General features: G+C 66.4%; 52 protein-coding genes (1 of these 52 cut by a window edge). 33 read left to right on the forward strand and 19 right to left on the reverse strand.

All coding sequences use genetic code 11. The features are described 5' to 3' along the window. Nucleotides 1-319 precede the first annotated feature (319 nt). On the reverse strand, nt 320-1,432 hold the full coding sequence (locus ACSFA7_RS29250; RefSeq protein WP_435502589.1) for a class I SAM-dependent methyltransferase: 1,113 nt from the start codon (nt 1,430-1,432) through the stop codon (nt 320-322). A 25-nt stretch (nt 1,433-1,457) separates the two neighbouring features. Between ACSFA7_RS29250 and ACSFA7_RS29255 the strand changes: the two genes are divergently transcribed. The 9 genes from ACSFA7_RS29255 to ACSFA7_RS29295 all read left to right on the forward strand — a co-directional run bounded on the left by ACSFA7_RS29255 (nt 1,458) and on the right by ACSFA7_RS29295 (nt 7,623). After that, the gene (locus ACSFA7_RS29255; RefSeq protein WP_435502590.1) at nt 1,458-2,234 is read left to right on the forward strand and encodes an SDR family oxidoreductase; all 777 of its coding nucleotides are present in this window, start codon (nt 1,458-1,460) and stop codon (nt 2,232-2,234) included. Between the two features lie 10 nt (nt 2,235-2,244). After that, entirely contained in the window at nt 2,245-2,622 is a 378-nt protein-coding gene (locus ACSFA7_RS29260) for a dihydroneopterin aldolase (protein ID WP_206177330.1), read from the forward strand. A gap of 51 nt (nt 2,623-2,673) precedes the next feature. Beyond that, entirely contained in the window at nt 2,674-3,615 is a 942-nt protein-coding gene (gene ttcA, locus ACSFA7_RS29265; protein ID WP_435502591.1) for a tRNA 2-thiocytidine(32) synthetase TtcA, read from the forward strand. Between the two features lie 92 nt (nt 3,616-3,707). Further along, nucleotides 3,708-4,307: a DUF4136 domain-containing protein gene (locus ACSFA7_RS29270; RefSeq protein ID WP_435502592.1), complete on the forward strand. Its 600-nt coding sequence runs from the start codon at nt 3,708-3,710 to the stop codon at nt 4,305-4,307. A gap of 21 nt (nt 4,308-4,328) precedes the next feature. Then, entirely contained in the window at nt 4,329-4,973 is a 645-nt protein-coding gene (locus ACSFA7_RS29275; RefSeq protein ID WP_435502593.1) for a histidine phosphatase family protein, read from the forward strand. A 134-nt stretch (nt 4,974-5,107) separates the two neighbouring features. After that, nucleotides 5,108-5,815 (forward strand): Crp/Fnr family transcriptional regulator, encoded by a 708-nt coding sequence (locus ACSFA7_RS29280; protein ID WP_435502594.1) that lies wholly within the window; start codon nt 5,108-5,110, stop codon nt 5,813-5,815. A gap of 73 nt (nt 5,816-5,888) precedes the next feature. After that, complete coding sequence (locus tag ACSFA7_RS29285; RefSeq protein WP_435502595.1) at nt 5,889-6,635, forward strand: 2OG-Fe(II) oxygenase; 747 nt, start codon at nt 5,889-5,891, stop codon at nt 6,633-6,635. A gap of 8 nt (nt 6,636-6,643) precedes the next feature. Further along, nucleotides 6,644-7,351 carry an AzlC family ABC transporter permease gene (locus tag ACSFA7_RS29290; RefSeq protein ID WP_435502596.1) on the forward strand — a complete coding sequence of 236 codons (708 nt, stop codon included), beginning with the start codon at nt 6,644-6,646 and terminating at the stop codon, nt 7,349-7,351. Further along, on the forward strand, nt 7,348-7,623 hold the full coding sequence (locus ACSFA7_RS29295) for a hypothetical protein (protein ID WP_435502597.1): 276 nt from the start codon (nt 7,348-7,350) through the stop codon (nt 7,621-7,623). Before ACSFA7_RS29290 ends, ACSFA7_RS29295 begins: the two co-directional genes overlap by 4 nt. A 19-nt stretch (nt 7,624-7,642) precedes the next feature. Here ACSFA7_RS29295 and ACSFA7_RS29300 read toward each other — a convergent pair whose 3' ends face one another. After that, nucleotides 7,643-10,810, reverse strand: a complete 3,168-nt coding sequence (locus tag ACSFA7_RS29300; protein WP_435502598.1) for an efflux RND transporter permease subunit — start codon at nt 10,808-10,810, stop codon at nt 7,643-7,645. Further along, nucleotides 10,807-11,982, reverse strand: coding sequence for an efflux RND transporter periplasmic adaptor subunit (locus tag ACSFA7_RS29305; protein WP_435502599.1), 1,176 nt, complete (start codon nt 11,980-11,982; stop codon nt 10,807-10,809). The genes ACSFA7_RS29300 and ACSFA7_RS29305 overlap by 4 nt, the downstream gene beginning before the upstream one ends. Nucleotides 11,983-12,238: 256 nt before the next feature. On the opposite strand from ACSFA7_RS29305, the gene ACSFA7_RS29310 reads away from it, so the two are divergent. The 9 genes from ACSFA7_RS29310 to ACSFA7_RS29350 all read left to right on the forward strand — a co-directional run bounded on the left by ACSFA7_RS29310 (nt 12,239) and on the right by ACSFA7_RS29350 (nt 22,452). Continuing rightward, nucleotides 12,239-12,694 (forward strand): hypothetical protein, encoded by a 456-nt coding sequence (locus ACSFA7_RS29310; protein WP_306880357.1) that lies wholly within the window; start codon nt 12,239-12,241, stop codon nt 12,692-12,694. A gap of 82 nt (nt 12,695-12,776) precedes the next feature. Then, complete coding sequence (gene miaB / locus ACSFA7_RS29315) at nt 12,777-14,144, forward strand: tRNA (N6-isopentenyl adenosine(37)-C2)-methylthiotransferase MiaB (protein ID WP_435502600.1); 1,368 nt, start codon at nt 12,777-12,779, stop codon at nt 14,142-14,144. Beyond that, nucleotides 14,144-15,571 carry a sensor histidine kinase gene (locus tag ACSFA7_RS29320; RefSeq protein ID WP_435502601.1) on the forward strand — a complete coding sequence of 476 codons (1,428 nt, stop codon included), beginning with the start codon at nt 14,144-14,146 and terminating at the stop codon, nt 15,569-15,571. Before miaB ends, ACSFA7_RS29320 begins: the two co-directional genes overlap by 1 nt. Nucleotides 15,572-15,633: 62 nt before the next feature. Further along, nucleotides 15,634-16,302, forward strand: coding sequence for a flagellar basal body L-ring protein FlgH (locus ACSFA7_RS29325; RefSeq protein ID WP_435502602.1), 669 nt, complete (start codon nt 15,634-15,636; stop codon nt 16,300-16,302). Beyond that, nucleotides 16,299-17,687 carry a sigma 54-interacting transcriptional regulator gene (locus ACSFA7_RS29330; protein WP_435502603.1) on the forward strand — a complete coding sequence of 463 codons (1,389 nt, stop codon included), beginning with the start codon at nt 16,299-16,301 and terminating at the stop codon, nt 17,685-17,687. Before ACSFA7_RS29325 ends, ACSFA7_RS29330 begins: the two co-directional genes overlap by 4 nt. Before the next feature lie 193 nt (nt 17,688-17,880). After that, complete coding sequence (locus ACSFA7_RS29335; protein ID WP_206177315.1) at nt 17,881-18,084, forward strand: hypothetical protein; 204 nt, start codon at nt 17,881-17,883, stop codon at nt 18,082-18,084. A gap of 5 nt (nt 18,085-18,089) precedes the next feature. Continuing rightward, complete coding sequence (mdoH, locus tag ACSFA7_RS29340) at nt 18,090-20,114, forward strand: glucans biosynthesis glucosyltransferase MdoH (protein WP_435502604.1); 2,025 nt, start codon at nt 18,090-18,092, stop codon at nt 20,112-20,114. A gap of 302 nt (nt 20,115-20,416) precedes the next feature. Then, nucleotides 20,417-21,316 carry an RNA ligase family protein gene (locus ACSFA7_RS29345; RefSeq protein WP_435502605.1) on the forward strand — a complete coding sequence of 300 codons (900 nt, stop codon included), beginning with the start codon at nt 20,417-20,419 and terminating at the stop codon, nt 21,314-21,316. Further along, nucleotides 21,313-22,452 carry an AAA family ATPase gene (locus tag ACSFA7_RS29350; RefSeq protein WP_435502606.1) on the forward strand — a complete coding sequence of 380 codons (1,140 nt, stop codon included), beginning with the start codon at nt 21,313-21,315 and terminating at the stop codon, nt 22,450-22,452. The genes ACSFA7_RS29345 and ACSFA7_RS29350 overlap by 4 nt, the downstream gene beginning before the upstream one ends. 43 nt (nt 22,453-22,495) lie before the next feature. Here ACSFA7_RS29350 and ACSFA7_RS29355 read toward each other — a convergent pair whose 3' ends face one another. After that, nucleotides 22,496-22,894: a hypothetical protein gene (locus ACSFA7_RS29355; protein WP_435502607.1), complete on the reverse strand. Its 399-nt coding sequence runs from the start codon at nt 22,892-22,894 to the stop codon at nt 22,496-22,498. A gap of 28 nt (nt 22,895-22,922) precedes the next feature. After that, nucleotides 22,923-24,311 carry a signal recognition particle protein gene (gene ffh, locus ACSFA7_RS29360; protein ID WP_206177310.1) on the reverse strand — a complete coding sequence of 463 codons (1,389 nt, stop codon included), beginning with the start codon at nt 24,309-24,311 and terminating at the stop codon, nt 22,923-22,925. A gap of 115 nt (nt 24,312-24,426) precedes the next feature. Between ffh and ACSFA7_RS29365 the strand changes: the two genes are divergently transcribed. The 5 genes from ACSFA7_RS29365 to ampD are packed head-to-tail and all read left to right on the forward strand — an operon-like array spanning nt 24,427 to nt 29,405. After that, nucleotides 24,427-25,242 carry a cytochrome C assembly family protein gene (locus ACSFA7_RS29365; protein WP_435502608.1) on the forward strand — a complete coding sequence of 272 codons (816 nt, stop codon included), beginning with the start codon at nt 24,427-24,429 and terminating at the stop codon, nt 25,240-25,242. Next, nucleotides 25,239-25,511 (forward strand): PP0621 family protein, encoded by a 273-nt coding sequence (locus ACSFA7_RS29370; protein ID WP_435502609.1) that lies wholly within the window; start codon nt 25,239-25,241, stop codon nt 25,509-25,511. The genes ACSFA7_RS29365 and ACSFA7_RS29370 overlap by 4 nt, the downstream gene beginning before the upstream one ends. Before the next feature lie 16 nt (nt 25,512-25,527). Then, complete coding sequence (locus tag ACSFA7_RS29375; protein WP_435502610.1) at nt 25,528-27,225, forward strand: two-component system sensor histidine kinase NtrB; 1,698 nt, start codon at nt 25,528-25,530, stop codon at nt 27,223-27,225. A gap of 4 nt (nt 27,226-27,229) precedes the next feature. Then, nucleotides 27,230-28,798: a sigma-54-dependent transcriptional regulator gene (locus tag ACSFA7_RS29380; protein ID WP_435502611.1), complete on the forward strand. Its 1,569-nt coding sequence runs from the start codon at nt 27,230-27,232 to the stop codon at nt 28,796-28,798. Continuing rightward, complete coding sequence (gene ampD, locus ACSFA7_RS29385; protein WP_435502612.1) at nt 28,785-29,405, forward strand: 1,6-anhydro-N-acetylmuramyl-L-alanine amidase AmpD; 621 nt, start codon at nt 28,785-28,787, stop codon at nt 29,403-29,405. The genes ACSFA7_RS29380 and ampD overlap by 14 nt, the downstream gene beginning before the upstream one ends. Before the next feature lie 42 nt (nt 29,406-29,447). On the opposite strand, the gene ACSFA7_RS29390 is transcribed toward ampD, so the two are convergent. Beyond that, nucleotides 29,448-29,579: a hypothetical protein gene (locus ACSFA7_RS29390; RefSeq protein WP_435502613.1), complete on the reverse strand. Its 132-nt coding sequence runs from the start codon at nt 29,577-29,579 to the stop codon at nt 29,448-29,450. 176 nt (nt 29,580-29,755) lie between these two features. Between ACSFA7_RS29390 and ACSFA7_RS29395 the strand changes: the two genes are divergently transcribed. The 3 genes from ACSFA7_RS29395 to ACSFA7_RS29405 all read left to right on the forward strand — a co-directional run bounded on the left by ACSFA7_RS29395 (nt 29,756) and on the right by ACSFA7_RS29405 (nt 34,828). After that, on the forward strand, nt 29,756-32,671 hold the full coding sequence (locus ACSFA7_RS29395) for a ribonucleoside-diphosphate reductase subunit alpha (RefSeq protein WP_435502614.1): 2,916 nt from the start codon (nt 29,756-29,758) through the stop codon (nt 32,669-32,671). Nucleotides 32,672-32,862: 191 nt separating this feature from the next. Next, nucleotides 32,863-34,101 (forward strand): ribonucleotide-diphosphate reductase subunit beta, encoded by a 1,239-nt coding sequence (locus ACSFA7_RS29400; protein ID WP_435502615.1) that lies wholly within the window; start codon nt 32,863-32,865, stop codon nt 34,099-34,101. Nucleotides 34,102-34,297: 196 nt separating this feature from the next. Beyond that, nucleotides 34,298-34,828 carry a histone H1-like DNA-binding protein gene (locus ACSFA7_RS29405; RefSeq protein ID WP_042578341.1) on the forward strand — a complete coding sequence of 177 codons (531 nt, stop codon included), beginning with the start codon at nt 34,298-34,300 and terminating at the stop codon, nt 34,826-34,828. Between the two features lie 81 nt (nt 34,829-34,909). On the opposite strand, the gene ACSFA7_RS29410 is transcribed toward ACSFA7_RS29405, so the two are convergent. The 7 genes from ACSFA7_RS29410 to ACSFA7_RS29440 form a co-directional block, all read right to left on the reverse strand. Then, nucleotides 34,910-35,812, reverse strand: a complete 903-nt coding sequence (locus tag ACSFA7_RS29410; protein WP_435502616.1) for a carbohydrate kinase family protein — start codon at nt 35,810-35,812, stop codon at nt 34,910-34,912. A gap of 67 nt (nt 35,813-35,879) precedes the next feature. Beyond that, nucleotides 35,880-37,250 carry a zinc-ribbon and DUF3426 domain-containing protein gene (locus ACSFA7_RS29415; protein ID WP_435502617.1) on the reverse strand — a complete coding sequence of 457 codons (1,371 nt, stop codon included), beginning with the start codon at nt 37,248-37,250 and terminating at the stop codon, nt 35,880-35,882. A gap of 82 nt (nt 37,251-37,332) precedes the next feature. Then, on the reverse strand, nt 37,333-38,223 hold the full coding sequence (gene prmA, locus ACSFA7_RS29420) for a 50S ribosomal protein L11 methyltransferase (protein WP_435502618.1): 891 nt from the start codon (nt 38,221-38,223) through the stop codon (nt 37,333-37,335). Between the two features lie 16 nt (nt 38,224-38,239). Further along, on the reverse strand, nt 38,240-39,589 hold the full coding sequence (gene accC / locus ACSFA7_RS29425; RefSeq protein ID WP_206177300.1) for an acetyl-CoA carboxylase biotin carboxylase subunit: 1,350 nt from the start codon (nt 39,587-39,589) through the stop codon (nt 38,240-38,242). Between the two features lie 2 nt (nt 39,590-39,591). Further along, nucleotides 39,592-40,053: an acetyl-CoA carboxylase biotin carboxyl carrier protein gene (gene accB / locus ACSFA7_RS29430; protein WP_435502619.1), complete on the reverse strand. Its 462-nt coding sequence runs from the start codon at nt 40,051-40,053 to the stop codon at nt 39,592-39,594. A gap of 100 nt (nt 40,054-40,153) precedes the next feature. Then, the gene (locus ACSFA7_RS29435) at nt 40,154-40,708 is read right to left on the reverse strand and encodes a TlpA family protein disulfide reductase (protein WP_435502620.1); all 555 of its coding nucleotides are present in this window, start codon (nt 40,706-40,708) and stop codon (nt 40,154-40,156) included. Further along, nucleotides 40,709-41,305 carry a hypothetical protein gene (locus ACSFA7_RS29440; RefSeq protein WP_435502621.1) on the reverse strand — a complete coding sequence of 199 codons (597 nt, stop codon included), beginning with the start codon at nt 41,303-41,305 and terminating at the stop codon, nt 40,709-40,711. A 111-nt stretch (nt 41,306-41,416) separates the two neighbouring features. On the opposite strand from ACSFA7_RS29440, the gene mpl reads away from it, so the two are divergent. Together mpl and ACSFA7_RS29450 are read left to right on the forward strand one after the other, a co-directional pair. Beyond that, on the forward strand, nt 41,417-42,820 hold the full coding sequence (mpl, locus tag ACSFA7_RS29445; protein ID WP_435502622.1) for a UDP-N-acetylmuramate:L-alanyl-gamma-D-glutamyl-meso-diaminopimelate ligase: 1,404 nt from the start codon (nt 41,417-41,419) through the stop codon (nt 42,818-42,820). Beyond that, the gene (locus tag ACSFA7_RS29450) at nt 42,817-43,326 is read left to right on the forward strand and encodes a cupin domain-containing protein (protein WP_435502623.1); all 510 of its coding nucleotides are present in this window, start codon (nt 42,817-42,819) and stop codon (nt 43,324-43,326) included. The genes mpl and ACSFA7_RS29450 overlap by 4 nt, the downstream gene beginning before the upstream one ends. Before the next feature lie 6 nt (nt 43,327-43,332). On the opposite strand, the gene ACSFA7_RS29455 is transcribed toward ACSFA7_RS29450, so the two are convergent. From ACSFA7_RS29455 to ACSFA7_RS29480, 6 genes are all read right to left on the reverse strand, one after another. Continuing rightward, nucleotides 43,333-44,451, reverse strand: coding sequence for a 3-deoxy-7-phosphoheptulonate synthase (locus ACSFA7_RS29455; RefSeq protein WP_435502624.1), 1,119 nt, complete (start codon nt 44,449-44,451; stop codon nt 43,333-43,335). A gap of 228 nt (nt 44,452-44,679) precedes the next feature. Then, nucleotides 44,680-45,219, reverse strand: coding sequence for a hypothetical protein (locus ACSFA7_RS29460; RefSeq protein ID WP_435502625.1), 540 nt, complete (start codon nt 45,217-45,219; stop codon nt 44,680-44,682). A gap of 79 nt (nt 45,220-45,298) precedes the next feature. Then, nucleotides 45,299-46,759 (reverse strand): metalloprotease TldD, encoded by a 1,461-nt coding sequence (gene tldD / locus ACSFA7_RS29465; RefSeq protein ID WP_435502626.1) that lies wholly within the window; start codon nt 46,757-46,759, stop codon nt 45,299-45,301. A gap of 62 nt (nt 46,760-46,821) precedes the next feature. Continuing rightward, entirely contained in the window at nt 46,822-47,976 is a 1,155-nt protein-coding gene (rodA, locus tag ACSFA7_RS29470) for a rod shape-determining protein RodA (RefSeq protein WP_435502627.1), read from the reverse strand. Nucleotides 47,977-48,008: 32 nt separating this feature from the next. Then, nucleotides 48,009-49,868, reverse strand: coding sequence for a sensor histidine kinase (locus ACSFA7_RS29475; RefSeq protein ID WP_435502628.1), 1,860 nt, complete (start codon nt 49,866-49,868; stop codon nt 48,009-48,011). A gap of 6 nt (nt 49,869-49,874) precedes the next feature. Then, nucleotides 49,875-50,618 carry a response regulator transcription factor gene (locus ACSFA7_RS29480; RefSeq protein WP_435502629.1) on the reverse strand — a complete coding sequence of 248 codons (744 nt, stop codon included), beginning with the start codon at nt 50,616-50,618 and terminating at the stop codon, nt 49,875-49,877. 369 nt (nt 50,619-50,987) lie between these two features. Here ACSFA7_RS29480 and ACSFA7_RS29485 point away from each other — a divergent pair, with 369 nt between their 5' ends. The 5 genes in view from ACSFA7_RS29485 to mtgA are tightly spaced (at most 49 nt apart) and all read left to right on the forward strand, a layout consistent with a single transcriptional unit that may run on beyond the window. Beyond that, nucleotides 50,988-51,581, forward strand: coding sequence for a YqiA/YcfP family alpha/beta fold hydrolase (locus ACSFA7_RS29485; RefSeq protein ID WP_435502772.1), 594 nt, complete (start codon nt 50,988-50,990; stop codon nt 51,579-51,581). Between the two features lie 47 nt (nt 51,582-51,628). Then, on the forward strand, nt 51,629-53,689 hold the full coding sequence (locus tag ACSFA7_RS29490; RefSeq protein ID WP_435502630.1) for a ribonuclease catalytic domain-containing protein: 2,061 nt from the start codon (nt 51,629-51,631) through the stop codon (nt 53,687-53,689). A 49-nt stretch (nt 53,690-53,738) separates the two neighbouring features. After that, the gene (locus tag ACSFA7_RS29495) at nt 53,739-54,590 is read left to right on the forward strand and encodes an energy transducer TonB (RefSeq protein ID WP_435502631.1); all 852 of its coding nucleotides are present in this window, start codon (nt 53,739-53,741) and stop codon (nt 54,588-54,590) included. 17 nt (nt 54,591-54,607) lie between these two features. After that, nucleotides 54,608-55,465 carry a shikimate dehydrogenase gene (gene aroE / locus ACSFA7_RS29500; RefSeq protein ID WP_435502632.1) on the forward strand — a complete coding sequence of 286 codons (858 nt, stop codon included), beginning with the start codon at nt 54,608-54,610 and terminating at the stop codon, nt 55,463-55,465. A 4-nt stretch (nt 55,466-55,469) separates the two neighbouring features. Continuing rightward, a protein-coding gene (gene mtgA, locus ACSFA7_RS29505) for a monofunctional biosynthetic peptidoglycan transglycosylase (RefSeq protein ID WP_435502633.1) crosses the window boundary here: on the forward strand, nt 55,470-55,771 show its 5' portion. It continues 442 nt past the right edge of the window; 302 of the gene's 744 nt are visible here — the first part of the coding sequence; its start codon is at nt 55,470-55,472; the stop codon falls past the right edge of the window.

A 55,771-nucleotide genomic window follows, 5' to 3' on the forward strand; every position in this document is an offset into this window, starting at 1 on the left:
AGGGAGCAAATCCCTGGACCGAGCGAAGCAAAGGCCCGATTGCAAGCCGAGCAAAGCGATGGCCCGTTGGTTGCCCCCTCCCCTCTGGCTGCGCCGAGGAGCGCAGCGGTTCGCGGACAAGGGCTCGCAGCTGTCTGAGCGAAGCGAGTTCTGCGAGACCCCGCGAAACGCGAGCACCGCAGGTTGCCCGTAGCGAAGCGGAGGGTCGCAGACAGTGGGGTCGCCTTTTCTTTGGCTACTTTCTTTTGGCGAAGCAAAAGAAAGTAGCTCGCCCGCCGGGGCGAGACCCGGCCTCGGAAAGCAAACGAAGCAGCACGACTCAGAGCGTATGACTGCGGTCGCCCTCGGCAAACCCCATCGCATCCCAAGGCTCACCAACCGCAAAGCCCACCACCTTGAACAGCTCCCCCATCTCATGCTCATGAATGAGACGGGCAGCCATCGCCCGCTCCGCAACCGAGCCCTGCTCCATCCGAGAAACCAACCCGCAATTCAGCAGAAACCGCGCCTGGCTCGTATAGCCCAGCACCTCGAGCCCCGCATCCTGCCCCGCAACCGCGATCCCGGTGAAATCGACATGCGCCGTGATGTCCTTGTAGCCCACATCGGCCAGCGGATCCCCATCCGCCTGGTGCGCGCGATGGCACATCACCGTGCCCATGTGCCGCTGCGGGTGATAGTACTCGCTCTCGGGAAAACCGTAGTCGATGAGGAAGGCCGCGCCCTTCTCCAGCCGATCCGCCAGCGTGGCGATGAAGGCCTGCGCCTGCGGATGAATCTCGGTGAGGTAATCGTGCTCTCCGGGCACGTCGACCGGCGGACGCAGATCGGTCGCGCGATCGGCCCAACTCCAGCCATCGTTGCCCGCATTGCGCACCACGCCACGCTCGAACCACTGGCCCTGCACGCGCGCCAGCAGTTGCACGGGCATCGCATCGAGCACCTCGTTGCCGACCACGACGCCCTGCATCTTTTCAGGCAGTTCGCCGAGCCATTCGACGCGGTCCGCATAGCGCACCAGCGCCTGCTGCTGCCGCTCGCGCAATGTGCCGGAGAGATCGACGATGCGATAGCGCACGTCGCTGCGGCCCATCTCGTCGAGCGCATGCAGCAACTGCACCGCCAACGCACCGGAGCCCGCGCCGAATTCCCAGACCGTGTCGGTGCCGGTCTTCTCCAGCGCCTCGGCCACTTGCGCTGCCAGCGTCTGGCCGAACATCGGCGTGAGTTCGGGCGCCGTCACGAAATCGCTGCCCGAAGACGGCATGTGGCCGAACTTGGCCGAGGTGTTGGCGTAGTAGCCGAGGCCCGGCGCATACAGGGCGAGCGCCATGAAGCGGTCGAAGCCGATCCAGCCGCCCGCGCGCTCGACGGAGCGGGCGATCAGGTGGTCGAGGGCGGTGGGTAAACTGTTCGGGGTCTTGGTCGTCACCCCCTGATTCTCTCTCCCTCCTCGCATGAGCACCGCCTCCCTCCCCCCTGCCCGCCGCACCGTCCTCGTCACGGGTGCGGGCCGGCGGCTGGGCCGCGAGATTGCATTGGCGCTGGCCGCGGGCGGATGGCAGGTGGCGGTGCACTACCGCAGCTCGCGCGCCGACGCCGAGAAAACCGTCGCCGATTGCGCCGCGCTCTCGGGCGACTCGGCGCTCTTCGAGGCCGACCTGGAAGACGAGCACGCCACGCGCGCGCTGCTATCACGTGTCGCGGCGCGTTTCCGCACCGTCGATGCCGTGGTCCACAGCGCGGCCCTCTTCGAGCACGACGACACCGCCAGCTTCAGCTACGCCCTCATGGAGCGCCATGCGCGCAGCAACACGGGCGCGGCCATCCTGCTGGCGCAGGCGCTGCACGACCATCTCGCGCGGCGCGATGCCCAGGGCGCGGTCGTTCACCTGCTCGACCAGAAGCTCTGGAACCCGAACCCCGATTTCCTGAGCTACACGCTCTCCAAGGCTGCGCTCGAGGCCGCCACGCCGATGCTCGCGCTGGCCCTGGCGCCGCGCGTGCGCGTGGTGGGCGTGGCGCCCGGCCTCACGCTGCCCAGCCACATGCTGGACGACGACAAGTTCGCGCAGTTGCACAAGCTGTCGCCGCTGGGCCGCTCTTCCACGCCGGCCGACGTGGTTGCCACCGTGAAATTCGCGCTGGAGAACGGCTCGATCACCGGCACCACGCTGCTGGTGGACGGCGGCCAGCACCTGATGAAATTCGAGCGCGATTTCTCGCTCATGTGAGAACCCAACCATGTCCTCCTCCCACACCCACGGCCGCCAGACTCTCACCCTGCTGGGCCTGCGCTTCAATGCCAACCTGGGCATCCTCGACCATGAGAAGGTCGCGCCGCAGCCGATCCAGGTCGATGCCGAACTGAGCATGGGCCAGCAACCGCTGCTGCCGCAGGACGACGACATCTTCCACGTGCTCGACTACGGCAAGGTGCGCCTGATCATCATCGACGAGTGCACGGCCGAGCACGTCAACCTGCTGGAGAGCCTGATCGGCAAGGTGGTGCACCGCCTGCTGCAACTGCCTGGCGTGCTGGGCGTGCGGGTGAAGATCGCCAAGCTCGAAATCTTCGACGACTGCGAAGTGGCGATCCGCATGGAAGCCGGGGAATGGTGATCCAAGGCAAAATCGGGGTCTTTCCCCCGATTTGCCTGAAGTAGCCCACCAATGAACGCCGTCTGGATCGACGAAGCGCCTTCCGACGCCACGACCGTCGCCGCGCCCACCAACTCGCTGAAGATCGAGCGAGAAACGCACAAGCTCGAGAAGCGCCTGTGCCGCGAGGTCGGCCGCGCGATCGTCGACTACAACATGATCGAAGAGGGCGACAAGGTCATGGTGTGCGTCTCGGGCGGGAAGGACAGCTACGCGATGCTGGACATCCTGCTCAAGCTCAAGGCGCGCGCACCCATTCACTTCGACATCGTCGCGGTCAACCTCGACCAGAAGCAGCCCGGCTTTCCTGAAGAGGTGCTGCCCAAGTACCTGAGCGAGCTCGGCGTGGCCTTCCACATCGAGAACCAGGACACCTACAGCATCGTCAAGCGCGTCATTCCCGAGGGCAAGACGACCTGCGGCCTCTGCAGCCGCCTGCGCCGCGGCATCCTCTACCGCGTGGCGGACGAGCTGGGCGCCACCAAGGTCGCGCTGGGCCATCACCGCGACGACATGCTGCAGACCTTCTTCCTCAACATGTTCTTCGCCGGCAAGTTGAAGAGCATGCCGCCCAAGCTGGTGAGCGACGATGGCAAGCACATCGTGATCCGCCCGCTCGCCTACGTGGCCGAGAAAGACCTGGTGCGCTGGGCGCAGCACCGCGAATTCCCGATCATTCCGTGCACCCTCTGCGGCAGCCAGGAGAACCTGCAGCGCAAGCAGGTCGGCGAGATGCTGCGCGAGTGGGACAAGAAGCACCCCGGCCGCGTGGAGAACATGTTCACCGCGCTGCAGAACGTGGTGCCTTCGCACCTCCTGGACGGAACGCGGCACGACTTCAAGGGTCTGAAAGCGACGGGCGTGGCCGACGACGAAGGCGACAAGGCCTTCGACACGCCCTCCTTCGACTTGCTCTCCCAGGCACCTGCAGCCCTTCGCATCGTCCAGGGCTGATCCGGCTACCCAGGGGAATTTTGGGCATCGCTGCCCGGAGACCCTTTATGAAACGTGCTTCTTTCGCTCTGCTTTTGGTAGCAGCAGCAACAGTGACTCTCAGCGGCTGCGCCACCTCCTGGGTGGTCGACAGCGATGTGAAGAGCTTTTCGTCGATCGGCACCGTGCCGCCCGGCGCCACCTACCGCTTCGACCGCCTGCCCTCGCAGCAGGCCGACACCGCCCGCCAGGACTCGCTCGAGGCGATGGCAGCCGCTGCTCTCGAAAAAGTGGGCCTGCGCCGCGACGACGCCAAGCCGCAATACAGCGCGCAGATCGGCGCCCGCGTGACCGCCGGCCTCTCGCCCTGGGCCGACCCGTGGCTCTTCGACGGCCCCTGGGGCTACGGTTACGGCGGCGGATATGGCTATGGCCGCCGCTTCTACGGTGGCGGCTGGTACGGCGGCCCGGCCTACTTTCCACCGGCGGCCAACCCCTGGTACGAGCGCGAGGTGAGCATCGTGCTGCGCGAAGCGGGCTCGAACCGGGTGGTCTACGAGACCCGGGCCCGCAACGACGGGCCGTACAACGCGAGCGCGGCGATCCTTCCGGTGATGTTTCAGGCCGCGCTGCAGGGCTTTCCGAATCCGCCGCAGGGCGAGCGCCGGGTGAACATCGACCTGGCCACGGCGAAGACGCTGGCCGTGAAATAGTGCACTTCTAGAATCGAGCGGATGCAAGAAGCCACCCGTTTGATCGCCGTCCGCCACGGCGAGACCGCCTGGAACGTCGACACCCGCATCCAGGGCCAGATCGACATCGGACTCAACGCCACCGGGCTCTGGCAGGCAGAGCGGGCCGGCCAGGCGCTGGCGGACGAGGACATCGACGTCATCTACGCCAGCGACCTCGCGCGCGCCTGGCAGACCGCCGAGGCCATCGCCAGGCCGCATGGGCTCACCGTGCAGCCCGAGCCGCGCCTGCGCGAGCGGGCCTTCGGGCATCTGGAGGGCATGAGCTTCGCGGAGATCGAATCGATGCTTCCCGAAGATGCCAAGCGCTGGCGCGAGCGCGATCCCGAATTCGAACCCGTCGGCGGCGAAAGCCTCCTGACCTTCCGCGACCGCGTCACGCGCGTGGCCGCCGAACTGGCGGCGCGCCATCCGGGCCAGCTGGTCACGCTGGTCGCGCACGGCGGCGTGATGGACGTGCTCTACCGCGCCGCCACCCGCCAGGAGCTGCAGGCGCCGCGCACCTGGCAGCTCGGCAATGCCGCCATCAATCGCATGCTGTGGACGCCGGAGGGTTTCAGCCTCGTGGGCTGGAGCGACATCGCCCACCTGGCGGCGGACGACACGCTGGACGAGACGACGACCTGATGCGCCATCGCGCAATTGCGCAATGGCCAAATAGATACGCAAAAAATGGAATTGCGCCCTTCACCTCAAGGCAAGGCGCAAACCGCAGAATTCTCCACAGGGATCATGAGGATTTTTTGCAACGCATCTTCTGAATGAAAAGAATAAATTCCGAATCCTCGGCCTATGCCAGTTGGGACGCCTCCCTGGCCCTCTCGACCCCATGGATCGAAGCCACGCACCTGGGCAGCGTCGTCAGTTTGACAACGGGGGATGTGCTGGCTCGCGAAGGGGAGCGGCACGATTATTTTTACCTTCTTCGATCAGGATTCGTTCATTCGACAATTCAGCGAAGCAATGGCGCTGAATTCCTGCTTGAAATATTCGGGCCGGGCGCAATTTTTGGCGAAGGCCCCGCATTTGCCAACAGACCCCGCCCGACTACGACGCGCGTGGTGGCGCCCGCAATTCTCAGCCGATATCTCCCGTCGGATATCACGCGGAAATTCGCCACCATGCCCGAATTGGCGGCTTCGCTTATTCAACTCCTCGGCTTCAAGAATCAAATGATTGTCGAGAAGCTGGCGGGTGTTGCAGCGGCGCCTACAGAACGTGTCGTCGATTTGCTTTTGCGTATTGCGCGATTGCAATCGAACAGCGAATTTTCGTCAACGCCGGAATCGAAGGATTTTCAAGTCGATCTCACGCACGAGAAAATTGCCGCAATGACCGCATTGAGCCGGGTGACCGTGACAAGGACATTGAACGCATTGTCCAGGCAAGGGGTCATCGAGACACGGGCCAAGCAGGTCATCATCCACGACGCTTCTGCGCTACGTCGTTTGCATTACAAAAATAGTTAACTTCCTGTATCTCTGGATACCACGAAAACCCTCACTTGACGCCATCATCAGCCTCGCAATTCAAGAGGAAAAGATGGCAGAGTCAAACAAGTGGGTGGTTGAGGATATCAACCGCACAACGCCGAACCTCGCGGCGATAAGGAAATTCTCAACCGGGGACCGCGCAGGCCTGCGGTTCGAGAATTTTCTACAGGAATATCAAATCGACCTGATATTGCATGCCATTTCAAAAATTGGCATTGAATATTATGAGGGCGACGACAAGGCCGGCGGCGTCGTTCGCAAAGGAAAGCTCGGCCCCAATTTCTTTCGATTCAAGGCGGACCCCGGCGAATATTTCCGCCGGGCGCAGATTTACGAAGAGATATTCGACCAGCAGATTCTCGGGCTCGTCAATTTCTTCCCCCGTGTCCAGGAGGTGGCGTCGAAGATGTTCTCCTTGGCGCATGGCGTCGCCGAGCACGAAGGCCGGCGCATGATGAATTTCACGGTGCGCGTTTTGCCGGAAGCGCCGATTCATCGGGACTGGATGCCGGGCGAAAACTCCGGACTTTCATTTGCGCCGCAAATCAAAGAGCAATTTGCATGGAACATCTATCTCAAGACGCCGAAATCCGGCGGGCAGACGCGCATCTATAACGAGCAAGACCTCGCGCAGGCCGGCAAAGACAGTGAATATTCCGAGGTCGCTCCCCGCGTTGGGGATTTGATCATCTTCCGCACCACGCACGCCCATGAGGTATTGCCAAGCGATGGAGAGCGGTTGACCTTGTCCGGGTTTTTCGCAACCACCCCCGAGAAACTCCTGTTCTGGATATAAGGGCTGCGATGGAAAAGTCCCTGTCCGCACCCATGGGAATTTCGCATGGATGGATTGCGGCACTGCCTTTCATTCCCAAGGTATTGGTATTTGGCCTGATTGTCGGCGTGGCCAGCAAGAATGCCGATTGGTCCTTGAATGAATTGATTCTTGCCGCATTGAGCATCAATGCAGCCACCGCCCAATTGGCCGCGCTCGAATTCAATAATTCCGCGCATATTGGCGCATTGATTGCATTGACCATCGGACTCAATGCAAAGCATCTTATTTTCACGGCCTCGCTTTGGCCTTATCTGAGAAATTCCGGCAAATGGCGTGCCTGGCTGGCGGCGGCCATGGTGACCGACAGCAGCTGGACGGCATGCCAAATGGCCGCCCAGCGTGGGCCGATCAACGTCAACTTCATCCTGGGAAACGCCTCCGCGCTGACCCTGGCGTGGACGGCCGGCTGCATCGCCGGATTCCAGTTTGGCGCCGTTTTTACGCAGCAGATGCTGTATCGCTTTGGAATGGATGCGCTGGTGCCCCTCTCGATGGCGCTCCTGCTGCCTGTCGGTCTGCGAAGAAATCCTCACCAGCTGGCGCCTGTAGCCATCGGCGCCGTGGTCGGCCTGGCTTGCTGGTGGCGAACCGATCAACAGGCCGCGGCGGTGCTGGTGGCGGGCCTGGCCGGCATGGCGGCCACGCTGTGGCTCCATAGGAAAAGCCAGGCATGAACGCCATCCTCGTCATGGCCTTGGTCACGATTGCGATCCGCCTGTCGGGCCTGGGCGCTGCCCAATGGCTGTCGCGTTGGCCGGCCGCCGAGCTTGCCTTGTCGAACGCCGGCCCCAGCCTGATGGGGGCCTATCTGTTGATCCAGATCTGCATCGCGCCCACCTTGCTCTTGCCCGTGGCCATCACCATGGGCGTGGTGTGGCGCTTCGGAGGGTTGCAGATCGCCTTTCTCGCCGGTTGGCTGGCGCTGATGGCCGCACGCCATCTTTGATGTCGAGGGGCGCTGCGCTTCAGGCGTGCGCCGCCGCGTCTCCGGCCACGCCGGCTTCAGCCTTCTTCGCTTCGCCCGGCAGGTCGACCATCGGCCCCGTGCCGCTGTAGCGGTCGAGCGCGAGGTAGATCGCGGGCGTGATGTAGAGCGTGATCACCTGCGAGAAGATCAGCCCGCCCACCACCGCCACGCCCAGCGGCTGGCGCAATTCGGCGCCGGCGCCGAGGCCCAATGCGAGCGGCAGCGCGCCCATCAAGGCGGCCAGCGTGGTCATGAGGATCGGCCGGAAGCGCAACCGGCAGGCTTCGCGGATCGCATCGACCGGCTTCATGCCTTCGGTGCGCTGCGCGTCGAGGGCGAAGTCGATCATCATGATCGCGTTCTTCTTCACGATGCCGATCAGAAGCAGGATGCCGATGGTCGCGATCAGCGTGAGGTCGAAGCCGAAGATCTTCAATGAGAGCAGCGCGCCCACGGCGGCCGACGGCAGCCCCGCCAGAATCGTCAGCGGGTGGATGTAACTCTCGTACAGCACGCCGAGCAGCACGTAGATGACCAGCACCGCCAGCACCAGCAGCACGGCCTGGCTCGACTGCGAACTCTGAAACACCGCCGCATCGCCGCCATAGGTGGTGATGATCGACTGCGGCATGTTCAGCTCGTTCTTGAACTGGTCGATCTTCGCGGTCGCGTTGCCCAGCGGCACGTCGGGCGCGAGGTTGAACGACACCGTCACCGCCTGCAGCTGGCCCTGGTGGTTGACCGAGGTCGGCCCCACGGTGCGGTTGATGGTCGAGAAGGCCGACAGCGGCACCAGCCTGCCCGTGGTGCTGCGCACGGACAGACGCGAGACGTCGTCCTCGAACTGCCGGTCGCTGTCGGCGGCCGAGAGGATCACCTGGTAGGTGTTGCTGGCCGCGTAGATGCTGCCGATCTGCCGGTCGCCGTAGGCGTTGTAGAGCGCGGTGCGCAGGTCCCCCACCGCCACGCCGAGCACGCCGGCCTTGTCGCGGTCGATCTCCAGCGTGGCCTGCAGGCCGCGGTTCTGCGAATCGCTGGTCACATCGCGGAAGGCGGGGTCGGCGCGCATGCGCTCCATGAGCCGCGTGGCCCACGGCACCATCTCGCCGGCGTTCACGCTCTGCAGCGTGTACTGGAAGCGCGCCTTGCTCTGGCGGCCGCCCAGGCGCAGGTTCTGCACCGGCTGCATGTAGACGGCAATGCCCGGGATTTCGCGGAAACGCTGGCGCAGCGATTCGAGCACCTTGGCCATCTGCGGGCGCTCGCTGCGCGGCTTGAGCACGGCAAAGAGGCGCCCCGAGTTCTGCGTGGCGGTCGGGCCGCCCACACCGACGAAGGAGCTCACGTAATCGACGCTCGGGTCGTCCTTGAGCGTCGCGGCCACGCGGTCCTGCAGCGCCTTCATGGCGGTGAAGGAAATGTCTTCGGCCGCCTCGGTGGTGATCTGGATCTGGCCGATGTCTTCCTCGGGGAAGAAGCCCTTCGGAATGGTGATGAAGAGCCAGGCGGTGACGACGAAGGTGAGACCGGCAGCCACCAGCATCACCCAGCGGTGCATGAGCGTCCAGTCGAGCGTGCGCATGTAGGTGCCGTGCACCGCGCGGTAGCCGCGTTCGAAGGCGCGGCCGATGGCGGTGCCGGGCTCGGGATGCTCTTCTTCATGATCGAGCGCGCCCTCCTTGCGTGGCACCTGCTTGAGCAGCCGGCTCGCGAGCATCGGCACCAGCGTGAGCGACACGATGGCCGACACCAGCACCGCCAGCGCCACCACCACCGCGAACTCGTGGAACAAGAGGCCGATGACGCCCGGCATGAAGAAGATCGGGATGAACACCGCCACCAGCGAGATGGAGATCGACACGATGGTGAAGCCCACCTCGCGCGCGCCGCGCAGCGCGGCCGCGAAGGGCTCCATGCCCTTCTCGACGTAACGCATGATGTTCTCGAGCACCACGATGGCGTCGTCCACCACCAGCCCCACGGCCAGCGTGATGCCCAGCAGCGAGACGTTGTCGAGGCTGTAGCCGAAGGCGTAGAGCAGCGCCACTGCGCCGATCAGCGAGATCGGGATGGTGGCCGCCGGAATCAGCGTGGCCACCAGCCGGTGCAGGAAGAGAAAGATCACCAGCACCACCAGCGCGATGGTGCCCAGCAGCGTGAGCTGCACGTCGTGCACCGCTTCGCGGATCGAAAGCGAGCGGTCGTTCACCATCTGGATCTCGACCGACTGCGGCAGCTCGGCCTTGAAGCGCGGGATGAGCGCGCGCACCGCGTCCACCACCTGCACGGTGTTGGCATTGGGCTGGCGCTGCACGGCCAGCGAAATGGAGTCCTGGCCGTTGAAGCTGCTGGCGGTCTTGACCGATTCGAAGCTGTCCTCGATGGTCGCCACTTCGTCGAGCCGCACCGGTGCGCCGTTGCGCTGGCCGACGATGAGCTTGGCGAAATCGGCCGCTTTCACGAGCTGGCGGTTGGCCTGGATGGTGAGCGTCTGGCGCGGGCCGTCGAGCACGCCAACCGGCGTGTTGGCATTGGCTGAATTCACCGCCTTGGCGAGTTCGTCGAGCGTGATGTTGCGCGCGTTGAGCAGGTCGGCATTCGCCTTGATGCGCACCGCAAAGGCCTTGCGGCCGTACACGCCCACCTGCGCGACGCCGTCGATCGTCGAGAGCGTGGGGGAGATCAGGTTCTCGGCGTAGTCGTTGAGCTCGGCCGGGTTCATCGACGGCGAGATCAGCGCGATGAACAGCACCGGCGCATCGGCCGGGTTCACCTTGCGGTACGAGGGGAGCTGCGTGAGCTCCTGCGGCAGCTGGCGCTGGGCGCGCAGGAGCGCGGCCTGCACGTCGACGGCGGCGGCGTCGATGTCGCGGCTGCTCACGAATTCGAGCGTGAGCGAGGTCACGCCCTGCGTGTTGACCGAGCTGATGGTCTGCAGGCCCGGAATGGTCGAGAACTGCTTCTCGAGCGGCAGCGCGACCGAACTGGCCATCGTGTCCGGACTGGCGCCCGGGAGCTGCGCGTTGACGTTGATGACCGGCGTGTTGTAGCTGGGCAGCGCCGCCACCGGGATGCTGAAGTACGCAAAGATGCCGACCACCACCACCGCGGCAGACAGCAGCACCGTCATCGCAGGACGACGGATGCAGAGCTCCGAGATGTTCATGCGCGTTCCCGCTGCGGCGGCTTGATGTCCGTGCCTTCGGATGATGCGGCGCTACCCGGCGTCACACCGGTGGTGCCATTGGGGGCGGCGCCTGGCCCGCCGGTCTTCGCATCGACGCGGACCTTGCCGCCCGGGCGCACGTTCTGGCTGCCCTCGATCACGACCTGCTCGCCTGGCTCCACGCCGCTCACGGCCACCTTGGTGCCGAAGGTGTGCAGCGTCTTCACCTTGCGGCGGGTGGCGGTCTTGGCCTGATCGACCACGTAGAGGGATGTGCCGTCGGACAGCATCATCAGCGCCGCGGCCGGCACCACCGTGGCGCCGTTGAGCGTGCGCACGGTGATGCGCGTGCCTACGAACTGGCCCGGCCAGAGGCCCTGGTCGGCATTGGCGAACACGGCCTTGGCGCGCACGGTGCCGATCTGCGGATCGACCGTGTTGTCCACGAAATCGAGCGAGCCGATGAGCGGCGTCTTGCGCCCGGTGACGAGCGCTTCGACCGGCGACCGGTTGCGCGCGGCCTCCAGCAGATCCTGCAGGTTGCCTTCGGGCACCGGGAAGCTCACCGCGATCGGGTCGAGCTGCGTCACGGTGACCAGCGACAGCGTCGGCTGCACCAGCGTGCCCGGGTAGATGTTGACGGCGCCGATGCGCCCGGCGATCGGCGCGCGAAGGGTGGCATAGCCGAGCGCCACCTGCGCCGACTGCACGGCGGCGCGGTCGGCCGCCACGGCGGCGCGCTGTGCCTCGAGCTGCGAGAGCGTGGCGTCGGCCGCGCTCTTGGCGATGAAGTTCTGCGCCACCAGGTCCTGGCTGCGCTTGTACTGACGCTCGAGGTCGGCCATGGTGGCCTCGTCCTTCTGCTGCTGGGCGCGGGCGCGGGCGAGGTTGGCCTGGTCGTTGCGGTCGTCCAGCGAGAAGAGCAGTTGGCCCGCCTTGACGAACTGGCCTTCTTTCACATGGACGGTGCTGACGGTGTTGGTGACCTGCGGGCGCAGGTCGACGCTGTTGAGGGACACCACGCTGCCGTTGACCTGCACCGTGACCGGCACGTCCTGCTTTTCGGCGGTGGCCAGGGTCACCAGGGCGGGGGCGCCGCCGCCGGATGCGGCGCCGTTCCCCGGGGTCGCCGTCGTCTTCGCATTCTTTGCCCCGGCCTTGTCTCCGGACATGCTCCACCATCCGCCTGCGACGGCTACGATCAACACACCCGCAAGGGCAATGGCAGCATTTTTCTTCATGGGTTCTTGTGCACTTTGGGCTGACACTGGCTATTGAATCAGCGCCCGACTCACGGCGTTCATGGTTCCCGTAAAGAAATGTAAAGCAGGTCAACCGACAAGCCCGCGCTCAACCTGCTGTGGCCGGCGTGAAGGGGGCCATACCCCCTCGTTAAAATCGCCGCTCCACAGCCTCTGGATATACCCCATGAACCGCTGCAAGAAAACCACGAATGCCCTCACTTTCACCGCGCTGTGCGCCCTCGCCGCAAGCGCCGGACTGTTCTCCCTGCAAGCCAGCGCACAGGACGAAATTCCCCGTCCACAGACCCAGAACGAATCGCTGAACGGCGGGCGCAACTTCCCCATCGGCACGCTGCGCGGCAAGTTCATGGTGACCAACGCGCCCGACGTCGAGCTCGACGGCAACGCCGACCGCCTCGGTGCCGGGGCCCGCATCCGCAGCCCGCAGAACATGCTGGTGATGCCCGGCGCGATCATTGGGCAGAAGTACCTGGTGAACTACACGCGCGATGCCGCAGGCCTGCTGCGCGAGATCTGGATCCTCACGCCCGAAGAAGCCGTGGCCAGCCGCGAATCGCTGAACAAGCCGCTGCTGAACATCTGGCCGTTCACCACGAACGACACCCTCAATACGCAGTAACCGCTGCACATAGAAAGAAGCGGCGCAGGCCTCCCGCGCCCGCCGCGCCCCCCATTCCCGGAGGGCATCGAGAGAGCACCCCATGAAAAAAGTATTCATCAAGACCTTCGGCTGCCAGATGAACGAGTACGACTCGGACAAGATGGCCGACGTGCTGAACGCCGCGCAGGGCTACGAGCCGACGCAGAACGTGGACGAGGCCGACCTCATCCTGTTCAACACCTGCTCGGTGCGCGAGAAGGCGCAGGAGAAGGTGTTCTCCGACCTCGGCCGCGTGAAGCACCTGAAGGCCAAGGGCGTGAAGATCGGCGTGGGCGGCTGCGTGGCGAGTCAGGAAGGCGCGGCCATCATCGCGCGCGCCCCTTACGTCGACATCGTGTTCGGTCCGCAGACGCTGCACCGCCTGCCCGAGATGCTCAACGACCGCGAGCGCCTGGACCGCCCGCAGGTGGACATCAGCTTCCCCGAGATCGAGAAGTTCGACCACCTGCCGCCCGCGCGCGTCGACGGTGCGACCGCCTTCGTGTCGATCATGGAAGGCTGCTCCAAGTACTGCAGCTACTGCGTGGTGCCCTACACCCGCGGCGAGGAAGTGAACCGCCCGCTGGACGACGTGCTGGTCGAGATCGCCGGCCTGGCCGACCAGGGCGTGCGCGAGATCACGCTGCTCGGCCAGAACGTGAACGCCTACCGCGGCCGCATGGGCGACACCGCCGAGATCGCCGACTTCGCGCTGCTCATCGAGTACGTGGCCGAAATCCCCGGCATCGAGCGCATCCGCTACACCACCAGCCACCCGAATGAATTCACGCCGCGGCTCATCGAGGCCTACGCCAAGGTGCCGCAGCTGGTGAGCCATCTGCACCTGCCGGTGCAGCACGGCAGCGACCGCATCCTGATGGCGATGAAGCGCGGCTACACCGCCATGGAATACAAGAGCACGGTGCGCAAGCTGCGCGCCATCCGCCCCGACCTGGCGCTCTCCAGCGACTTCATCGTCGGCTTCCCCGGCGAGACCGACGAAGACTTCGCCAGAATGATGAAGCTCATCGACGACTGCCAGTTCGACAACAGCTTCAGCTTCATCTTCAGCCCGCGCCCCGGCACGCCGGCCGCCGCGCTGCACGACGACACCCCGCACGAAGTGAAGCTCGCGCGCCTGCAGACGCTGCAGCGCGTGATCGACGGCAACGTGCGCCGCTTCGGCGATGCACTGGTGGGCAGCACGCAGCGCGTGCTGGTCGAAGGCGCTTCCCGCAAGGACGCGAACGAACTCATGGGCCGCACCGCCTGCAACCGCGTCGTCAACTTCGAAGGCGACGCACGCCTGGTCGGCCAGATGACCGACCTGCGCATCACGCGCTCGCTGGCCTACACGCTGCGCGGCGAAGTGGTGACGCGCGAATCGTCGCCAGCGCTGCAGCAGCCCGCCGCGGCGCTCGCCCACTGATGGCGAAGCGACCGTCGATACGGGGCTCGTTCCAGCAGCTCCTGCTCTTTGCCTTTCTGCTGATCACCGCGCTCCTGGTGGGCGTGGCATTGCGCTCGGTGTTCCAGTACGACGCACTCATGACCCAGAGCCGCGACGCCGCGGCGCGCGCATTGCGCCTTTCGGGCGCAGCGCAATCGCTGGCAGAACGCAGCGCGGCCATGGAACGCGCCGGGCGCCAGTCGCTGGTGCTCAACGACGCGGTGCTGCGCCGCCGCTTCGACGAAGCCGCGCGCGAATCGCACCAGGTGCTCGAACGGCTCGAAAAGAACGGCCTCTTGCCCGCCAGCATCGAGCCGTGGCGCGCGCAACTGGGCGTGATCGAAGGCCTGATGAGCGGCAGCGCCGACAGCGCCCTCACCCGCGAAAGCACAATGGCGATGCAGTTTCGCGAGCTCGACACACTCAACACCAGCCTCGCGCAGCAGGCCCAGTTCCTCATCGAGATGCAGAACGACGCGCTCGCCAAGCGCATCGAGAACGCGCGCCGCCGGCTGATGCGCGAAGTGGTGGCTGCGAGCGTGCTGGCGGTGGTGCTGGCGCTGGCCTTCGGCATCTGGCTCGCGCGCCCGTTCAAGCGCATGGAGCACGCCATCGTCGGCCTCGGCCAGAACCGGCTGGACGAACCCATCGACATCCGCGGCCCGGCCGACGTGCGGCGCGTGTCGCAGCAGCTCGAATGGCTGCGGCTGCGGCTCACCGAACTCGACGCCGACAAGGCGCGGTTCCTGCGGCACGTGTCGCACGAACTCAAGACGCCGCTGGCCGCGCTGCGCGAGGGCGTCTCGCTGCTCGAAGACGGCGTGACGGGTCCGCTGAACCCGGCGCAACTCGAAGTCGCGCAGATCCTGAACCAGAACACCGTCTCGCTGCAGGGCCAGATCGAGGCGCTCCTGCGCTTCAACGCCGCCGCCTTCGAGGCGCGCGAACTGCGCCGCGAACGCACCGAACTGCTGCCGCTCATCGAGGAGCAGATCGAGGCCCAGCGGCTGCAATGGCAGTCGCACGGCCTGCGCGTACGCGCCGAAGGCGAGCCGATCGCGATCACCGTCGATCGCACCAAGCTCGGCACGGCGATCGCCAACCTGCTGTCGAACGCGATTCGTTTCTCGCTGTCGGGCGGCGTCATCACCCTGGCCGTGTCGAGCACGCCGGAGGCGGTGCACATCGACGTCAACGACGCCGGACCGGGCATTGCCGAGGGCGACCGCGACCGGATCTTCGAACCCTTCTTCCGCGGCGAACGCCAGCCCGAGCACACGGTGAAAGGCACCGGCATCGGACTTTCCATCGTGCAGGAGTACATTGCAGCCCACGGGGGCCGCATCACGCTGCAGCCTGGCGGGCCCGGTGCACGTTTTCGCATCGAGTTGCCGCGCACGGCCTGACCCTGTTGCCGACACGCCCCTCTGAATCACCGCTTCGCGCCCTTCGCCTCTTTTTTCGACCCATGTCTTTTTCGTTCGTCCGCAGTTCCACCCTCGCAGCGGCGTTGGCCATGCCTTTCGCCCTGTTGCTGGGCGCGTGCGCCACAAGCCCCAAGCCGCCGGCCGAGGCCGATGCACTGCCCCCGCCCGCTGTCGTGCCGCGCGTCATGCCGGTCGAGGCCGAGCCCCGCGCGCCCGCCACGCAGCCGGCGTCGCTCTTCACGCTGATGACCCAGGGCCCGCAGGCGGCCATGCTGTCGTATGCCGACAAGGTGCGGCCGCTCGGCGGCGGCGAACTCAACACCGAGATCGCCCGCATCGGCGACCCCGGCGATTCGCCCACCACGCAGATGCAGCTGGCGATCCTGTTGTCGCAGACCCGCGTGCCGGCCGACCTGGCGCGCGCCCTCGGCCTGCTGCAGCGCGTGATCGCCAACCCGTCGCCCGAGGCACAGCCCCTGCACCCGCTCGCGCGCGCACTGGCCGCCCGTTATGTGGAGCAGCGCCGCGTCGAGGACGACCGCGACAAGCAGGTGCAGCAGCTGCGCGACAGCCAGCGCCGCATCGACCAGCTCAACGACCGCATCGAAGCGCTGCGCGCCATCGAACGCAGCTTCGCGCGGCCCGCCGCCACGCCGGCACCGGCAGGAGCCCCGGCACCTGCGACCAACGGAAACAAGCCAAGCCCATGAGTACTTCCGGCGCCCGCCTCCTCGTGGTCGACGACGATCCGGACATGCTGCGCCTGATCTCGATGCGGCTGGTGTCGGCGGGCTACCAGGTCACGGCCGTGACCTCGGCGGAAACCGCGCTCACCCAGTTGGAGATCGAGCATCCGCAACTGGTATTGAGCGACGTGCGCCTGCCTGGCCGCGACGGCCTCGCGCTCTTCGACGAGATCCGCAAGCGCCATCCCTCGCTGCCGGTGATCCTGCTCACCGCGCACGGCACGATTCCCGATGCGGTCGAAGCCACCGCGCGCGGCGTGTTCACCTACCTCACCAAGCCCTACGACGCCCGCGAGCTGCTCGACAAGATCGGGCAGGCGCTGGCACTCGGCGCCCCCGCGAGCACGCCGGCCAAGAGCGGCGACGAAAGCTGGCGCGCCGAGATCGTGAGCCGCAGCAACCGCATGGCCGAGCTGCTGGCCGAGGCGCGCATGGTCGCCAAGTCGGACGCCTCGGTGCTGCTGCGCGGCGATTCGGGCGCGGGCAAGGAACTGCTCGCGCGCGCCATCCACAAGGCCAGCGCGCGTGCCGACAAGCCGTTCGTGGCGGTCAATTGCGGGGCGATTCCCGAAGCGCTGCTCGAGTCGGAGCTGTTCGGCCACATGAAGGGCGCCTTCACCGACGCCCACGCCAACCACAAGGGCCTGTTCCAGCAGGCCGACGGCGGCACGCTGCTGCTCGACGAAATCGGGGACATGCCGCCCGCCCTGCAGGTCAAGCTGCTGCGCGTGCTGCAGGAGCGCGCGGTGCGGCCGCTGGGCGCGAGCCAGTCGATCGAGGTCGATGTGCGCATCGTCTCGGCCACCCACCGCGACCTGGACGCCGCGATGGAGGCGGGTCAGTTCCGCGAAGACCTTTATTACCGCCTGAACGTGGTGACGCTCACGCTGCCGCCGCTGTCGGCGCGGCGCGAAGACATTCCGCTCCTGGCCAACCACTTCCTGCAGCGCCTGTCGACCAAGTACGGCAAGCGGCTCTCCGGCTTTGCGCCCGAGGCGCTGAAGGCGCTGACCACCGCCGCTTGGCCGGGCAATGTGCGCCAGCTGTTCAACGTGGTGGAACAGGTCTGCGCGCTGTCGAGCTCGCCGCTGATTCCGCTCGCGCTGGTGCAGCGGGCGCTGCGGGTGCCCACAGTCGAGGTCCAGACCTATGCCGACGCCAAGCAGCGTTTCGAGCGCGACTACCTCGTCGGCCTGCTCAAGCTGACCGACGGCAACGTGGCCGACGCGGCCCGCCTGGCCGACCGCAACCGCACCGAGTTCTACCGCCTGCTGCAGAAGCACGAACTCACGCCGGGCCACTTCAAGGCCGATGCTGTCGCTCCGGGCTCGGAGCCTGTCGCCGAGTAGCGACGCCCCTAAGTCGTTGATTTCAAAGACCATTTCCCACCAGCCTCCAAGGCTTGTCGGGATTCGGCGACAAAAACAGGGGTTTTGAGGGCCTTCGGCGGGCCTCCCCACCGAAATCCGTATCCAGATCGCTCCAAGTCATTGATCTGAAAGCATTTTTCCATGCTGGCACAGGGTTTGCCCCTGTACTGGCATGACAGCACTTACCAGCCCATCTTTCGCACTGCGCCCGCAGCGCGACGGCCTGCGTCAAAAGCAGTTTTCCCTCTCGCGGCCTCGTGCCGCGGGCCATTCGCTCGCCGCGCTCGCCAGCGCAGGCGGCGCTGAACCCGATTGCGTCATCAAGCGCTTTCCGGGCATTGGCGACACCCCCTCCCTCGACAAGCAACGTTGGTAAATCACATGAAGCCCACTGACTTCTCCCAACTGAACGTGCTGACCGAAGCCGATTTCTCGCACCGCAGCCCGGTCCGCGAAGAACGCCATCCCAACTCGGTCACCGCACCGCCCGTCAACCGCGGTTCGATGACGCCCCGCCCCTGGCGCGGTTTCTGGAACAGCATCGGCACCGCCCTGCTGGTGAAGCTCGGCGCTGGCCGTGCGGCCGAAGGCACCGACGCTGAATCCGCCGAATCGACCCAGCAGGTCAAGCAGCCGTGGCAGCGCGCCGCGGCACGCCGCCGCAACGCCTTCATGCTGCTCACCGTGCTGAGCACCGTGATCGCCTCCACGCTGTTCGCCGGCGTGCAACCCGACTACGACAACGTCTGGCTCGAATACGGCCAGATCGGCCTGTACGGCCTGCTCTCGGGCTGGGTCGTGACCGGTTTCGTGACCGCCCTCATGGGCTTCTACGTTTCGGTGCGCGGTGACAAGCACGCGCTGTCGGCCAAGCAGGTCGCCAACCACCCGATGAACCCCGAGGCACGCACCGCGATCATCATGCCGATCTGCAACGAAGACGTTGCCACGGTGTTCGCCGGCCTGCGCGCCACCTGCGAATCGGTCGCCTCCACCGGCCACGCCAAGCAGTTCGACGTGTTCGTGCTGTCCGACAGCTACAACCCCGAAACCGCCGCCGCCGAGCGCGCCGCCTGGGAAGACCTGCGCGCCGCCCTCGCCGACAGCCCGAACCAGCCGCAGGTCGAGGTGTACTACCGCCTGCGCACCCGCCGCACGCACCGCAAGGCCGGCAACGTGGCCGACTTCTGCCGCCGCTGGGGCAAGGACTACCGCTACATGGTCGTGCTCGACGCCGACTCGGTGATGAGCGGCGACTGCCTGACCTCGATGGTCAAGCTGATGGAAGCCAACCCGACCGCCGGCATCATCCAGACCGCAACGCAGGCCATCGGCCACGTCACGCTGCATGCCCGCGCACAACAATTCGCTTCCCGCGTGACGGGCCGCCTGTTCACGCTGGGCATGCAGTTCTGGCAACTGGGCGAATCGCACTACTGGGGCCACAACGCGATCATCCGCGTCGAACCCTTCATGAAGCATTGCGCGCTGGCCCCGATCAAGGGCACCGGCGGCATGTCGGGCGGCATCATGTCGCACGACTTCGTCGAAGCCGCGCTGATGCGCCGTGCCGGCTACAACGTGTGGCTCGTGTCCGACCTGGTCGGCAGCTACGAACAGCAACCGCCGGACCTGCTGGCCGAACTGCAACGCGATCGCCGCTGGTGCCAGGGCAACCTGCAGAACGCCCGCCTGATGGCCGAGCCCGGCATCCATTCCGTGCACCGCGCGATGTTTGTGACCGGCACCATGGCCTATGTTTCCGCTCCGCTGTGGCTCGCGTTCCTGACGCTGGGCACGGCCCTGTGGCTCAGCGGTTCCAGCCTCGTGTCGAGCTGGAGCGTGCTGCCCGCCGAACTGGCCGGCCTCTGGGTCTGGACCCTGTGCCTGTTGTTCCTGCCGCGCGTGCTGGGCATCGCTGCCGTGCTGATGCGCGGCGAGCAACGCCAGTACGGCGGCACCTGGGGCCTGGTGAAGAGCTCGGTGATGGAAAGCGCCCTGGCCATCGTGCAGGCGCCGGTCCGCATGCTGGCCCACTCGCTGTTCGTGCTGGTCGCCCTCACCGGCATCAAGCTCGACTGGAAGTCGCCCCCGCGTGAAGCCAACGCCGTGCCCTGGAAGATCGCTGCCACGCAACTGGCCCCGATGACGCTGGTGATCGCCATGCTGGCCGTCGGCGTCGCGATGATCGACCCGAGCGCGCTGATCTGGCTCATGCCTGTCGGCCTGCCGCTGCTGCTGGCGATTCCGCTGACCGTGCTGACCAGCCAGATCGCGCTGGGCACCACGCTGCGCGACCGCGGCTTCCTGCTGATTCCCGAGGAATCGCGTTCGCCCGCCGTGCTGCGCCGTGCGTGGATGCATGCGCTGCGCCTGGCACGTCCTGCGGCTCTGGCTGCAGCCTGATGCGCTGAAGTCACAGCACCTCGAAAAAGCCGGCCTCAGGGTCGGCTTTTTTCATGGTGCGTGGCTAGAATCGCCCACTCTTTTTCAACCCACGGATCTTCCGATCCCCTGGAGCGCCAAGTGCCCCGATTCGCCGTCATCACCCTCTGACGCCGACAACACCACTTCATTGCTGGTCATGTCGGGCGCCAAGCTGCGTTCCACTGACCAGGCACGGCCTCCCCGGCCACTGAAGTCGACTCTCTTTCCAGCTTCGCTCCCGCACGTTGTCGGTTCTTCCTGATTTCCATCTGGAGAACAACGTGTTCCCTCTCTCTTCTCTTTCGTCGATTCCGCTGCGGAAGTACCCGCGTACTGCGCATCTGGAAGGCTCGCGCCTGCAGGCCGGCGATACCGACGACGGCCAGACGTCGTTGTCCGCGCTGCACGGCCAGCATGTGGTCATCGAGGAAAAACTCGATGGCGCGAATGCCGCCGTGTCGTTCACCTCCGCAGGCGAACTGCTGCTGCAATCGCGCGGCCACTACCTGGCCGGCGGCGCGGGCGAGCGGCAGTTCAACCTGTTCAAGCACTGGGCCGCGGCGCATGAGGCGGCGCTGCTCGAGCGGCTCGAAGACCGCTACGTGATGTACGGCGAGTGGTGCTTTGCCAAGCACAGCTGCTGGTACGACCGGCTGCCGGCGTTCTTCCTGGAGTTCGATCTGTACGACCGGCAGGCAGCATGCTTTCTCTCGACGCCTGCACGGCATGCGCTGCTGGCCGATGGCCCGGTGGTGTCGGTGCCCGTGCTGTACGAGGGCGAGATGCCGCGCAGCGCGAAGGCACTGCGCTCGCTGGTGCGGCCTTCGCTGGCGCGCAGCGCCGACTGGATGCCGGCCTTCGAACAGGCCGTCGCACAGGAGAGCCAACCGCTCGATCTCGTGCGCCAGCAAACCGACCTGTCCGACCTCGCCGAGGGCCTGTACCTCAAGACCGAGTCGGACGGCCAGGTGACCGGCCGCTACAAGTGGGTGCGGCCTGACTTCGTGCAGACCATCCTCGATTCGGGCTCGCACCACAGCCGCCGGCCCGTGTTGCCCAACCAGCTCGCGCCGGGCGTGGATCTCTACGCACCGACGCCGCAAGTGAGCTGGCAAGACCTGGGCCTGCGCACGCTGCGCGACCCCGCCGACCTGACAACAACCACAAGGAGGCCGCGATGACATACGACGATCTGCACGCGCTGGTCCCCGCGCCCGCGCAAGGCTACGACTGGACGCAGTGCTGCGACCTGCTGCCGGCCCTGCTGCGCCTCGAGGAAACGCCGCAAGACCCGTACTACCACGCCGAGGGCAACGTCGGCATCCACACGCGCATGGTGCTCGACGCGCTCATGGCCGACGCGCACTACCAGCGCGCCGATGCCGACGGCCGCTTCGTGCTGTTCATGGCCTGCCTGCTGCACGACATCACCAAGCCCGACACCACGGTGATCGACGAAGCCAGCGGCCGCATCGGCCAGCCCGGTCATTCGCGCCGCGGATCGGTCGACGTGCGGGTGCTGATGTGGAAGGCCCGCGTGCCGTTCGCGCTGCGCGAAACCGTCTGCCGGATCATCGCGGTGCACCAGGTGCCGTTCCACGCCTTCGCCTCGCGCAAGGGCGAACGGCCCGAGTGGCTGGTGCACAGGCTCTCGTGGGAGCTGAGACTGCCCGACCTGTGCTGCGTGGCGCGCTGCGACATGCTCGGGCGCCACTACGAAAAGCGCGCCGACAGCCTCGCCGACATCGCGCTTTTCGAGCAGCTCGCGCAGGAAGAAGGCTGCTGGGATGGCCCGCGCAAGATGGCCGATGCGCACACGCGCCTGGCCTACTTCCGCGGCGCCGACACCAGCCCCGACTACCCGCTGTTCCAGGCGCCGGGCGCACAGGTCACGGTGATGTGCGGCCTGCCCGCGAGCGGCAAGAATCACTGGGTGGCGCAGCATCGCAAGGGCTGGCCGGTCGTGTCCTTCGACGATGCACGGGCCGAGCTGGGTCTCAGGCACGGCGAGAACGATGGCATGGCCGCGCACCATGCCGTCGACCAGGCGAAGGCGCTGCTGCGCAAGCAGGAACGCTTCGTCTGGAACGCCACGCACCTGAGCCAGCAGATGCGCACCAAGACACTGGACCTGCTCTGGGCGTACCACGCACAGATCGAGCTGGTGTACCTGGAGGTGCCGCACCCGGAACTGATGCGCCGCAATCGCGAGCGCGACACGACGCTCTCGAACGCGGGCATCGAGCGGATGCTGCACCGCTGGGAGCTGCCCGCGCCGATCGAGGCGCATGCGACGGTCTACGACGTGCAGACGTGAAAACGAAGAAGCTCGGCGGAATGCCCGGCGGGCCTCTGTCCTGTCACTTGACTTGAACGCCCGGGCTCGCAGCCCGAGCCCCAGTGAGCGCGTGCCACAAAGCCAGTGACGCGTTCTTCACGCTGAGAACCATGTAGACCCACGCCTTTTGCCACCGATGGCGAACAATAAAGACGTGCAAATGCCAGTTCGAGCGCTTGCGCACTGCTGCGCCACTGTGAATCAGCAGGAACGCGTCGGGGTTCCCTGCGAACTCATGGGCGAGGCGCTCGGCCTCGCCTATGAAGAAGGACAGCAGTTCGGCTTTGTCCTGCTGCGGACTCGGACCATCTTCATCGTGGCAGAGGACAAAACAGTGAGGCAGCAAAGGCAGGCTGTAGCTGACAAGAAGACAGCCTCTTTCCGCGTAGCCGAGCGGAACGCTCAGGATCCGCTTGAACATGAGCGCCCGCATCTGGAGCGATGCCGGCCTAGAACGGCAGCTTCGGCCCGCCAGGCCCACCCATCCCGCCCATGCCCTTCATGCCGCCCATCTTCTTCATCATCTTCATCAGGCCGCCGCCCTTCATCTTCTTCATCATCCCCTGCATCTGCTCGAACTCGTTGAGCAGGCGGTTCACTTCCTGAACCTGCACGCCCGCGCCGGCCGCGATGCGGCGCTTGCGCGTGGCCTTGAGCAGCTCGGGCTTGCGGCGCTCCAGCGGCGTCATGCTCTGGATGATCCCTTCCTTGCGGCGGATGTCGCGCTCAGCGCGCGTCATGTCGGCCTCGGTGGCCTTGGCGGCCATCTGCGTGGGCAGCTTGTCCATCAGGCTGGACAGGCCACCCATCTGCTTCATCTGCTGCAGCTGGCCGAGGAAGTCGTTGAGGTCGAAGCCCGCGCCGCTCTTGACCTTGGCCGCGAGCTTCTGCGCCGCCGCCACGTCGACGCCGGCCGTGACCTGCTCGACCAGCGCGACGATGTCGCCCATACCCAGGATGCGGCCCGCATGCCGCTCGGCGTCGAACACCTCCAGGCCGTCGATCTTCTCGCTCGTGCCGGCGAACTTGATCGGCACGCCCGTGACCTGGCGCACCGACAGCGCCGCGCCGCCGCGCGAATCGCCGTCGGTCTTGGTCAGGATGATGCCGGTGAGGGGCAGCGCTTCCTTGAAGGCCTTGGCGGTGTTGATCGCATCCTGGCCCTGCATGGCATCGACCACGAACAGCGTCTCGACCGGATCGAGCGCTGCATGCAGCTGCTTGATTTCGGTCATCAGCACTTCGTCGATCGCGAGACGGCCTGCCGTGTCGACCAGCAGCACGTCGAAGTAGTGGCGCTTGGCGTGGTCGAGCGCGGCGCGCGCGATGTCCAGCGGCTTCTGGTCGGGCGTGCTCGGGAACCATTCGGCGCCGGCCTGCTTGGTCACCGTCTTGAGCTGTTCGATGGCGGCGGGGCGGTACACGTCGCCCGACACCGTGAGCACCTTCTTCTTGCGCTTCTCGATCAGGTGCTTGGCCAGCTTGGCGGTGGTGGTGGTCTTGCCGGCGCCCTGCAGGCCGGCCATGAGGATCACCGCCGGTGGCTGCGCCGCGAGGTTGATGTCGGACACGCCCTCGCCCATGGTGGCGGCGAGTTCGCGATTGACGATGCCGACCAGCGCCTGGCCCGGCTTGAGCGAACCGAGCACTTCCTGGCCCAGCGACTTTTCCTTCACCCGGGCGACGAAGTCGCGCACCACGGGCAGCGCCACGTCGGCCTCCAGCAGCGCCATGCGCACCTCGCGCAGCATGTCCTGCACGTTGCTTTCGGTGATGCGGGCCTGGCCGCTCATCGTCTTGACGAGGCGGGAGAACTTTTCTGTAAGGGCGGTGGCCATGAGCAGGGATGCCTTGCTGCCCGCTGCGGCGGGCCGGATGGAAAGTCTGAAAGACGAGGGGAGAACTTGAAGTCGGGCGCGGGGAACGCAAGGGCGAGCCGGTACACTCCGGCCGATGATTTTAGCGATCCCCTCCCCACTCGGCGTGGCGCTGGGCATCGCCACCGCTGCGGCCTACGGATTTGCCGCTGCTGCGGGTGCCCGACTCAGCCGTCAAACCGTCCAGTGGGCCCTTGGAATTGCGTGGCTTCTGCATGCGGCCGTGCTGGCCCATGGGCTGGTCGGCAGCGAGCCGCGTTTCGGCTTTGCACCCGCGCTCTCGGTCACGGCATGGCTGGTGCTCACGGTCTATGCGATCGAAAGCCGCCTGTATCCCCAATTGAAGGTGCGGCGCGCTCTTGCCTGGCTGGGTGCAGCGGCGGTGCTGCTGGCCATCCTGTTTCCGGGCACGCCGCTGCACGTCACCGCTTCGCCGTGGCTTCCTCTGCACCTCGCGCTGGGCATCGCCTCCTACGGGCTGTTCGGCGCGGCCGTGGTCCATGCCTGGCTGATCACGCGCGCCGAGAAACAGATCCGCCTGACGACCGGCGCGCCCCCCGAGGGCGGCGTGCCGCTGCTCACGCTCGAGCGCCTCACCTTCCGCTTCGTGACCGCGGGCTTCGTGCTGCTGTCGGCCACGCTGCTGGCCGGCCTGCTGTTCACCGAGCAGCTCTACGGCGCCGCGGGCCGCGCCTGGAAGTGGGACCACAAGACAACGTTCTCCGTGCTCGCCTGGGCCACTTTCGCGGTCCTTCTGATCGGCCGTGCGCGCTTCGGCTGGCGCGGCCGCACGGCCCGCCGCGTGCTCTACGCCGGCTCCGCCCTGCTGCTGCTGGCCTATGTGGGCTCCCGCTTCGTGCTCGAAGTGGTGCTGGCGCGCCCTCCCGTATGAAATACCTCCTCGTCCTCGCCGTGCTCTGGATCGCCATCTGGCTCTGGCGCAAGAACCGGCGCGAAGAAATGCGCGACGCCCAGCGCGAGCGCATGGCCAAGGCGCAACAACGCCCGGCCGCGCCAACGGCGGTCGGCGCGCCGCAGGCCATGGTGCGCTGCGCCCACTGCGGCCTGCACCTGCCCGCGAGCGATGCCATCGCCGGTCCCGACGAGGCGGTCTACTGCAGCACCGCGCACCGTCAGGCCGCTGTCGCGGCGCGCGGCTGAACACGCCCCCTGCTCCATGAGCACCCCCCTCTGGTCGCGCGGCGAGCCGGTCACCGATTGGGACGTGCTCGAACCAGGCAGCAGCGAGAGCACAGCGCTGCTGCGGCTCTGGCGCGGCTTCATGGCCGCGCGCTGCTTCGTCGCGCTGGTGCTGGTGGTGCTGCAGGGCGTGGCCTTTGCGCTCGGACAGACGATGCAGGCGACGGCCATCGCCATCTCGGCCGGCTACCTGGTCGCCACCTGGCTGGAGATGCGCTATGCGCACTTCGAGCCGCCGATCCGCGGTTTCTCGACGCTCTGGCTGCTGACCATCGGCGTCGACCTCGCCACCTTCACCGCACTGCAGGTGCTGCAGGGCGGCAACGTCAACTACACGCCGCTGTTCGCGCTGCCGGTGCTCATGAGCGCGGTGCTCGGCACGATGATCGTGAGCCTGGGCACCACGGCCACCGTCACGCTCCTGCTGCTGGCCGACGCGGGATGGCACTGGCTGCAGCAGCCGGGCGACTCCTCGGCCCGCTTCGTCCAGTCGGCGCTCACGGGCACCGGCCTCTTCGTGGTGGCCCTGCTCGCGCACGAGCTGGCGCGCCGGCTGGCACGCGAAGAGGCGGTGGCGCAGCGCAACCGCAGCAGCGCGCAGATGCAGGCGGAGGTCAACGACCTGGTGATCGAGACGCTCGCCGAAGGCGTGCTGGTCATCGATGCCGAAGGCATGGTGCATGCGGCCAATCCGGCGGCCGACGCGATCCTCGGCCAAGGCCTGGCGAAACTCCCGCTGCCGTTCGCGCTGCATGCGCAGCCCGCCTGGCACGCGCTGGCCGCGCTGTCGCGCCAGACCTTCGCGCGGCGGGCGCCGCAGTCCGAGGAGATTCCGGTCGCGCAGGCCCGCGGCGCGGCGCGCGAAGTGCGCGTGCGCACCCGGCTCACGCCCACCAGCGACAAGCGCGCCGACAGCCTCTGCGTGATGTTCCTGCAGGACCTGCGCGAGCTCGAGGCCCGCATCCGCACCGAGAAGCTGGCCGCGATGGGGCGCATGTCCGCCGCCGTGGCCCATGAAATCCGCAATCCGCTGGCGGCCATCGCCCAGGCCAGCGCGCTGCTCAGCGAAGACCTCACCGACCCCGCGCATCGCAAGCTCACCGACATGGTCCAGCACAACGCGCAGCGCCTGGCCCGCATCGTGGATGACGTGCTCGACGTCTCGCGCGCGCGCCAGCAGCGCGTGCTCTCGCTCGGCGAACAGGTGGTGCTCGACCCGGCGGTGCAGGTGCTGGCCGAGGAATGGGTGCGGCAGACGCAGCGCAAGGGCGTGCGCATCGCGCTCGACGCGGCCGGCATCGACGTGCGCTTCGACGCCGAGCACCTGCGCCGCCTGCTGGTGAACCTGCTGGACAACGCATCGCGCTATGCGAGCAAGGGCGAGGGCGCGATCCAGGTCATCACCACGCTGCAGCGCGCGGGCACCAACCGCCCGGCCCTGCAGGTGTGGAGCGACGGCGCGCCGCTGGAGCCGGCGGTGCAGCGTCACCTGTTCGAGCCCTTCTTCTCGTCCGAAAGCCGCTCCAGCGGCTTGGGCCTTTTTCTCTGCCGCGAGCTGTGCCGGCGCCATGGCGCCACCATCGGCTACGAGCGGCGGGCGCTCGCGGCGGGCGGGCCCGAGGGCAATGAATTCTTCGTCAGCTTCGCCGCCAGCGAGAACCGACTGACACAATAGCGTCGTGAGCACCCCACTGTCTTCCGCCCCGCGTCCCGCGCAGATTCTTGTCATCGACGACGAGCCCGACCTGCGCACGCTGTATGAACTGACGCTGCTGCGCGAGGGCTATCACGTCGAGGCCGCGGGCAGCGTGTCCGAAGCCTGGCAGCACCTGGAGGCCGGGCGCTTCGATGCGGTGATCACCGACATGCGACTGCCCGACGGACAGGGCATGGAGATCATCCATCGCATCCAGAAGAACCAGCGCAGCGAGCGCTGCGTGGTGATGACGGCCTACGGCTCGGCGGAGAACGCGGTCGAGGCGCTCAAGGCGGGTGCGTTCGACTACCTCACGAAGCCGGTCGACCTGAAGCAGTTTCGTGCCGTGGTTGCCTCCGCGGTGCAGGCCACGCGGGCGCCCGTCGTGCAGGTCAAGCCGGAGAAGGCTGCCGTTGCAAGCACCAGCGAGCGCGCCGGGGCCGCCTCGGTCACCGGCAGCAGCGGCGTTGCGGCGCTCGATCGCCTGGTGGGCGAGTCGGACCCGATGCGCCTGGTCAAGTCGCGTATCGCCAAGGTGGCGCGTGGCATGGCGCCGGTGCTGGTGCGCGGCGAGTCCGGTACCGGCAAGGAACTGGTGGCACGTGCGGTGCATGCGTGCAGCCAGCGCAGCGACGGGCCGTTCGTCGCAGTCAACTGCGGCGCGATTCCCGAGAACCTGCTTGAAGCCGAATTCTTCGGCGCGAAGAAAGGCTCGTACACCGGCTCCTCGCAGGACCGCGACGGCTACTTCCAGGCCGCGCGCAGCGGCACGCTGTTCCTCGACGAGATCGGCGACCTGCCGCTGGCCATGCAGTCGAAGCTCTTGCGCGCCATCCAGGAGCGCAGCGTGCGCTCGATCGGCTCGACGCAGGAAGAAGCGGTCGACGTGCGCATCGTGAGCGCCACCCACAAAGACCTGCACGCCGAGGTGCAGGCCGGCCGATTCCGGCAGGACCTTTTCTACCGCCTCAACGTGATCGAAATCGCGGTGCCCGCGTTGCGCGACCGCCGCGAGGACCTGCCCGCGCTCTGCGCTGCGCTGCTCGCGCGCATCGCGCAGGACGGCGGGCTGCCCGTGCCGCATCTGTCGGCCGAGCTGCTTCGCCGCCTGGCGCTGCACCCGCTCGACGGCAACGTGCGCGAGCTCGAAAACCTGCTGCACCGCGCGGTCGCGCTCAACGACGGCGACGAGCTGCACCTCGACCTGATGGGCGGCAATGTCGCGACGGCGATGGCGGCTGCCGACGTGGCATCGGCCACGCCTGCACAGCTCGCGCCTCGCAGCGATGAGCAGGCATCGGTCGTTGTCGCACCGGCACCGGTGGCAGAGGTCAAGCCCGCGCCGCCACCTCTGCCCTCCGACCTGCAGGCCTACCTCGACCAGCAGGAGCGCGAGATCCTCGTGCGTGCCTTGCACGAGAGCGGCTTCAACCGCACCGCGGCCGCCGCGCGCCTGGGCATGAGCCTGCGCCAGATCCGCTACCGCATCGCGCGGCTGGGCATCACCACGCCCAACGGCGACGATGGCGCCAGCAGCCATGTCGACGACTGAAGACGCCGCACACGACACGCCGCCCGCCGGCGACGGGCTCTGGCGGGCCGGCTGGTACCGCTTCGCGAAAGCCCTGCCCTCGCCGAATTTCGGCCCCCGGCCGAGCGACGCGCAGACCGACCTCATCGTGCTGCATTCGATCAGCCTGCCGCCCGGCGAATACGGCGGCGATGCGGTGCAGCGGCTCTTCACCAACCGGCTCGACTGGGATGCGCATCCCTACTTCCAGTCGATTCGCGGCATCGAGGTGTCCTCGCATTTCTACGTGCGCCGCAACGGCGAGCTCTGGCAGTTCGTGAGCTGCGACGACCGTGCATGGCATGCAGGCGTGTCGTCGTGGCGCGGCCGCAGCAACTGCAACGACGACTCGATCGGCATCGAGCTCGAAGGCCTCGAGGGCCAGACCTTCGAAGCCGCGCAGTACGAGACGCTCGCCAGCCTCTGCCCCGCGATCGCGCAGCACTACGCCATCGCATTCATCGCCGGTCACGAGCACATCGCGCCGGGCCGGAAACAGGACCCCGGCGCGGGCTTCGATTGGCGATTGCTGCACGCGCAACTGGGCTGGAAATCACAGATGTTTCCCCCATCTGTGATGGAGCGCTAATTTTTTCAATCGCGTGACGCCCCGCGATGCCCTGCCCTCGGGTCACATCGCTTTCGAGAATGCAAATGCGAACCGCAGCAACCATGCGGCTTGCAGGCTCAAATCGGCTTGCAAGCCACGTCCCATGCGGGTTGCGCGACCATAGGCCAGTATTGACGCGGCATCGCCAGCCATGGCCTATGCCTAGAGAGATACCCGCAGTAGGTGAATCACTCACAAAACACTACCTGTAGTGGCTTGTAGACCCCTGGCACCCTAGATATAGTGTCCTCCGTCCGGTCAACAACGCCGGCGCGGCGCCCAGCCAAGGCGTCGCCACCCAACAAGAATTGCCAACCGAGAGGAAGCGAATGCAAACAGCCCTGAACACCCCATCGACCCCGCGTGCCGTTCCCTCCACGCCTCCCCAACAACAGCGTGACACCGCCGGCTCGCCCGCCGGCCAGAACCTCGCGCACTACCAGATCATCCGCCGCAACGGCGCCGTCGTTCCCTTCGAGCCGAACAAGATCGCCATCGCGATGATGAAGGCCTTCCTGGCCGTGCACGGCACCCAGGGCGCGGCTTCGGCCAGCGTGCGCGAGACGGTCGACGTGCTCACGCAAGGCGTGATCCGCGCCATGGTGCGCTCGCGTCCGGGCGGCGGCACCTTCCACATCGAAGACGTGCAGGACCAGGTCGAGCTCGGCCTGATGCGCGGCGGCCACCATGAAATCGCGCGTGCCTACGTGCTGTATCGCGAACGCCGCACGCAGGAGCGTTCCAAGCAGGTCGAGCAGGAAGCGCCAGCCACGCCGACGCTGCATGTGCTGGACAACGGCGAACGCGTCGCGCTCGACCTGAACCAGCTCAAGGGCCTGATCGAATCGGCCTGCGAGAACCTGGGCGACAGCATCACCGCCGCACCGATCGTCGCCGAGACGATGCGCAACCTGTACGACGGCGTGCCGCTCGACGAGGTCTACAAGGCCTCGATCCTGGCGGCCCGCACGCTGATCGAGAAAGACCCCGACTACACCTTCGCCACCGCGCGCCTCTTGCTGCACACGATCTTCAAGGAGATCGTCGGCCGCGAAGTGATGCCCGCCGAACGCGCCACCGCCTACGCCGACTACTTCCCGCAGTTCATCAAGAAGGGCGTGGAGAACGACCTGCTCGACGAGAAGCTGCTGCAGTACGACCTGCCCCGCCTGGGCGCGGCCCTCAAGGCCGAACGCGACAACCAGTTCGACTACCTGGGCCTGCAGACGCTGTACGACCGCTACTTCCTGCACGTGCGCAAGACCCGCATCGAACTGCCGCAGGCTTTCTTCATGCGCGTGGCCATGGGCCTGTCGCTCGGCGAGATCGACCGCGAAGCCCGCGCCATCGAGTTCTACGAAGTGCTGTCGTCGTTCGACTTCATGTCGAGCACGCCGACCCTATTCAACGCCGGCACGCTGCGCTCGCAGCTGTCCAGCTGCTACCTGACCACCGTGCCCGACGATCTGGACGGCATCTACGAGTCAATCAAGGAAAACGCGCTGCTCTCGAAATTCGCGGGCGGCTTGGGCAACGACTGGACCCGCGTGCGCGCGCTCGGCAGCCACATCAAGGGCACCAACGGCGAATCGCAGGGCGTGGTGCCCTTCCTGAAGGTGGTGAACGACACCGCCGTGGCCGTGAACCAGGGCGGCAAGCGCAAGGGCGCGGTCTGCACGTACCTCGAGTCGTGGCACCTCGACATCGAAGAGTTCCTGGAACTGCGCAAGAACACCGGCGACGACCGCCGCCGCACGCACGACATGAACACGGCCAACTGGATCCCCGACCTCTTCATGCGCCGCGTGATGGAAAAGGGCACCTGGACGCTGTTCTCGCCCTCCAACGTGCCTGACCTGCACGACCTGTTCGGCGCCGACTTCGAAAAAGCCTACGTCGCCTACGAAGAAAAGGCTGCCCGCGGCGAGATCAAGCCCGCGCGCACCATCCAGGCCTCGGACCTGTGGCGCAAGATGCTCACGATGCTGTTCGAGACCGGCCATCCCTGGATCACGTTCAAGGACGCCTGCAACGTGCGCTCGCCACAGCAGCATGCGGGTGTCGTGCACTCGTCGAACCTCTGCACCGAGATCACGCTGAACACCAGCGACACCGAAACGGCCGTCTGCAACCTGGGTTCGGTGAACCTGCTGCAGCATCTGAAGGACGGCAAGGTCGACCAGGAAAAGCTCAAGCGGACGATCTCGACCGCGATGCGCATGCTCGACAACGTGATCGACATCAACTACTACGCCGTGAAGAAGGCGCGCGACTCGAACCTGCGCCACCGTCCGGTGGGCCTGGGCCTCATGGGCTTCCAGGACGCGCTGTACGAACTGCGCATTCCCTACGCTTCGCAGGAAGCCGTGCAGTTCGCCGACGAGTCGATGGAAGCCATCTGCTACCACGCCTACTGGGCCTCGACCGAGCTGGCCAAGGAACGCGGCAAGTACTCGAGCTACAAGGGCTCGCTGTGGGACAAGGGCATCCTTCCGATCGACACGCTCGACCTGCTCGAGCAGGCACGCGGCGGCTACGTCGAGGTCGACCGCTCGGCCACCCTCGACTGGGACGCGCTGCGCCAGAAGATCAAGGCCGACGGCATGCGCAATTCGAACTGCGTGGCCATCGCACCGACGGCGACCATCTCGAACATCATCGGCGTGGACGCCTCGATCGAGCCGTGCTTCGGCAACCTCTCGGTCAAGTCGAACCTGTCGGGCGAATTCACCGTGATCAACCACTACCTGGTGCGTGACCTGAAGCGCCTGGGCCTGTGGGACGACGTGATGGTGATGGACCTGAAGCACTTCGACGGCTCGCTGCGTCCCATCGACCGCGTGCCGCAGGACGTGAAGGCGCTCTACGCCACCGCGTTCGAAGTGGAAACCACGTGGCTCGTCGAAGCCGCCTCGCGTCGCCAGAAGTGGATCGACCAGGCGCAGTCGCTCAACATCTACATGGCCGGCGCATCGGGCAAGAAGCTCGACGACACCTACAAGCTCGCATGGCTGCGCGGCCTGAAGACGACCTACTACCTGCGCACGCAGAGCGCGACGCACGCAGAAAAATCGACGGTGCAATCGGGCCGTCTCAATGCGGTGTCGTCGGGCAACGACGCACCCTCGGGCATGAGCGCACTCGAAGCCGCCGCTGCTGCAGCGAAGGCACAGATGAGCGCGATGCCTGCCACCGACATCGCCTTCTGCGGTGTGGACGATCCGACCTGTGAAGCGTGCCAGTGACACGCCGATGCTCGCGACAGTGAGTCAGTGAGGTGCATGCGAAAGTCGCGCGACGTTCAAGCAATGAAGCCATTGACTGACATCGCGCGATGCATGCGAGCAACATAACAACCACATAAATGGCGCGCGATGTGAACGAGCACTTTGCAACTCACATCGTTACTCCGATAATTTGAGCATTGGATTTTTCTATGTTGACCTGGGACGAAGAAGTCAAGCCCTCCTTACCAAAGGATATGCAACAAGGATTGCAGCACCACAACGCATCGACCAGCGGCTTGCCCGCAGGCCGTTCGGTGGACGCTCCGACTTCGTCGATTGCACAACCCGCATCGTCTGCTCCGCGCACGCTCGATGACGGCGCCGCCGCACCGCTGCGCCAGGTTGCTCCCGCTTCGGTTACCGTCGTGGCGCAACGCGTCAAGGCCTCCGACAAGCGCATCATCAACGGCCAGACCGACGTCAACCAGCTGGTGCCGTTCAAGTACAAGTGGGCCTGGGAAAAGTACCTCGCCACCTGCGCCAACCACTGGATGCCGCAGGAAGTGAACATGACGCGCGACATCGCGTTGTGGAAGGACCCGAACGGCCTGACCGAAGACGAACGCCGCATCGTCAAGCGCAACCTCGGCTTCTTCGTGACCGCCGACTCGCTGGCCGCCAACAACATCGTGCTGGGCACCTACCGCCACATCACGGCCCCTGAATGCCGCCAGTTCCTGCTGCGCCAGGCCTTCGAGGAAGCGATCCACACGCACGCGTACCAGTACATCGTCGAGTCGCTCGGCCTGGACGAGAGCGAGATCTTCAACGCGTACAACGAAGTGCAGTCGATCCGCGAGAAGGACCAGTTCCTGCTCCCGTTCATCGACGCCATCAGTGACCCGCACTTCAAGACCGGCACCCACGAGACCGACCAGACGCTGCTCAAGTCGCTCATCGTGTTCGCCTGCCTGATGGAAGGTCTCTTCTTCTACGTCGGCTTCACGCAGATCCTCGCGCTCGGCCGCCAGAACAAGATGACCGGTGCCGCCGAGCAGTACCAGTACATCCTGCGCGACGAGTCGATGCACTGCAATTTCGGCATCGACCTGATCAACCAACTCAAGCTCGAGAACCCCGGCCTCTGGACCTCCGAGTTCAAGGCCGAGATCAAGGACCTCTTCATGAGGGCCGTCGAGCTCGAATACAAATACGCCGAAGACACCATGCCGCGCGGCGTGCTCGGCATGAACGCCTCCATGTTCAAGGGCTACCTGCGGTACATCGCCAACCGGCGCGCACAGCAGATCGGCCTCGAAACGCTCTTCCCGAACGAAGAAAACCCGTTCCCCTGGATGAGCGAAATGATTGACCTGAAGAAAGAGCGCAACTTTTTCGAAACCCGCGTGATCGAGTACCAGTCGGGTGGTGCGCTCTCCTGGGATTGAATCTTTCCGATAAGAATTAATGAATTCAAGAATTGCCCTTGCCACCGATCGCGCCAAAGAGCGCGGCATGGACGAGGGCTCAGGTGTTCATGGTGCTGGGGCTCAGATTCCAACGCCATGAATCGCTTCACGCTCCCAACGTGCGTGGAGTGCTTCAATAGGTTGATTTTTTCAACTTGATCAAGGAGAAATAGAAATGGCAACTGCAAAGAAAGCGCCGGCTAAGAAAGCCGCTGCAAAGAAGGCTCCGGCAAAGAAGGTCGCGGCCAAGAAGGCTCCGGCGAAGAAGGTAGCAGCGAAGAAGGCTCCGGCCAAGAAGGTTGCTGCCAAGAAGGTCGCCGCCAAGAAGGCTCCTGCCAAGAAGGTAGCAGCGAAGAAGGCAGCACCGGCCAAGAAGGCCGCTGCGAAGAAGGCTCCGGCGAAGAAGGCCGCTGCCAAGAAGGCGCCTGCGAAGAAGGCTGCGGCGAAGAAAGCTCCTGCCAAGAAGGCCGCTGCCAAGAAGGCCCCTGCAAAGAAGGCCGCCGCCAAGAAGGCTCCTGCGAAAAAGGCTGCGGCCAAGAAAGCCGCGAAAAAGCCCGCTGCCAAGCCTGCCGCTGCTGCCAAGAAGCCTGCTGCAAAGAAGGCTGCCAAGGCACCCGCCAAGGCTGCTGTAGCGCCTGCCCCTGCCGCGCAAACGACGCTGAATCCCCAGGCAGCTTGGCCGTTTCCTACGGCCAGCAAGCCCTGAGTAATCTCAGCGCCTTGACGGCAAAAAACCCGGCACCTCACGGTGTCGGGTTTTTTTATGGGCGCTCGAAGAAGAGGCTTCTTACAGGCCCAGGGCCTTGCGGTCGACCTGGTAGTTCTGCGGTCCGCGCTGCGCGATCTTGAGCGCGCCGATGCGGTTGCCCAGTGCCGCGCATTGCGCGAGCGGCCATTCCTTTTCCAGACCGAACAGCAGCGCGCCGCGCCATGCGTCGCCGCAACCCGTGGGCTCGACCACGGCGGTGGGCATCACGCCCGGCACATGTTCGCGCTCGCCATCGATCCAGACCTCGCAGCCCTCGGCCGCCAGCGTGACCACCAGGCCGCGCACGCGCTTGGAAATCTCCGCCAGGCTCCAGCCTGTGCGCTGCGACAGCATCTTTCCTTCGTAGTCGTTGACCACGACCCAGCTCGCGAGATCGACGAAGTGCTTGAGCGCATCGCCGTCGAACATCGGCAGGCCCTGACCCGGATCGAACACGAACGGAATGCCGGCGGCAGCGAATTGTTCCGCGTGCTGCAGCATCGCCTCGCGGCCGTCGGGCGCGATGATGCCGACCTTGATGTCCTCGCGCGCAGCCACCTTGGTGATGTGCGCCTGCTGCATCGCACCGGGGTGGAACGCGGTGATCTGGTTGTTGTCGACGTCGTTCATGATCATCGCCTGCGCGGTGAAGGTGTCGTCGAGCTGGCGCACGAACTCGGTGTCGATGCCCAGCGAGCGCATGCGCTCCAGGTAGTCGGCACCGTCGCTGCCGAGCGTGGCCATCGGCAGTGCCGTGCCGCCCAGCGCGTTGAGGCTGTAGGCGATATTGCCGGCGCAGCCGCCGAAGTCGCGACGCAGGCCCGGCACGAGGAACGACACGTTCAGGATGTGCAGCTGGTCCGGAAGGATCTGATCGGCGAACCGTCCCTCGAAAGTCATGATGGTGTCGAACGCGAGGGAACCGCAAATCACTGCTGCCATGGGTGGACCGTTTTCGTTGAAAGAAGATGGATAAAGGAAGGACGACGGCTTGCGTGCAAGCGCCCGGCTAGGGATAGAAGGCTTCCACGCGGTAGCCCGCGATGGGCGGCAGCGCAGCCGCTTCCGTCGGCGACAAGGTCAGCGGCAACGAAGCTGCGCGATCGGCGCGCGCCGCGAGCACCGACGGTGCGCCGTAGTCCACGGGCGTCAGCACGCGCCGCACCACCGCGCGCTCCTGCGTGTCGAGCAGCGACAGCTCGACGGCCGGCATCGCGAGCGGCACGGTGGCGCCGTTGCGCAAGGTGAAGCTGAGGCGATAGTCGTTGCCGCCGCTCTTCTCGCGCGCGAAGGCGGCGCCCTCGATCATGATGTCGCCGATCTGGCGCAGCGCCGAGAGTTCGCAGCCGGTGTACTGGCACAGCGCCGCCAGCGCGGGACGCAGGCCCGGCTGGCGCGCGACGATGCCATCGCGCTCGTGGCGAACGATCTGCACGATGAGCAGCAGGACAGCGAGCAGCGCCAGGACGACCAGCAGCAGCCGCACGCCCTTGCGCTGCCAGAAACCGGGCGCCTGGGTGTCGTGCTCTTCGTCGTCGGAAAAATGGTGGTCTTCTTCGCGCTCCGCGAACATCGGCGGCAGCGAGACGGGACCCTCCTCCGGCTCGCTCGCCTCCCGAACCATCGACGACGACGCGGCCTTGGCCGCGGCCCTGGCCTCTCGCGACTTGTTGGCGCTCGCGATCTTGGCCGACTTGATGCGCGCCCGGCGCAGCGCCTTCTGCATCAGGACCTGGTCGTGGTGGTCCTCCTCTTTTTCCTCTCCCTCCTCGGCGCCGTCGTCGAGGGTGGGCTCGACCAGTCCGTGCACTTTGGCGCGCGGGATGGGCAGCGGGGGGACCGGAGGCGGCGGAGATGGCGGCGGCGGCGCGAGATTCAGGTCGATGTTCGGGAACGGCGGCAGCGAGCTCGCCGGCGGCCGCCATGCAGGCTCGCTGACATCCAGGTCGGACCACGGCTCGTCCGCGATGATGCCGTGCGCGGGCAATGCGAGCGCTGGGGCCGGCAAGGATGGTTCAGGCGGCGGCGCGACTGCGAATTCGGCAGGCCCGGGCTCTTCCGTCGCTGGCGGCGGATGCGCCATCTCGGCCTGGGCGTGCTCTTCAGACTCGTCATCGAAGAAATCTGCGTCTTCGGAGGCCTGGGAAGGCTGCGACGGCGCGTCGGCCCGGCTCTCGGAGGAAGGCTCGACCAGTGCAGGCGGATTGGCATTCGCCGACGACGGTGCAGGCGCCCCGTCGGAAGATTCGTGCAGGTCGAGCGTCGCATCGAACACATGGCTGCACCGGCCGCAACGCACCCAACCGTCCGAGATGCGAAGCTGATCGCGCACCACCTTGAAGGTGGTGGTGCAGGCGGGGCAACGCGTGACGAGGCTCATGACCGGGCGATTGTAGGGTTGGGCCCCTATCGCATGAACGGCGCGAATGGCGCGCGGCAGTGCGAAAACCCGGCCCCGCTGCTCAGCAGCGTGCCGTCATGAGGATCCAGCCGTCCTCGCTGTCGCTGACCTCAAGGGTCGCATACGGCGCGTAGGCTTCTTTCAGCTCGTCGGCCTGGCGCTCGAGGATGCCGGCCATCACCAGCGATCCGCCAGGCGCCACGTGGCTGCGCAGCAGCGGCGCGAGCAGCTTGAGCGGCGTGGCAAGAATGTTGGCGAGCACGGTGTCGTAGGTGCCCTTGGCTGCTTCGGGCAGACCGGCGTTGAGGCTGACCCCGTTGGCTTCGGCATTGAGACGGGTCGAGGAGACCGCGGCTTCGTCGATGTCGACGGCATCGATGTCGAGCGCGCCGAACTTCGCCGCGCCGATCGCCAGGATGCCGGAGCCGCAACCGTAGTCGAGCACGCGCTGCTTGCCGAAAGCGCCCTCGCCCTGCTTTGCGATCCAGCGCAGGCACATGCGCGTGGTGGGATGCGTGCCGGTGCCGAAGGCCAGACCCGGATCCAGGCGAATCAGCTGCTTCGCCTGCGCGGGCGGCTCGTGCCAGGTCGGCACGATCCAGAACTCGGGCGTGATCTCGACCGGCGCGAATTGCGATTGCGTGAGCCGCACCCAATCCTGCTCGGGCACATTCGCCACGCCAAGCACGGAGCAGCCTTCAAAGAAGTCCTGCAGCGCGAGCAGTGATGCGGCCTCTTTCGCAAGCGCCTCATCGGGGAAGAGCGCGATCACGCGCGAACGCTGCCAGCCCTCCTTGGGCGGCGGCATGCCGGGCTCGCCGAACAGCGCCTGCTCGGCATCGGTCTGCGCGTCGGCGTCCTCGACGGACACGCTCAGCGCATCGAGTGCATCGAGCGCGTCGCTGAGCATTTCGACCCGGTCTTCCGGTGCCATCAGGCGAAGTTCGAACATGGCGTCGTCTCGTGGGTCAGCGCTTGTGCGCCGCGAGCCACTCTTCGAGGTAGTGGATGTTGGTGCCGCCGGCCATGAACTTGGCGTCGACCATCAGCTCGCGGTGCAGCGGGATGTTGGTCTGGATGCCTTCGATCACGGTCTCGTTCAGCGCCGTGCGCATGCGCGCCATGGCCTGCTCGCGCGTGTCGCCGTACACGATGATCTTGCCGATCATCGAGTCGTAGTTCGGGGGCACGAAGTAGTTGGTGTACGCATGCGAATCGACGCGCACACCAGGGCCGCCCGGCGGGTGCCACATCGTGATGCGGCCTGGCGACGGCGTGAACTTCCACGCGTCTTCGGCGTTGATGCGCACCTCGATGGCGTGGCCGCGCATCTCGATCTGGCGCTGGGTGAACGGCAGCTTCTCGCCGGCGGCCACCATGATCTGCGTCTTCACGATGTCGATGCCGGTGGTGAACTCGGTCACCGGGTGCTCCACCTGCACGCGCGTGTTCATCTCGATGAAGTAGAACTCGCCGTTCTCATAGAGGAACTCGAAGGTGCCGGCGCCGCGGTAGCCGATCTTCTTGCAGGCCGCAGCGCAGCGCTCGCCGATCTTCTCGATCAGCTTGCGCGGAATGCCGGGGGCCGGCGATTCCTCGATCACCTTCTGGTGGCGGCGCTGCATGGAGCAGTCGCGCTCGCCCAGGTAGACCGCGTTCTTGTGCTTGTCGGCGAGGATCTGGATCTCGATGTGGCGCGGGTTCTGGAGAAACTTCTCCATGTACACGGCCGGATTGCTGAAGGCCGCGCCGGCTTCCGCCTTGGTCATCTGGATCGCGTTGACCAGCGCCGCCTCGGTGTGCACCACGCGCATGCCGCGGCCACCGCCGCCGCCCGCCGCCTTGATGATGACCGGGTAGCCGATCGCACGGGCAATGCGCTTGTTGGTGGCGGCGTCGTCCGAGAGCTCGCCCTCGGAGCCGGGCACGCAAGGCACGCCGGCCTTGATCATGGCCTGCTTGGCCGAGACCTTGTCGCCCATCGTGCGGATGTTGTCCGGTGTCGGGCCGATGAACTGGAAGCCGCTCTGCTCCACGCGTTCGGCGAAGTTCGCGTTCTCGCTCAGGAAGCCGTAGCCGGGGTGGATGGCTTCGGCATCGGTCACTTCGGCCGCCGAGATGATCGCCGGCATGTTGAGGTAGCTCTGCCCCGAAGGCGCCGGGCCGATGCACACGGCTTCCTGCGCCAGCTTGACGTACTTGGCCTCGCGATCGGCTTCGGAATAGACCATCACGGCCTTGATGCCCATCTCGCTGCAGGCGCGCTGAATCCGGAGGGCAATCTCCCCCCGGTTGGCAACCAGGATCTTCTTGAACATGGTCACTCGATGATGAACAGCGGCTGGCCGTATTCGACCGCTTGCCCGTTTTCGCCGAGGATCTGGGTGATCGTGCCGGACTTGTCCGCTTCGATTTCGTTGAGGATCTTCATCGCTTCGATGATGCAGATCGTGTCGCCCTCATTCACCTTGCTGCCGATTTCGACAAAGGCCGGTGCGCCCGGGCTCGACGAACGATAGAACGTGCCGACCATGGGCGACTTGACTGCGTGGCCGGCCGGAGCGGCTTCGGCTGCGGGGGCGCTTGCGGCGGCCGGGGCAACAGGTGCGCCTGCCACCGGGGCGGCAGCAGGCGGCGCTGCCAGGGTTTGCACATACTGCACCGGAGCGGCGCCGCCGCCCTTGACGATGCGAACCTTGCCTTCGGTTTCGGTGATTTCCAGTTCGGAAATATTCGATTCGGACACCAAATCGATCAGTGTCTTGAGTTTGCGCAGATCCATGGGACTCCAGTGCCGGCTTTGCCGGTCATTCGGATATAATTGGGCTGAAAATCGGCGATTTTCAGCGTTTGGTGGCTAACGCCAGCTTGGGCGGCCGATTCTAACCATGAACAAGTTCGCGCCGCCAAGTCTCTAGATCGGCGGTTTCGAGCTTGCCCATTTTACGAGCTGCAACAGAGCCGTTACCGTTCAGCACCAGCGTGAAGGGCAATCCACCACCGGTATTGCCCAGGTTCTTGACCAGCTCCGTGCCTTGCAGCCCGGCCAAGCCGGTGGGATAGGTGACCGGGGTGCGTTGCAGGAACTTGCGTACCGCGCTGGGCTGGTCGATGGCCAATCCGACCACTTGCCATCCGTTGGCGCCATGTTCGCGAAAGAAGGTGTCGATCATCGGCATTTCTTCGACACAGGGCGGGCACCATGTCGCCCAGAAGTTCAGCAGCAGCGGCTTGCCGCGGAGGCTCGAGAAGACAAGTTCACCGCCCTCAGGCCGTTCGAATTTCTGGGCCCAGAAGGTCGCGTCGAGTTGCTCGCCACCCGCCACATTGCTGCCGGCGCTGCGTTCCCGCCACCAGGCGCCACCCACCCCGGCAGCGGCGGCCACCGCCGCCACGCCGCCATAGAGCATGCCGCGTCGTGTCGGCGAAGAAGTCATTCACTTGTCCTTTTCTCTTTCAATCAGTCGGCGCAATGCGGGCAGATCGCCGCGCGGCGTGCGCCCCTGGGCGTCGGGCTTGAGGGCGCCACGCAGGTCGTCGAGGTCGTAGACCAGCAGGTGGACGCCGATTTCCTCGCCGAGCGCGCGGCTTGGCGCATGCACGCTCAAGGCTTCGACCTGCTCGCCATGGAAGCCGGTAACCATGCGGGGTTCGTAATCCACATGATGGTCGATGAGGGCGATCTCGGCGGATTTGGAATCATCGCAGAACATCTGTATGTAGATGTCCGACAGCCGGGTGGCCGTGCCGTGCCATACGGCGCCGCCGATATGCGGGCGGAAGGCGGCCATTCGCTCCATCCACTCGAGTGCCAGCAGTCGCAGCGCGTGCAATTCTTGCGGCTGGGTGTCGGCGCAGAACAGCGCGATGTAGTCGCGCACCTCGGCCTCGACTTCGTCGTTGTTCGGCAGCGAAGTGCGCGCCGACAAGCCCAGGTCACGCAGGGCCCGTCGTTTGGCGGGACCATATTCCAGCCCTTCCTCGACGACAAGGCGGGCTGCGGTGGCGGCGATTTCACGCTTGGACGTGTCCATCGGGGCATTTTGCCCGCAGTAGGCGTCATGCACACGAAATCAACATGAAGCTCGGGGCGAAGGCCCGGCTTGCGGGACAGGCCCCGTATTCCGCGTCCCTAGAATCGCCCGATGCACATTCATATTTTGGGTATCTGCGGCACGTTCATGGGTGGCCTGGCCGCCCTGGCGCGCGAAGCGGGCCACCGGGTCACGGGCTGCGACGCCGGCGTGTACCCGCCAATGAGCGACCAGCTGCGCGCCCTCGGCATCGACCTGATCGAGGGTTTCGGCGCCGATCAACTCGCTCTCGCACCCGACATGTTCGTGGTCGGCAACGTGGTTTCGAGGGCGCGCCTGCCGGACGGCAGCCCCAAGTTCCCGCTGATGGAAGCCATCCTCGACGCTGGGAAGCCCTACACCAGCGGCCCGCAATGGCTGGCCGAGCATGTGCTGCTGGGCCGCCATGTGCTGGCCGTGGCCGGCACGCACGGCAAGACGACCACCACCTCGATGCTGGCCTGGGCGCTCGAGCAGGGCGGCAAGGCGCCGGGCTTCCTTGTGGGCGGCGTGCCGCTGGACTTCGGCGTGTCGGCTCGCCTCGGCGACGGTGCCGCCTTCGTCATCGAGGCCGACGAGTACGACACCGCCTTCTTCGACAAGCGCAGCAAGTTCGTGCACTACCGGCCGCGCACCGCCGTGCTCAACAACCTCGAGTTCGATCACGCGGACATCTTCGACGACCTCGCCGACATCGAACGCCAGTTCCATCACCTCGTGCGCACCGTGCCCGGCACCGGGCGACTGGTGGTCAATGCCACCGAAGAAAGCCTGCAGCGGGTGCTGGCCCAGGGCTGCTGGAGCGAGCTCGCGCGTTTCGGCGCAGGCGGCGAATGGGAGGCCCGCGGCTCGCACGACGCCTTCGACGTGCTGCGACAAGGCGAGACGGTCGGCCGGGTCGAGTGGGAACTCTCGGGCCTGCACAACCAGATGAATGCGCTGGCCGCCATCGCGGCTGCCGACCACGTTGGCGTTGCGCCGGCCGATGCGGCGCGTGCGCTCGGCAGCTTTCGCAACGTGCGCCGGCGGATGGAGCTGCGCGGCACAGTCGAACGCAAGGGCGGCGCGATCACGGTCTACGACGACTTCGCCCATCACCCCACCGCCATCCGCACCACGCTCGACGGCCTGCGCAAGAAGCTCGACGACGCCGGCAAGAAAAGTGAGCGCATCCTCGCGGCCTTCGAGCCGCGCAGCAACACGATGAAGCTGGGCGTCATGGCCGCGCAGCTGCCGTGGAGCCTGGAGTCGGCCGATCTCTCGTTCTGCCACACGGCCGGACTCGACTGGGATGCCGCCGCGGCCCTGGCGCCGATGGGCGACCGCGCGCAGGTTGCCGGGGCCATCGAGCCGCTGATGGCCCAGATCGTCGCGGCTGCGCGGCCGGGCGATCACATCCTCTGCATGAGCAACGGCGGCTTCGGCGGCGTGCACGACAAACTGCTCGCAGCCCTGCGTGCCGCGGCGGCATCATGAGCACCATGCGCGCCCGGGAACTGATCGACAGCCTGAAGTTGCAGCCCCATCCCGAGGGCGGCTGGTACAGCGAGGTGTTCCGTTCACCAGCCAGCGTCACCCCAATCGACGGCCGGGCGCTCCGCAGCGCACTCACCAGCATCTATTTCCTGCTCGAGGCGGGCCAGCATTCGCGTTGGCACCGAGTGCTGTCCGACGAAGTCTGGGTGCATCTCGAAGGCGTGCCGTTGGCGTTGTGGACCTGCGATGCCGCGATGCGAACGGCGCCGGCCCATGTGCGGCTGGGGCCGGTCGACACGCACGGCACACGCCCCCAGCACGTGGTGCCAGCCGGCCAGTGGCAGGCAGCCCGCCCGATCCAAGGCCATTCGTCAGGCGACTACACGCTGGTCGCCTGCATGGTCGGCCCGGGCTTCGACTTTGCCGACTTCTCCATGGTGCCGCCCGACAGCGACGAGGCGGCGTCGATGCGGCACCACTGGCCCGACCTGGCCGGGATGCTCTGACCGTTTTCAGCCGCGGCGGGCCTTCACGGCCTGCGACAGCGTCTCGAGCACCCGCATCGAATCGTCCCAGCCAATGCAGGCGTCGGTGATGCTCTTGCCGTATTCGAGGCCCGAGATCTTGTCCTTGCCCGGCGTGAACTTCTGGGCGCCGGCCTGCAGGTGGCTCTCGACCATCACGCCGAACACGCGGTTCGAACCGCCGGCGATCTGGCCCGCGATGTCCTTGGCCACGTCGATCTGCTTCTGGTGCTGCTTGGAACTGTTCGCGTGGCTGCAGTCGACCATCAGCGTGGGCGGCAGCTTGGCGGCTTCGAGGTCCTTGCAGGCGGCTTCGACACTGGCGGCGTCGTAGTTCGGCGCCTTGCCGCCGCGCAGGATCACGTGGCAGTCGCGGTTGCCGTTGGTCTGCACGATCGCGACCTGGCCGTTCTTGTGCACCGAGAGGAAGTGATGGCCGCGGGCTGCGGCCTGGATGGCGTCGGTGGCGATGCGGATGTTGCCGTCGGTGCCGTTCTTGAAGCCGATGGGGGCCGAAAGGCCCGAGGCGAGTTCGCGGTGCACCTGGCTTTCGGTGGTGCGCGCACCGATGGCGCCCCAGGAGATCAGGTCGCCGATGTACTGGGGCGAGATCACGTCGAGGAACTCGCTGCCCGCCGGCAGGCCGATGCGGTTGATGTCGATCAGCAGCTGGCGCGCGATGCGCAGGCCCTCGTCGATGCGGAAGCTCTCGTCCAGGTACGGGTCATTGATCAGGCCCTTCCAGCCGACGGTGGTGCGCGGCTTCTCGAAGTACACGCGCATCACGATCTCGAGCGTGCCGGCGTATTTTTCGCGCTCGACCTTCAGGCGCTTGGCGTACTCGACGGCGGCGGCCGGGTCGTGGATCGAACAGGGGCCCATGATCACCAGCAGCCGGTCGTCCTTGCCGGCCATGATGTTGTGGATGTTGCGGCGGGTGCCCTCGATCAGCGTTTCGACCGACGTACCGCGGATCGGGAAAAAGCGGATCAGATGTTCAGGAGGGGGCAGCACGTTGATGTCCTTGATGCGTTCGTCGTCGGTCTTGCTGGTTTTTTCGACGCTCGCATACCAGCTGTCGCTGGCCGGGGCAGTGTTCGTGCTCATGGTGCTGTTCCTTGTTGGAGTGAATATCGTCAGGGCATAAAAAAACCGCCGGGGCTTGGGGCGCCGGCGGTTTTGGGAGGGTGTTCGTTTGCTTTACGCGCTCGCCTCTCGTCCGCCGGAAACCGGGAACCAAAAGTAGGCAAAAAAGTAAGCGCGGAGGGCGGACATAGGGGCGGAATGTAGCACGGAAAACAAAGACCCGGTCAAGCGGCCGGGTCCCGGGGTGGTTTAGCGGTAGCCCGATTCGTTGGCGTTGTGAATGATCCAGATCAGGTTGCCGCTGGTGTATTCACCCATGCCGCCACCCGCGAAGATCAGCCGTCCCTGGCCCTTGTAGGTCATCTCGAAACGGTGGCGGTCGCTGCCGAAATAGAACGGAATGAAGGCCTTGCCCGTCACGTAGGCGCCCTGGTCGGTCGGCGGGCCGGCGAGGTCGGTGACCTGCTTGGCGCTCATGCCGATCTGCAGGCGGGTGAACTTGCTGTTGCGCGCCGGGTTGCCGGTGATCTCGCCTTCGTAGCCGTTCAGGCCCTTGACGGTGCGGCCGCTGCCGGCCTCGACCTTGGAGGAATCGGTCACGTTGCCCCGACCATCCATGCCGGCGCCAGAGCCGCTGCGCGCGGGCGCTGCCGGAGCGGCGGCCGCGGGAGCGGGCGCGGCCTGGGGCTGGCTGCCCGAACCACCGCGCGATGCGCAGCCGACGCTACCCAGCGCGACCAGGGCGGTCATGGCCCAGAGGGCCGCGGGCGAGTTGATCCTGTTCCCCATGAAATGCTCCTTGAATGCGTCGTGCGCAAAAGGGCGCAGCTTAGCAACCGAAGGAAACGCCCGGCAAGTGCCGAAAGTCCTAAGCCGTTCCACCTACCGTGAGCCCGTCGATGCGCAGCGTGGGCTGGCCGACGCCCACGGGCACGCTCTGGCCTTCCTTGCCGCAGGTGCCCACACCCGAATCGAGCTTCATGTCGTTGCCGATCATGGTCACGCGGGTGAGCGCGTCGGGGCCGTTGCCCACGATGGTCGCGCCCTTGACCGGGTACTGGATCTTGCCGTTCTCCACCCAGAAGGCCTCGCTCGCCGAGAACACGAACTTGCCGCTCGTGATGTCGACCTGCCCGCCACCGAAGTTGGTGGCGTAGAGGCCCTTCTTGATGCTGGCCACGATTTCCTGGGGGTCCTTGTCGCCGCCGAGCATGTAGGTGTTGGTCATGCGCGGCATCGGCACGTGGGCGTAGCTCTCGCGGCGGCCGTTGCCGGTGGGCTTGACCTTCATGAGGCGGGCGTTCATCGAATCCTGGATGTAGCCCTTGAGGATGCCGTCCTCGATCAGCACGTTGCGCTGGCTGGCATTGCCTTCGTCGTCGACGTTCAGCGAGCCGCGGCGGTCGGCGATCGTGCCGTCGTCGAGCACCGTGACGCCCTTGGCCGCCACGCGCTGGCCGATGCGGCCCGAGAACGCGCTGGAGCCCTTGCGGTTGAAGTCGCCTTCCAGCCCGTGGCCGATGGCCTCGTGCAGCAGGATGCCGGGCCAGCCGGAGCCGAGCACCACGGTCATCTCGCCGGCTGGCGCCGGGCGGGCATCGAGGTTGGTCAGCGCGGCCTTCACGGCCTGGTCGACATATTCGGCGATCTTCTCGTCGTCGAAGTAGGCGAGGCCGAAACGCCCGCCGCCGCCGCCGGAGCCGACTTCGCGCCGGCCGTTCTGCTCGGCGATCACCGTGACCGACAGGCGCACCAGCGGTCGCACGTCGGCAGCCAGCGTGCCGTCGGCGCGTGCCACGAGCACCACGTCGTATTCGCTTGCAAGGCCGGCCATGACCTGCGCCACGCGCGGATCGCGCGAACGCGCCAGCTTCTCGGTCTTTTCGAGCAGCTTGACCTTGGCCGTGCTGTCGAGCGTGGAGATGGGGTCGACGCCGTTGTAGAGCGAGCGGCTCGAGGCGATCTTGCGGGTCGGCGTCTTCACGCGGCCGGTGCGGCCGGCGGAGGAAATCGAGCGGACCGTGCGGGCCGCATCGAGGAGCGAGGCTTCGGAAATATCGTCCGAATAGGCGAATGCGGTTTTCTCGCCGCTGACCGCACGCACGCCGACGCCCTGGTCGATGCTGAAGCTGCCGGTCTTGACGATGCCCTCTTCGAGGCTCCAGCCCTCGCTGCGCGTGTACTGGAAGTAGAGGTCGGCGTCGTCCACCTTGTGGGAGGTGATCTCTGCCAGGGCCTTGCTCAGGTGCGATTCGTCGAGTCCGAACGGCGTGAGCAAGAGTTGTTGGGCTGTTGCCAGGCGCTCGATGGTGGGTTCGCGAGAGATCATCTCGCCATTCTAGGCAGGCACCCTCTCCCGTGCCGCCCCCAAGGGCACTCGGGCGCCTAGGCCTAGTTCTGCGCCAGCTTCCTCGCCCGCGCGATCGACATCAGGATGCCCAGCCCCAGCCCCAGCGTCACCATTGCCGTCCCGCCGTAGCTGATGAACGGCAGCGGCACCCCCACCACCGGCAGGATGCCGCTCACCATGCCCATGTTCACGAAGGCGTAGGTGAAGAAAATCATCGTGACCGCCCCTGCCAGCAGCCGCGAGAAGAGCGTCGTCGCGCTGGTCGCGATGGCCAGCCCGCGGAAGATCAGGAGGATGAAAGCCGAGATCAGCGCCAGGTTGCCCACCAGCCCGAACTCCTCGGAGTACGCGGCAAAGATGAAGTCGGTGGTGCGCTCGGGAATGAATTCGAGGTGCGTCTGGGTGCCCTGCATGAAGCCCTTGCCGCCGACGCCGCCCGAGCCGATGGCGATCATCCCCTGGATGATGTGGAAGCCCTTGCCCAGCGGGTCCTTGCTCGGGTCGAGCAGCGTGCACACGCGCTGCTTCTGGTAGTCGTGCAGCACCCGCCAGTCGACGCCGTCGGTGCACAGCTTCGACTCGAAGCTCACGATCAGCGTCACGGCAATGGCGCCAATCAGCACCGGCGGCACGATCAGCTTCCAGGGAAGGCCGGCAAAGAAGATCACCGCCATGCCCGCCGCCAGCACCAGGAGCGAGGTGCCGAGGTCAGGCTGTTTCATGATGAGCCCGACCGGCACCGCCAGCAGCACCGTGGCCACCACGAAGTCGAGCGGCCGCAACTGGCCCTCGCGCCGCTGGAACCACCAGGCCAGCATCAGCGGCATCGCGATCTTGAGGATTTCGCTGGGCTGGATCACCACGCCGACGTTGATCCAGCGCTGGGCGCCCTTCTTGGTGATGCCGAAGAGCGCCACCGCGATCAGGAGCGCCACCCCCGCCGCGTAGAGCGGCACCGCGAACATCATCAGCCGCTGCGGCGGCACCTGCGCCACCACGAACATGATGAAACCCGCCAGCAGCATGTTGCGGCCATGGTCGACAAAGCGCGAACCGTGGTCGTAACCGGAGGAATACATGGTCAGCAGCCCGGCGAAGGCGAGCAGCAGCACGGCGAAGGCCAGAAAGCCGTCGAAGCCCTGGAAGATGGGCGCAATTCGACGCGCCAGGGAGGGCTGATTGAACACGGCAGACATGGGGGCGGATTATCCGCGCCCCGCATGTCCTTTCAGCCGAAACAGAGCTGAACGACCGTGCGCCCCGGTCGGCTTTCGACCGCCAGCCGGGCGCCGATGGCACCGGCGCGCTCCCACAGCGCCCTGGGGACCTGCGCGGCGTCGAAACCCCGGCCGTTGTCGATCACCCGCAGCCGCACCGTGTCGCCCTGCATGTCCGCCTCGATCCGCAGCACGCTGGCCTGGGCGTGCTGCAGCACGTTGGAGATGGCCTCGAACAGCAGGAACTGCAGCTGCCGCATGGCGTGCGCATCGAGCAGTTGCACCGGCCCGACCTCGTCCACGGCCCATTCGAATTCGATGCCCGCCGCCACCAGCCGGGGCTCCAGCCGGTAGCGCAGCGCCGCCAACAGCGCGCCGACGTCGCCCGGCGGCAGGTGGATCGAGTCGATCGACAGCTTGAGCTGGTCGAGCGAGTCGCGCAGCGTGCGCAGCAGTTCTTCCGAACTGGTCTGGCCCGACTGCAATTGCCGGATCGCCGAGCTGATGTGCGAGCCCACGCCGTCATGCATGTCGCGCAGGATGCGCTCGCGCTCGTGGGTGCGGGCCTGGTCGCGCGCCACCTGTTCGAGTTCGGCGTAGGTCAGCGCCAGTTCGCGCTCGCGTTGCGCCACCCGGTCGGCCAGCGCCGCGACCCATCCGCGCGCCTGTGTGCTCACCGCATGAAAGCGCCGCAGCACGATCAGGAGCAGCGCGATGCCGAAGAAGATCGACGAATAGCGCACCCAGGTGGTCTCGCCGTAGGCGTCGCTCAGGCGGATCACCAGCCAGTCGCGCACGCCGAAGGCCACCGTCACGAGCGCCGCGAGGGCCACCAGCATCCGCTCGGTGCTCGGCTGGCGCGCGGTCGCCACCACGAAGCCGCCCACGAAGACGCCGATGATCACGATCTCGACAGCGAGCCATCCAGTAAGCCACACGGGTTGTTCGCGCTGCAGGGCCAGCGTGCTCGCCACCACCGTTCCCGCGACCACTGCGGCCAGCGGCCAGCGCAGCCACTGCAGCCGGGGATTCCGGGCCCACCCCGCGAGGTGGTAGCAGAACATCATGGCCGACGCCGCCCAGCCCGCGTAGCAAGCCGCCATCAGCACGCCCCAGGGAACCCAGGGCAGCGGCGGCTCGGCGATCACGCCGTCGGCCACGCGGATCGCCCAGCAGAACTCGGCAAGTGCCGCCCATAAATAGATACCGTCGCGCCGGTGCCGCCCCACGGCGCCGGTGTCCACCTGCGTGAGCCAGAGTGCCAGCGCGATGCTGCCGACGATCAGGCTGAAGGCCGTGAGCAGCACCGAGCCGGTGAAACGCCAGGCGTAGGCGCTCTCGAAGAGCTCGGTGCGCACCGGCGTGGCGGGACCGACGACGACGCGCGAAAGGCCGGCCCGCCGGGCGCTGTCGGCGCGCAGGCGGATCTGCAGGTGGTTCTCGCCGGCAGTCAGCAGGTGTCCCGGCACCGGCACATAGATGGGCGCCTTGGCGTAATCGGCGTTGTTGCCCACGCCCAGGTCGCCGTAGACCTGCAGCAGCGCCCCGTTGAGTTGCACCTCGAAGACGTTGCCCACGCGGGGAATGAAGATGCCCCAGGGCGTTTCCGGCGCAGCCGCGAGAGTGAATGGCAGATCGAAGCTCGCGAGACCGGGCCGGCCGCGGTGCTGGCGGTCCCAGTGATAGGAGAGTTCGACCGGTCCGGTGCGGGTGATGCCGTCGACCGATGTCGTGATGGTGCCGTGGCGCAGTTCGATCGGCCCCTCTGCGACTCGGGCCGCCGTCTGGGCCGCCGCGCCCCCCATGCCGGCAGTACCGGCCACCAGCACCGCCAGCCAGAGCGAAAGCAGCGCGCCCAGCCTCGCCAGCATCCGTCCTCAGCCCGGGTGAGGCAGCAGGCCGAGGCGCGTGGCCTCGAAGACCGCCTCGCTCTTGGAATGCACCGCGAGCTTGCCGTAGAGGTTCTTGATGTGGGTCTGCACCGTGTGCACGCTCAGGCCCTTGAGCCGCGCGATTTCCGCATACGAGAAGCCGCGCGCGATCAGCGTCAGCACCTCGTGTTCGCGCGCGGAAAGCAGGCCGCGCTCGTTGTCGTCGAAGGCCGCCTCGGGCGCGGCAGTGCCGGCGCCGACGATGCTGGCCGATTGCAGGCTGCGGTACTTGGCCAGCACCCGCCGCGCGATCATGGGCGAGATCGGCGATGCGCCGGCCTTCATCTCCACGATGGTCTGCGCGATGTCCTCGGGCGCGGCGTCCTTGTGGATGTAGCCCACGGCCCCGGCCTCGATGCTGGCGAGCACGTTTTCCTCGTCGCCGAAGACTGACACCACCAGCGGCTCGCAGCCGGGAAAGCGCGCGACGGCGTCGCGGATCACGTCCAGGCCGGTGCCGTCGGGCATGCCGAGGTCGACCAGCAAGACGTCGGGAATCGTCGTGGTGCGCGCCAGCCAGCCCAGCGCCTCCTGCACCGTGCCAGCGCTGCCGAGCCAGAAAAGACGCGGGCTGCGCTGCACGCTGGCTTCGAAGAAGGCGCGTGCGCGGCTGTCGTCCTCGACCACGAGCACCCCCCAGCGGCGCAGCGTCCCGTCATCCAGAGCCTCTGTATTCATGGGATGAAGCATAAGCCTCGGCGCGCCCCCCCACCGCCGCGCATGCATACCCCTTTCATGGGATGCGCACGACGAATCGCATCCCGAGAATTGGGCGTTTTCTTTTTCTTTTTTGCCGCGGGTTCATCGCCGTGCGTGCGACGCCGGCAACGAGGAGCAGCCCATGAATACTTTCGAACTCCAGCCAGGCGACCATCGCAGGGCCGAGGCCGGCGAGACGTTCATGCGGTGTAAGTAGTTATGAGTTATCGCTTTCCCCAAGAACCCCTCGCCGCAGGGTTTTTGAATGCCGCAAGCCGCTTTGCAGGCACAGACCTCATGCAGAATTACCTCGCCTCGGCCAGCGAGGTGCGGCGTTCGCACCTTCCCGCCCTTCCCCCCATGGACCCGCAAACCACCCATCTGCTGTACCTGCACGGCTTCCGTTCTTCGCCCCGTTCGACCAAGGCGAGGCTCGTGGCGCAGCGCGTGGCGCAGGCGCATCCGAACCTGGAGTGGTGGTGCCCGCAACTGCCGCCTTCGCCGCACGACGCCATCGACATGGTAATGAAGGGCATCGCGCACTGGCCGCGCAAGTCGATGGCCGTGATCGGCTCGTCGCTGGGCGGCTTTTATGCCACCTACGTTGCCGGCATGACGCGCTGCCGCGCGGTGCTGCTCAACCCGGCGGTGTACCCGGCACGCGACCTCACGCTCTACATCGGCGACCAGACCGTCTGGCACGACCCGGCCGAACATTTCTATTTCCGGCCCGAGTACATCCACGAGCTGCGCGCCATGGAAGTCGGCTCGCTCACGCGGCCCGAGCGCGTCTTCGCGATCATCGCCAAGGGCGACGAGGCGCTCGACTGGCACGAGATGTCGGCCCGCTATCCGGACAGCAACATCAAGCTGCTGGAAGGCGGCGACCACGCGCTGTCGGATTTCGAGACGGCGCACTTGGACGACGTCATGGCGTTCATCAATCCGGTCTGAGCATCGCCGGGCCGGGTGGCCCCATCCCGCATGGGACAATCCGCGCCATGTTTGTATTGTTTGAAGAAGCCGGCAAGTACCTCGGCGGCCGTGTCCTGTCGGAGGCTGAAGCCTCGGCGCAGGTCGAGCTCGAGACCGGCAAGCGCGTCAAGGTCAAGGGCGCCAACATCGTTCTGCGTTTCGAGAAACCGTCCCCGGCCGAGCTGATCGCCGAGGCGCGCACGCTCGCCGCCGCGATGGACCTCGACCTGGCCTGGGAATTCGCGGCCGAAGGCGAATTCGGCTTTGCCGACCTGGCCGCCGACTATTTCAGCGACAAGCCCACGCTCGCCCAGCAGGCAGCGGCGCTGTTCGCGCTCTTCGAGGCGCCGCATTACTTCCGCCGCGCGGGCAAGGGGCGCTTCAAGAAGGCGCCGGCCGAAATCGTGCAGCAGGCCCTCGCCGCCATCGAGAAGAAAAAAGTCATTCAGGCGCAGATCGTCGAATGGGCCGGGCAACTGGCCGAGGGCGTGTGCCCGCCGCCGATCCGCGAGCAGCTCTACAAGATCCTGTTCAAGCCCGACAAGAACGCCCCCGAATACAAGGCCGTGGTCGACGCTGCGCGCGCCACGCAGCGCCCGCCGCTCGACCTGCTGGAGCGCGCCGGCGCGATCGATTCGCCCTACCAGTTCCACTGGCGGCGCTTCCTGTTCGAGAACTTCCCCAAGGGCACCGGCTTTCCCGCGCTCGCGGCGCCGGCCATCGTGGACGAGCTGCCCGTCGCCACCGGCGTCCAGGCCTTCTCGATCGACGATTCGCAGACCACCGAAATCGACGATGCGTTGTCGGTGCAAGGTCTTGGCAGCGGCACCGTCACGGTCGGCATCCATATCGCGGCGCCGGCCCTGGCGCTCACGCCCGGCAGTGCCATCGACAACGTGGCGCGCGCGCGCATGTCGACGGTCTACATGCCGGGCTACAAGATCACGATGCTGCCCGACGAGGTGGTGAACACCTACACGCTGCTCGAAGGCGCCGACCGCCCGGCCGTATCGCTCTACGCGCGCTTCGACGAAGCCACGCTCGAGCTGCAAGGCACCGAGACCAAGCTGGAGCGCGTGCCCATCGTCGCCAACCTGCGCCACGACCAGCTCGACAGCGTCGTCACGCAGCCCTGGCTCGAAGACGCCTCGGTCACGAGCGAGAACACGCCCGAAGCCGCCGCCAACCTGCGCGCGCCGCTCTCCTTCCTGTTCCGCCTCGCCAAGCAATTGAAGGCGCAGCGCGAAGTGGTGCGCGGCAAGCCCGAGAACTTCAACCGGCCCGACTACAACTTCCGCCTCGTCGGCAACGACGGCAACGAGCCCACCGGCAACGAGCAGGTGCAGATCACCACGCGCCAGCGCGGCGCGCCGCTCGACCTGATCGTCTCGGAAGCGATGATCCTGGCCAACAGCAGCTGGGGCGGCTGGCTCGGCGAACTCGGCGTGCCCGGGCTCTACCGCAGCCAGGCGAGCCTGGCGCCCGGCATCAAGGTGCGCATGGGCACGCGCGCGCTGCCGCATGCGGGCCTGGGCGTGAAGAGCTATGCGTGGAGCACCTCGCCGCTGCGCCGCTACACCGACCTCGTGAACCAGTGGCAGATCATCGCGGCCGCGCGCCACGGCAAGACCGCCGCGCTGGCCGCGCCCTTCAAGCCGAAGGACGCCGACCTGTTCTCGATCCTCTCGGGCTTCGATGCGGCCTATGCCACGTACAACGGCTACCAGGGCGGCATGGAACGCTTCTGGACGCTCAAGTACCTGCAGCAGAACGGCATCACCGAGCTCGAAGCGACGGTCATCAAGGACATCCCCAACGGCGCGCTGGTGCGTGCCGACGCGCTGCCGCTGGTGTTCCCTGTGGCGGGCCAGCAGGAACGTGGTGCGCGCCTGCGCGTGAAGCTTGGCGAGATCGACGAGATCGCGCTCGACGTGAGCGGCACCGTGCTCGAACGCCTCGACGCGCCGAAGGCCGATGCCTCGGCCGAGGAGGAGAGCGGCGAGGACGAAGAAGAAGTCGCCGGCCCGATCGCCATTGCCGTCGACCTGAGCGACAGCGAGGCCGCGCCGGAAAACACACCTGCATGAACTCTGGCGAGACGTCCGGAGAAATGCAGCCCCTGGAGGAGTTTCGAGAATGAACTTCAAGGACCTCAGCACGCTGCAGATAGCCCTGGGCGTGTCGGTCATTGCGCATGCCGCGCTGCTGGCGGTGCGCTTCGTCGATCCCGAGTCGTTCAACCGCGCGTTCACCGACACGCCGCTCGAGGTGATCCTGGTCAACAGCAAAACCAAGGAGCGGCCCGACGCCAATGCCAAGCTGATGGCGCAGACCTCGCTCGCGGGCGGCGGGGACCTCGACAAGGGGCGCGCGACCAGCCCGCTGCCGCCGTCGAGCTTCACCGCCGTGGGTGATTCGTTCGAAGACGCGCGCAAACAGGTCGACGCCCTGCAGGCCGAGCAGATGCAGATGATCACGCAGCTCAAGCGCGACATCGCCGCCATGCCGGTGCGCGATCCGCGCAACGCGGGCGATCCGACCGAAGCCGCTGCGCAGGAAGAAAAGCGCCGCCAGATGGTCGAGTTGCTGGCCCAGATCGAGCGCCGGGTGAACGAGGAGAACTCGCGCCCCAAGAAGCGCTACATCAGCCCGTCCACACGCGAAGCCGCCTTCGCGGTGTACGTCGACACCATGCTGCGCCGCGTCGAGGCGCGTGCCGCGGAAAACTTCCCCGAGCTGGCCGGCAAGAAGCTGTACGGCGAACTCAAGATGACGGTGACCGTCAACTTCGACGGCAACGTGCTCGCCACCGTGGTCGACCAGAGCTCGGGCAACATCGCGCTCGACCGCCGGGCGCAGGCCATCGTTCGCAGCACCGGCAACTTCGGCAAATTCACGACCGCGATGCGCCAGGAGCAAGCCGACCAGATGGTGATCCAGGGCACGTTCCGCTTCGCGCGCGACGGCACGATGGAAATCTCCCAATAAGTAGCGAGGCTGCAACCATGGACCTGTACTGCGTCATGGGCAACCCCGTCGAGCACAGCCGCTCGCCGCGCATCCATGCCCGTTTTGCCGAACTCTGCGGCCAGCAGATCGACTACGGCCGCCGACTGATTCCGCTCGGCGCCTTCGCCGAAGGCATCGCCGCATTCCGCCGTGAAGCCGCCGAGCGCGGCGACAGCGCGCGCGGCTGCAACATCACCGTGCCCTTCAAGTTCGAAGCTGCCGCCCTGGCGCAGCACACCAGCGAGCGTGCCCTGCTCGCGCAGGCGGTCAACACGCTGCGCTTCGAGGCCGATGGCAGCATCCATGCGGACAACACGGACGGCATCGGCCTCGTCAACGACATCGTGCGCAATGCGGGCGTGCCGCTGGCGGGCAAGGAGTTGCTGCTGATCGGCGCCGGTGGTGCCGCCGCCGGCGTGCTCGGCCCACTGCTCGACGCGGGCGCCTCGCGCATCGTGGTGGCCAATCGCACCATCGACAAGGCGGTCGCGGTGGTCCAGCGACATGCCGCACTCGCGCTCGGCCACGGCGCCACGCTCGAAGCCTGGGCGCTCGACGAAGTGCCAGGCAGCTTCGACGTGGTGGTCAACGCCACCGCATCCAGCCTGGCGGGCGACGCGGTGCCGGTGAGCGCGCAGGTGCTGCGCCCCGGCGCGCTCGCGGTCGACATGATGTACGGCCCCGCAGCCGCAGGCTTCATGGCCTGGGCCGAGGCGCATGGCGCCGTGCCCCGCGACGGACTCGGCATGCTGGTCGAGCAGGCGGCCGAGTCGTTCGAGATCTGGCGTGGCGTGCGACCGCCTTCTGCGCAGGTGCTGGCCGAGCTGCGCGCATCGCTCGCCGCCGGCCACTGACCCAATGAAGGCCGTGCTGCGCCTCATTGCCTGCCTCGTGGTGGCGGGTCTCGCACTCGAGTTGTTCTTCGTCGTGCGCATCGCGGCCATGGCGGTGGTCGATCCGCAGAGCACCGCATTCCAGCGCTCCGAGGCCTGGCAGGTCGCCATCCACAAGGGCAGCGAGGGCGGCTGGCGCCAGGAGTGGGTGCCGTATGCACAGATCAACGACACGCTCAAGCGCGCCGTGATCGCGAGCGAAGACGCCGGCTTCGTCGATCACAACGGCGTGGAGTGGGAAGCCATCGAACGCGCGCGCCAGCGCAA

Origin of the sequence: Variovorax trehalosi (genome assembly GCF_051216415.1) — a bacterium.
GTDB lineage: Bacteria > Pseudomonadota > Gammaproteobacteria > Burkholderiales > Burkholderiaceae_C > Variovorax.

Bases quoted from the DNA above. Each gene is read 5' to 3' on its own strand.
- ACSFA7_RS29255 (WP_435502590.1), top strand. From the start codon at position 1,458: ATGAGCACCGCCTCCCTCCCCCCTGCCCGCCGCACCGTCCTCGTCACG.
- ACSFA7_RS29260 (WP_206177330.1), top strand. From the start codon at position 2,245: ATGTCCTCCTCCCACACCCACGGCCGCCAGACTCTCACCCTGCTGGGC.
- ttcA (WP_435502591.1), top strand. From the start codon at position 2,674: ATGAACGCCGTCTGGATCGACGAAGCGCCTTCCGACGCCACGACCGTC.
- ACSFA7_RS29275 (WP_435502593.1), top strand. From the start codon at position 4,329: ATGCAAGAAGCCACCCGTTTGATCGCCGTCCGCCACGGCGAGACCGCC.
- ACSFA7_RS29280 (WP_435502594.1), top strand. From the start codon at position 5,108: ATGAAAAGAATAAATTCCGAATCCTCGGCCTATGCCAGTTGGGACGCC.
- ACSFA7_RS29285 (WP_435502595.1), top strand. From the start codon at position 5,889: ATGGCAGAGTCAAACAAGTGGGTGGTTGAGGATATCAACCGCACAACG.
- ACSFA7_RS29290 (WP_435502596.1), top strand. From the start codon at position 6,644: ATGGAAAAGTCCCTGTCCGCACCCATGGGAATTTCGCATGGATGGATT.
- ACSFA7_RS29295 (WP_435502597.1), top strand. From the start codon at position 7,348: ATGAACGCCATCCTCGTCATGGCCTTGGTCACGATTGCGATCCGCCTG.
- ACSFA7_RS29300 (WP_435502598.1), bottom strand. From the start codon at position 10,810: ATGAACATCTCGGAGCTCTGCATCCGTCGTCCTGCGATGACGGTGCTG.
- ACSFA7_RS29305 (WP_435502599.1), bottom strand. From the start codon at position 11,982: ATGTCCGGAGACAAGGCCGGGGCAAAGAATGCGAAGACGACGGCGACC.
- ACSFA7_RS29310 (WP_306880357.1), top strand. From the start codon at position 12,239: ATGAACCGCTGCAAGAAAACCACGAATGCCCTCACTTTCACCGCGCTG.
- miaB (WP_435502600.1), top strand. From the start codon at position 12,777: ATGAAAAAAGTATTCATCAAGACCTTCGGCTGCCAGATGAACGAGTAC.
- ACSFA7_RS29320 (WP_435502601.1), top strand. From the start codon at position 14,144: ATGGCGAAGCGACCGTCGATACGGGGCTCGTTCCAGCAGCTCCTGCTC.
- ACSFA7_RS29325 (WP_435502602.1), top strand. From the start codon at position 15,634: ATGTCTTTTTCGTTCGTCCGCAGTTCCACCCTCGCAGCGGCGTTGGCC.
- ACSFA7_RS29330 (WP_435502603.1), top strand. From the start codon at position 16,299: ATGAGTACTTCCGGCGCCCGCCTCCTCGTGGTCGACGACGATCCGGAC.
- ACSFA7_RS29335 (WP_206177315.1), top strand. From the start codon at position 17,881: ATGACAGCACTTACCAGCCCATCTTTCGCACTGCGCCCGCAGCGCGAC.
- mdoH (WP_435502604.1), top strand. From the start codon at position 18,090: ATGAAGCCCACTGACTTCTCCCAACTGAACGTGCTGACCGAAGCCGAT.
- ACSFA7_RS29350 (WP_435502606.1), top strand. From the start codon at position 21,313: ATGACATACGACGATCTGCACGCGCTGGTCCCCGCGCCCGCGCAAGGC.
- ACSFA7_RS29355 (WP_435502607.1), bottom strand. From the start codon at position 22,894: ATGTTCAAGCGGATCCTGAGCGTTCCGCTCGGCTACGCGGAAAGAGGC.
- ffh (WP_206177310.1), bottom strand. From the start codon at position 24,311: ATGGCCACCGCCCTTACAGAAAAGTTCTCCCGCCTCGTCAAGACGATG.
- ACSFA7_RS29365 (WP_435502608.1), top strand. From the start codon at position 24,427: ATGATTTTAGCGATCCCCTCCCCACTCGGCGTGGCGCTGGGCATCGCC.
- ACSFA7_RS29370 (WP_435502609.1), top strand. From the start codon at position 25,239: ATGAAATACCTCCTCGTCCTCGCCGTGCTCTGGATCGCCATCTGGCTC.
- ACSFA7_RS29375 (WP_435502610.1), top strand. From the start codon at position 25,528: ATGAGCACCCCCCTCTGGTCGCGCGGCGAGCCGGTCACCGATTGGGAC.
- ampD (WP_435502612.1), top strand. From the start codon at position 28,785: ATGTCGACGACTGAAGACGCCGCACACGACACGCCGCCCGCCGGCGAC.
- ACSFA7_RS29390 (WP_435502613.1), bottom strand. From the start codon at position 29,579: ATGGCTGGCGATGCCGCGTCAATACTGGCCTATGGTCGCGCAACCCGC.
- ACSFA7_RS29395 (WP_435502614.1), top strand. From the start codon at position 29,756: ATGCAAACAGCCCTGAACACCCCATCGACCCCGCGTGCCGTTCCCTCC.
- ACSFA7_RS29400 (WP_435502615.1), top strand. From the start codon at position 32,863: ATGTTGACCTGGGACGAAGAAGTCAAGCCCTCCTTACCAAAGGATATG.
- ACSFA7_RS29405 (WP_042578341.1), top strand. From the start codon at position 34,298: ATGGCAACTGCAAAGAAAGCGCCGGCTAAGAAAGCCGCTGCAAAGAAG.
- ACSFA7_RS29410 (WP_435502616.1), bottom strand. From the start codon at position 35,812: ATGGCAGCAGTGATTTGCGGTTCCCTCGCGTTCGACACCATCATGACT.
- ACSFA7_RS29415 (WP_435502617.1), bottom strand. From the start codon at position 37,250: ATGAGCCTCGTCACGCGTTGCCCCGCCTGCACCACCACCTTCAAGGTG.
- prmA (WP_435502618.1), bottom strand. From the start codon at position 38,223: ATGTTCGAACTTCGCCTGATGGCACCGGAAGACCGGGTCGAAATGCTC.
- accC (WP_206177300.1), bottom strand. From the start codon at position 39,589: ATGTTCAAGAAGATCCTGGTTGCCAACCGGGGGGAGATTGCCCTCCGG.
- accB (WP_435502619.1), bottom strand. From the start codon at position 40,053: ATGGATCTGCGCAAACTCAAGACACTGATCGATTTGGTGTCCGAATCG.
- ACSFA7_RS29435 (WP_435502620.1), bottom strand. From the start codon at position 40,708: ATGACTTCTTCGCCGACACGACGCGGCATGCTCTATGGCGGCGTGGCG.
- ACSFA7_RS29440 (WP_435502621.1), bottom strand. From the start codon at position 41,305: ATGGACACGTCCAAGCGTGAAATCGCCGCCACCGCAGCCCGCCTTGTC.
- mpl (WP_435502622.1), top strand. From the start codon at position 41,417: ATGCACATTCATATTTTGGGTATCTGCGGCACGTTCATGGGTGGCCTG.
- ACSFA7_RS29450 (WP_435502623.1), top strand. From the start codon at position 42,817: ATGAGCACCATGCGCGCCCGGGAACTGATCGACAGCCTGAAGTTGCAG.
- ACSFA7_RS29455 (WP_435502624.1), bottom strand. From the start codon at position 44,451: ATGAGCACGAACACTGCCCCGGCCAGCGACAGCTGGTATGCGAGCGTC.
- ACSFA7_RS29460 (WP_435502625.1), bottom strand. From the start codon at position 45,219: ATGGGGAACAGGATCAACTCGCCCGCGGCCCTCTGGGCCATGACCGCC.
- tldD (WP_435502626.1), bottom strand. From the start codon at position 46,759: ATGATCTCTCGCGAACCCACCATCGAGCGCCTGGCAACAGCCCAACAA.
- rodA (WP_435502627.1), bottom strand. From the start codon at position 47,976: ATGTCTGCCGTGTTCAATCAGCCCTCCCTGGCGCGTCGAATTGCGCCC.
- ACSFA7_RS29475 (WP_435502628.1), bottom strand. From the start codon at position 49,868: ATGCTGGCGAGGCTGGGCGCGCTGCTTTCGCTCTGGCTGGCGGTGCTG.
- ACSFA7_RS29480 (WP_435502629.1), bottom strand. From the start codon at position 50,618: ATGCTTCATCCCATGAATACAGAGGCTCTGGATGACGGGACGCTGCGC.
- ACSFA7_RS29485 (WP_435502772.1), top strand. From the start codon at position 50,988: ATGGACCCGCAAACCACCCATCTGCTGTACCTGCACGGCTTCCGTTCT.
- ACSFA7_RS29490 (WP_435502630.1), top strand. From the start codon at position 51,629: ATGTTTGTATTGTTTGAAGAAGCCGGCAAGTACCTCGGCGGCCGTGTC.
- ACSFA7_RS29495 (WP_435502631.1), top strand. From the start codon at position 53,739: ATGAACTTCAAGGACCTCAGCACGCTGCAGATAGCCCTGGGCGTGTCG.
- aroE (WP_435502632.1), top strand. From the start codon at position 54,608: ATGGACCTGTACTGCGTCATGGGCAACCCCGTCGAGCACAGCCGCTCG.